The organism is Gorillibacterium sp. CAU 1737 (assembly GCF_039888655.1).
GTDB lineage: Bacteria > Bacillota > Bacilli > Paenibacillales > NBRC-103111 > Gorillibacterium.
This window is the reverse complement of the sequence record NZ_JBDQQO010000008.1, coordinates 115,343-173,013: the sequence shown is the minus strand read 5'-3', so window position 1 is coordinate 173,013 and position 57,671 is coordinate 115,343. Positions and strand designations below refer to the sequence as shown.

General features: G+C 56.5%; 55 protein-coding genes and 1 other annotated feature (2 of these 56 running past the window's edge). Of the genes, 48 read left to right on the top strand and 7 right to left on the bottom strand.

The window, feature by feature from the left end:
• Positions 1-481, bottom strand: partial view of a YitT family protein gene (locus AAFN83_RS17155; RefSeq protein ID WP_347771545.1) — the 5' portion only. 374 nt of this gene lie to the left of the window's left edge; the window shows 481 of its 855 coding nt (coding positions 1-481); its start codon is at positions 479-481; the stop codon falls past the left edge of the window.
• Between the two features lie 240 nt (positions 482-721).
• Here AAFN83_RS17155 and radC point away from each other — a divergent pair, with 240 nt between their 5' ends.
• From radC to AAFN83_RS17095, 12 genes are all read left to right on the top strand, one after another.
• Positions 722-1,423: a RadC family protein gene (radC, locus tag AAFN83_RS17150; protein WP_347771543.1), complete on the top strand. Its 702-nt coding sequence runs from the start codon at positions 722-724 to the stop codon at positions 1,421-1,423.
• A gap of 50 nt (positions 1,424-1,473) precedes the next feature.
• Entirely contained in the window at positions 1,474-2,502 is a 1,029-nt protein-coding gene (locus tag AAFN83_RS17145; protein ID WP_347771541.1) for a rod shape-determining protein, read from the top strand.
• A 43-nt stretch (positions 2,503-2,545) separates the two neighbouring features.
• Positions 2,546-3,448: a rod shape-determining protein MreC gene (mreC, locus tag AAFN83_RS17140; RefSeq protein ID WP_347771539.1), complete on the top strand. Its 903-nt coding sequence runs from the start codon at positions 2,546-2,548 to the stop codon at positions 3,446-3,448.
• 9 nt (positions 3,449-3,457) lie between these two features.
• A complete protein-coding gene (gene mreD, locus AAFN83_RS17135; protein WP_347771537.1) occupies positions 3,458-3,988 on the top strand; it encodes a rod shape-determining protein MreD in 531 nt (176 codons plus the stop codon).
• A complete protein-coding gene (gene minC, locus AAFN83_RS17130; RefSeq protein ID WP_347771535.1) occupies positions 3,985-4,710 on the top strand; it encodes a septum site-determining protein MinC in 726 nt (241 codons plus the stop codon). The genes mreD and minC overlap by 4 nt, the downstream gene beginning before the upstream one ends.
• A 4-nt stretch (positions 4,711-4,714) precedes the next feature.
• Complete coding sequence (gene minD, locus AAFN83_RS17125) at positions 4,715-5,512, top strand: septum site-determining protein MinD (protein ID WP_347771533.1); 798 nt, start codon at positions 4,715-4,717, stop codon at positions 5,510-5,512.
• A gap of 5 nt (positions 5,513-5,517) precedes the next feature.
• Positions 5,518-6,696: an FtsW/RodA/SpoVE family cell cycle protein gene (locus AAFN83_RS17120; protein WP_347771531.1), complete on the top strand. Its 1,179-nt coding sequence runs from the start codon at positions 5,518-5,520 to the stop codon at positions 6,694-6,696.
• Between the two features lie 59 nt (positions 6,697-6,755).
• On the top strand, positions 6,756-7,304 hold the full coding sequence (locus AAFN83_RS17115) for a hypothetical protein (RefSeq protein ID WP_347771529.1): 549 nt from the start codon (positions 6,756-6,758) through the stop codon (positions 7,302-7,304).
• A 97-nt stretch (positions 7,305-7,401) separates the two neighbouring features.
• Positions 7,402-8,571 carry an RCC1 domain-containing protein gene (locus AAFN83_RS17110; protein WP_347771527.1) on the top strand — a complete coding sequence of 390 codons (1,170 nt, stop codon included), beginning with the start codon at positions 7,402-7,404 and terminating at the stop codon, positions 8,569-8,571.
• Between the two features lie 131 nt (positions 8,572-8,702).
• Positions 8,703-9,677 (top strand): peptidoglycan DD-metalloendopeptidase family protein, encoded by a 975-nt coding sequence (locus AAFN83_RS17105; protein ID WP_347771525.1) that lies wholly within the window; start codon positions 8,703-8,705, stop codon positions 9,675-9,677.
• Positions 9,670-10,548: a M50 family metallopeptidase gene (locus AAFN83_RS17100; RefSeq protein WP_347771523.1), complete on the top strand. Its 879-nt coding sequence runs from the start codon at positions 9,670-9,672 to the stop codon at positions 10,546-10,548. The genes AAFN83_RS17105 and AAFN83_RS17100 overlap by 8 nt, the downstream gene beginning before the upstream one ends.
• 31 nt (positions 10,549-10,579) lie before the next feature.
• Entirely contained in the window at positions 10,580-11,821 is a 1,242-nt protein-coding gene (locus AAFN83_RS17095) for an Rne/Rng family ribonuclease (RefSeq protein ID WP_347771521.1), read from the top strand.
• A 91-nt stretch (positions 11,822-11,912) separates the two neighbouring features.
• Here the strand turns inward: AAFN83_RS17095 and AAFN83_RS17090 are convergent, their stop codons facing one another.
• Entirely contained in the window at positions 11,913-12,344 is a 432-nt protein-coding gene (locus tag AAFN83_RS17090; protein WP_347771519.1) for an NINE protein, read from the bottom strand.
• 2 nt (positions 12,345-12,346) lie between these two features.
• The gene (locus AAFN83_RS17085; RefSeq protein WP_347771611.1) at positions 12,347-12,589 is read right to left on the bottom strand and encodes an NINE protein; all 243 of its coding nucleotides are present in this window, start codon (positions 12,587-12,589) and stop codon (positions 12,347-12,349) included.
• A 40-nt stretch (positions 12,590-12,629) separates the two neighbouring features.
• Positions 12,630-12,723, top strand: a sequence feature (ribosomal protein L21 leader region).
• Positions 12,724-12,736: 13 nt separating this feature from the next.
• Between AAFN83_RS17085 and rplU the strand changes: the two genes are divergently transcribed.
• The 5 genes from rplU (at position 12,737) to obgE (ending at position 15,909) form a co-directional block, all read left to right on the top strand.
• Entirely contained in the window at positions 12,737-13,048 is a 312-nt protein-coding gene (gene rplU / locus AAFN83_RS17080) for a 50S ribosomal protein L21 (protein WP_347771517.1), read from the top strand.
• Positions 13,049-13,061: 13 nt separating this feature from the next.
• A complete protein-coding gene (locus tag AAFN83_RS17075) occupies positions 13,062-13,403 on the top strand; it encodes a ribosomal-processing cysteine protease Prp (RefSeq protein WP_347771515.1) in 342 nt (113 codons plus the stop codon).
• 17 nt (positions 13,404-13,420) lie between these two features.
• Positions 13,421-13,732 carry a 50S ribosomal protein L27 gene (gene rpmA / locus AAFN83_RS17070; RefSeq protein WP_347771513.1) on the top strand — a complete coding sequence of 104 codons (312 nt, stop codon included), beginning with the start codon at positions 13,421-13,423 and terminating at the stop codon, positions 13,730-13,732.
• Positions 13,733-13,880: 148 nt separating this feature from the next.
• Entirely contained in the window at positions 13,881-14,600 is a 720-nt protein-coding gene (locus tag AAFN83_RS17065) for a Spo0B domain-containing protein (RefSeq protein ID WP_347771511.1), read from the top strand.
• A gap of 1 nt (position 14,601) precedes the next feature.
• The gene (obgE, locus tag AAFN83_RS17060; RefSeq protein WP_347771509.1) at positions 14,602-15,909 is read left to right on the top strand and encodes a GTPase ObgE; all 1,308 of its coding nucleotides are present in this window, start codon (positions 14,602-14,604) and stop codon (positions 15,907-15,909) included.
• A gap of 74 nt (positions 15,910-15,983) precedes the next feature.
• Here obgE and AAFN83_RS17055 read toward each other — a convergent pair whose 3' ends face one another.
• On the bottom strand, positions 15,984-16,505 hold the full coding sequence (locus AAFN83_RS17055; protein ID WP_347771507.1) for an NUDIX domain-containing protein: 522 nt from the start codon (positions 16,503-16,505) through the stop codon (positions 15,984-15,986).
• Between the two features lie 192 nt (positions 16,506-16,697).
• On the opposite strand from AAFN83_RS17055, the gene AAFN83_RS17050 reads away from it, so the two are divergent.
• The 14 genes from AAFN83_RS17050 to yajC all read left to right on the top strand — a co-directional run bounded on the left by AAFN83_RS17050 (position 16,698) and on the right by yajC (position 31,704).
• Positions 16,698-17,153, top strand: a complete 456-nt coding sequence (locus tag AAFN83_RS17050) for an ACT domain-containing protein (protein WP_347771505.1) — start codon at positions 16,698-16,700, stop codon at positions 17,151-17,153.
• A 63-nt stretch (positions 17,154-17,216) separates the two neighbouring features.
• A complete protein-coding gene (locus AAFN83_RS17045) occupies positions 17,217-18,503 on the top strand; it encodes a homoserine dehydrogenase (RefSeq protein WP_347771503.1) in 1,287 nt (428 codons plus the stop codon).
• Positions 18,504-18,514: 11 nt separating this feature from the next.
• On the top strand, positions 18,515-19,522 hold the full coding sequence (gene thrB / locus AAFN83_RS17040; RefSeq protein WP_347771609.1) for a homoserine kinase: 1,008 nt from the start codon (positions 18,515-18,517) through the stop codon (positions 19,520-19,522).
• Entirely contained in the window at positions 19,519-20,457 is a 939-nt protein-coding gene (gene pheA / locus AAFN83_RS17035) for a prephenate dehydratase (protein ID WP_347771501.1), read from the top strand. The genes thrB and pheA overlap by 4 nt, the downstream gene beginning before the upstream one ends.
• Before the next feature lie 383 nt (positions 20,458-20,840).
• Positions 20,841-23,168: a LysM peptidoglycan-binding domain-containing protein gene (locus tag AAFN83_RS17030; protein ID WP_347771499.1), complete on the top strand. Its 2,328-nt coding sequence runs from the start codon at positions 20,841-20,843 to the stop codon at positions 23,166-23,168.
• A 100-nt stretch (positions 23,169-23,268) separates the two neighbouring features.
• The gene (locus AAFN83_RS17025) at positions 23,269-24,006 is read left to right on the top strand and encodes a BofC C-terminal domain-containing protein (RefSeq protein WP_347771497.1); all 738 of its coding nucleotides are present in this window, start codon (positions 23,269-23,271) and stop codon (positions 24,004-24,006) included.
• A 171-nt stretch (positions 24,007-24,177) separates the two neighbouring features.
• On the top strand, positions 24,178-24,681 hold the full coding sequence (gene ruvC / locus AAFN83_RS17020) for a crossover junction endodeoxyribonuclease RuvC (protein WP_347771495.1): 504 nt from the start codon (positions 24,178-24,180) through the stop codon (positions 24,679-24,681).
• On the top strand, positions 24,678-25,295 hold the full coding sequence (gene ruvA / locus AAFN83_RS17015; protein WP_347771493.1) for a Holliday junction branch migration protein RuvA: 618 nt from the start codon (positions 24,678-24,680) through the stop codon (positions 25,293-25,295). Before ruvC ends, ruvA begins: the two co-directional genes overlap by 4 nt.
• 30 nt (positions 25,296-25,325) lie before the next feature.
• Positions 25,326-26,354 (top strand): Holliday junction branch migration DNA helicase RuvB, encoded by a 1,029-nt coding sequence (gene ruvB, locus AAFN83_RS17010; RefSeq protein WP_347771607.1) that lies wholly within the window; start codon positions 25,326-25,328, stop codon positions 26,352-26,354.
• Positions 26,342-26,770, top strand: coding sequence for a thiol-disulfide oxidoreductase DCC family protein (locus tag AAFN83_RS17005; RefSeq protein WP_347771491.1), 429 nt, complete (start codon positions 26,342-26,344; stop codon positions 26,768-26,770). Before ruvB ends, AAFN83_RS17005 begins: the two co-directional genes overlap by 13 nt.
• A 183-nt stretch (positions 26,771-26,953) precedes the next feature.
• Positions 26,954-29,071 carry a SpoIID/LytB domain-containing protein gene (locus tag AAFN83_RS17000; RefSeq protein WP_347771489.1) on the top strand — a complete coding sequence of 706 codons (2,118 nt, stop codon included), beginning with the start codon at positions 26,954-26,956 and terminating at the stop codon, positions 29,069-29,071.
• A gap of 12 nt (positions 29,072-29,083) precedes the next feature.
• Positions 29,084-30,211, top strand: a complete 1,128-nt coding sequence (gene queA / locus AAFN83_RS16995) for a tRNA preQ1(34) S-adenosylmethionine ribosyltransferase-isomerase QueA (protein WP_347771487.1) — start codon at positions 29,084-29,086, stop codon at positions 30,209-30,211.
• Between the two features lie 24 nt (positions 30,212-30,235).
• Positions 30,236-31,372: a tRNA guanosine(34) transglycosylase Tgt gene (gene tgt, locus AAFN83_RS16990; protein ID WP_347771485.1), complete on the top strand. Its 1,137-nt coding sequence runs from the start codon at positions 30,236-30,238 to the stop codon at positions 31,370-31,372.
• A gap of 29 nt (positions 31,373-31,401) precedes the next feature.
• The gene (yajC, locus tag AAFN83_RS16985) at positions 31,402-31,704 is read left to right on the top strand and encodes a preprotein translocase subunit YajC (RefSeq protein ID WP_347771483.1); all 303 of its coding nucleotides are present in this window, start codon (positions 31,402-31,404) and stop codon (positions 31,702-31,704) included.
• Between the two features lie 82 nt (positions 31,705-31,786).
• On the opposite strand, the gene AAFN83_RS16980 is transcribed toward yajC, so the two are convergent.
• Both AAFN83_RS16980 and spoVB read right to left on the bottom strand, forming a co-directional pair.
• Positions 31,787-32,173 (bottom strand): TIGR04086 family membrane protein, encoded by a 387-nt coding sequence (locus tag AAFN83_RS16980; protein WP_347771481.1) that lies wholly within the window; start codon positions 32,171-32,173, stop codon positions 31,787-31,789.
• Positions 32,174-32,283: 110 nt separating this feature from the next.
• Positions 32,284-33,876, bottom strand: coding sequence for a stage V sporulation protein B (gene spoVB, locus AAFN83_RS16975; protein ID WP_347771479.1), 1,593 nt, complete (start codon positions 33,874-33,876; stop codon positions 32,284-32,286).
• Between the two features lie 265 nt (positions 33,877-34,141).
• On the opposite strand from spoVB, the gene AAFN83_RS16970 reads away from it, so the two are divergent.
• From AAFN83_RS16970 to AAFN83_RS16945, 6 genes are all read left to right on the top strand, one after another.
• Positions 34,142-34,402 carry a post-transcriptional regulator gene (locus AAFN83_RS16970; protein ID WP_481810519.1) on the top strand — a complete coding sequence of 87 codons (261 nt, stop codon included), beginning with the start codon at positions 34,142-34,144 and terminating at the stop codon, positions 34,400-34,402.
• 216 nt (positions 34,403-34,618) lie between these two features.
• Positions 34,619-35,848: a protein translocase subunit SecD gene (gene secD, locus AAFN83_RS16965; protein ID WP_347771477.1), complete on the top strand. Its 1,230-nt coding sequence runs from the start codon at positions 34,619-34,621 to the stop codon at positions 35,846-35,848.
• The gene (gene secF, locus AAFN83_RS16960) at positions 35,838-36,749 is read left to right on the top strand and encodes a protein translocase subunit SecF (RefSeq protein WP_347771475.1); all 912 of its coding nucleotides are present in this window, start codon (positions 35,838-35,840) and stop codon (positions 36,747-36,749) included. Before secD ends, secF begins: the two co-directional genes overlap by 11 nt.
• Positions 36,750-36,871: 122 nt before the next feature.
• A complete protein-coding gene (locus AAFN83_RS16955; RefSeq protein WP_347771473.1) occupies positions 36,872-37,807 on the top strand; it encodes a cation transporter dimerization domain-containing protein in 936 nt (311 codons plus the stop codon).
• Positions 37,808-37,825: 18 nt separating this feature from the next.
• Positions 37,826-40,234, top strand: a complete 2,409-nt coding sequence (recJ, locus tag AAFN83_RS16950; protein ID WP_347771471.1) for a single-stranded-DNA-specific exonuclease RecJ — start codon at positions 37,826-37,828, stop codon at positions 40,232-40,234.
• Positions 40,235-40,481: 247 nt separating this feature from the next.
• Positions 40,482-40,994 (top strand): adenine phosphoribosyltransferase, encoded by a 513-nt coding sequence (locus tag AAFN83_RS16945; protein ID WP_347771469.1) that lies wholly within the window; start codon positions 40,482-40,484, stop codon positions 40,992-40,994.
• Between the two features lie 785 nt (positions 40,995-41,779).
• Here AAFN83_RS16945 and uraA read toward each other — a convergent pair.
• Positions 41,780-43,066, bottom strand: a complete 1,287-nt coding sequence (gene uraA, locus AAFN83_RS16940) for a uracil permease (protein WP_347771467.1) — start codon at positions 43,064-43,066, stop codon at positions 41,780-41,782.
• A 242-nt stretch (positions 43,067-43,308) separates the two neighbouring features.
• Between uraA and AAFN83_RS16935 the strand changes: the two genes are divergently transcribed.
• From AAFN83_RS16935 to AAFN83_RS16885, 11 genes are all read left to right on the top strand, one after another.
• Entirely contained in the window at positions 43,309-45,492 is a 2,184-nt protein-coding gene (locus AAFN83_RS16935) for a RelA/SpoT family protein (RefSeq protein WP_347771465.1), read from the top strand.
• A gap of 63 nt (positions 45,493-45,555) precedes the next feature.
• On the top strand, positions 45,556-45,999 hold the full coding sequence (gene dtd, locus AAFN83_RS16930; protein ID WP_347771463.1) for a D-aminoacyl-tRNA deacylase: 444 nt from the start codon (positions 45,556-45,558) through the stop codon (positions 45,997-45,999).
• A 276-nt stretch (positions 46,000-46,275) separates the two neighbouring features.
• Positions 46,276-46,827, top strand: coding sequence for an RNA polymerase sigma factor (locus tag AAFN83_RS16925; protein ID WP_347771461.1), 552 nt, complete (start codon positions 46,276-46,278; stop codon positions 46,825-46,827).
• The gene (locus tag AAFN83_RS16920) at positions 46,824-48,584 is read left to right on the top strand and encodes a WD40/YVTN/BNR-like repeat-containing protein (protein WP_347771459.1); all 1,761 of its coding nucleotides are present in this window, start codon (positions 46,824-46,826) and stop codon (positions 48,582-48,584) included. The genes AAFN83_RS16925 and AAFN83_RS16920 overlap by 4 nt, the downstream gene beginning before the upstream one ends.
• 151 nt (positions 48,585-48,735) lie before the next feature.
• Positions 48,736-48,912: a hypothetical protein gene (locus AAFN83_RS16915; protein ID WP_347771457.1), complete on the top strand. Its 177-nt coding sequence runs from the start codon at positions 48,736-48,738 to the stop codon at positions 48,910-48,912.
• A 184-nt stretch (positions 48,913-49,096) separates the two neighbouring features.
• Entirely contained in the window at positions 49,097-50,806 is a 1,710-nt protein-coding gene (locus tag AAFN83_RS16910; protein WP_347771455.1) for a coproporphyrinogen III oxidase, read from the top strand.
• 662 nt (positions 50,807-51,468) lie between these two features.
• Complete coding sequence (gene hisS, locus AAFN83_RS16905; RefSeq protein ID WP_347771453.1) at positions 51,469-52,776, top strand: histidine--tRNA ligase; 1,308 nt, start codon at positions 51,469-51,471, stop codon at positions 52,774-52,776.
• Positions 52,773-54,563 carry an aspartate--tRNA ligase gene (gene aspS, locus AAFN83_RS16900; protein ID WP_347771451.1) on the top strand — a complete coding sequence of 597 codons (1,791 nt, stop codon included), beginning with the start codon at positions 52,773-52,775 and terminating at the stop codon, positions 54,561-54,563. Before hisS ends, aspS begins: the two co-directional genes overlap by 4 nt.
• A gap of 45 nt (positions 54,564-54,608) precedes the next feature.
• Entirely contained in the window at positions 54,609-55,394 is a 786-nt protein-coding gene (locus AAFN83_RS16895) for a tRNA threonylcarbamoyladenosine dehydratase (RefSeq protein WP_347771449.1), read from the top strand.
• 210 nt (positions 55,395-55,604) lie between these two features.
• On the top strand, positions 55,605-56,912 hold the full coding sequence (locus AAFN83_RS16890; protein WP_347771447.1) for a replication-associated recombination protein A: 1,308 nt from the start codon (positions 55,605-55,607) through the stop codon (positions 56,910-56,912).
• Between the two features lie 87 nt (positions 56,913-56,999).
• Positions 57,000-57,671 carry the 5' portion of an aminoglycoside 6-adenylyltransferase gene (locus AAFN83_RS16885; protein WP_347771445.1) on the top strand. It continues 150 nt past the right edge of the window, so 672 of the gene's 822 nt are visible here — the first part of the coding sequence; its start codon is at positions 57,000-57,002; its stop codon lies off the right edge, out of view.

Below are 57,671 nucleotides of genomic sequence, written 5' to 3'. Positions count from 1 at the left end.
CCGCTCCGTTCAGCAGGAGAAGGAGGGTGCCCATCGGCACGTCCTTGCGCCGGGTGATGACCGAGCCGATAATATCGAAGCCTCCGGTAGAGCCGCCCGCACGCAGGGAAAATCCGATGCCGGCCGCCGTGATGATTCCGCCGAAAACGGCGCCAAGCAGAGGATCTCGCGTCAGCGGGTAGGTAGGCAGGAGCTCCATGAACCAGGCGGTGGACACCACCGAGATCAGGCTGAGCACGATGTACCGACGGCCGACGGCTCTCCAGCCCCAGATCACGAGGGGAAGGTTAAGGATAAAGTACAAGCCGGATATCTTCCAGCCGGTCAGGTAACCGACGATGGAAGCGACACCGGCCACTCCCCCTGACAGGAGCTGGTGGGGGATGAGAAACAGCTCCAGCCCGGCCGCCAGAATAAGGGCTGACAGCAGAACGATGAGGACTTCCCGGATGAAGACCACGCGGTCCTGCCTTTCGGTCATGGGCAACGCTTCCTTTTTCTGTTTCGGGTAGGTCGAGAGAAGGGGGCCTCCTGTCCCTCGAACTTCCAATTTAGTCTTCACGACAAAAGCCGCTTGTATCCCCTCTGCGCACGGTTTCTCGGTCTTCCGTCCCTCTCTTTCCCGTGGTCAATTTTGGGATTTGTAACCTTCCCATATCATGCTATAATAAGTAGATGTTTTCACGTTCGCTTCTTCCACTTTACGGGAATGAGGGGTAACATGGACAACCGTTCTGCCTCTGCGCACGTTACGCTGCGCGAAGCTTCGCCTGATGAACAACCGCGTGAGAAGCTGATGGATCGGGGACCCGATTCCCTCAGCAATGCGGAGCTGCTGGCTATCCTGCTTCGAACGGGGACAACCCGGGAGACCGCAGTAGCGCTTGCCAGCCGCATTCTGCGTGAAGCCGGTTCCTTGCGCCGTCTCGTGGACATGAGCGTGGAGCAGCTGACGCAGATCAAGGGGATCGGCCCGGTCAAGGCCGTTCAGATCAAGGCGAGCATTGAGCTCGGCAAGCGCTTGTCCCGCTCCTCCATCCGCGACGAGGTTGTCATTCGCTCGCCGAAGGATGTGGCGGACTTCCTCATGGAGGACATGAGGTATTTGCAGAAGGAGCATTTCGTCTGTCTGTTTCTCAACACCAAAAACCGCGTGATTGCACAGGAAACGCTCTCCATGGGCAGCCTGAACGCCTCGATCGTGCACCCACGAGAGGTCTTTCTCGCTGCGATCAAACGAAGCAGCGCCTCCCTGATTTGTGTCCATAACCATCCAAGCGGCGATCCGACGCCGAGCCCGGAAGACATCGAGCTTACCGCCAGGCTGAAGGAAGCGGGAGAGATCATCGGCATCGATGTTCTCGACCACATCGTCCTTGGAGACCACCGCTATGTCAGTTTGAAGGAAAAAGGGTACATGTAATATAATGAGATCAGCATTCGCCTGAAGAGGCGCGAAGGGAGCTTACTGTAATGTTTTCTACGAAAGACCTCGGAATCGATCTGGGTACAGCCAATACCCTTGTATATGCAAAAGGAAAAGGAATTGTCGTGAGGGAGCCCTCGGTTGTCGCCCTCCGTACGGATACGAAAACCATTGAAGCCGTTGGGGAAGCCGCCAAGAAGATGATCGGACGGACCCCGGGCAACATTCGCGCCGTCCGCCCCATGAAGGACGGCGTGATTGCCGATTTTGAGACCACGGCGATCATGATCAAGTACTTTATCCGCCAAGCGCAAAAGCAGCGCGGCTTGTTCAGCCGTCTGCCGCATGTCATGGTCTGCGTTCCTTCTGGCATCACGGCGGTCGAGAAGCGCGCGGTGGAAGATGCCACCAAGCAAGCAGGCGCTCGCGAAGCCTTCACCATCGAAGAGCCGTTTGCTGCGGCCATCGGAGCGGACCTGCCGGTCTGGGAGCCGACGGGAAGCATGGTTGTCGACATCGGCGGCGGTACGACGGAAGTAGCGGTCATCTCCCTGGGCGGAATCGTAACCTGCAAGTCGATCCGCATCGCGGGCGATGAAATGGATGAAGCGATCACGCAGTACATCAAGCGGATGTACAACCTCATGATCGGGGAGCGCACGGCGGAACAGATGAAGATCGAGGTCGGCTCCGCCCTCCCGATGGAGAAGAGCGAAACCATCGAAATTCGCGGCCGCGACCTCGTGACCGGCCTTCCGAAGACGATGACCATCACCTCGGATGAAGTCACCGAGGCATTGTCCGATACGGTCAACTCCATCGTGGACGCGGTTAAGGTAACGCTGGAGAAGTGCCCGCCGGAGCTTGCGGCCGATATCATGGACCGCGGCATCGTGCTCACGGGCGGCGGGGGCTTGCTGCGCAACCTGGATAAGCTTCTGTCTCGCGAAACCGGAATGCCTGTCATGGTAGCCGACAATCCGCTTGACTGTGTTGCAATCGGGACGGGCCGCGCACTCGACAACATCCACCTGTTCAAGGGCAAAGGCAGCAACTCCACAAAATCCAGACTCTAAGGGTGAACCGCAGGCAGCCGCAGCAGCGGAATTTCAATAGAGGGTGACCGTTTTGTACAAGCTTATGGGGAACAAGAAGCTGCTCGTGCTCATGGTCTCCCTGATCATCTTCATCGCCCTGTTCGGGATGACCCTGTCGGGGTCCAGGGAGAACGCCACCCCTCCAGAGCGGTTTGTTCGGGATAATGTGGCATGGGCACAGACGCTCTTTAACCGTCCGGCACGATTTATGGCGGACTTGGTTCAAGATATTCGTGATATCCGCACCATGTATGCGGAGAATAAAGCCCTTCGGCTCACCTTGACTCAGTATTCGCGGGATACCATGAAGCTGAATGAGCTGGAGGCGCAAAACCTGCGCCTCAAGGATCTTCTCGGCTTTACAGAGAAGCAGAAGGCGGCTAACAATTACCGGTATCACCCCGCCGAAGTCATCGCCTACAGCTCCGATCCGTACAGCAAGGTCATTACCGTGAATGTAGGCGCTCGCGATGGCGTGAAGAAGGACATGGCGGTTATTTCCATCGACGGGCTTGTCGGCCGCGTCATCGATGCCTCCGACTTTACCTCGAATGTTCAGCTGCTTACGGCTATCGATTCCGTAAGCGCTACGAACAGCGAATCCGATAAAGAGTCAGCCTCGACTCCAACGAAGGGAATTTCCGCGACGGTAAAGGGCAAGGAATCGGATTCCTTTGGCGTTGTCTCCTACGACCCGGAGACGGGGATGCTGATCATGTCCAAGATCAGCCCGAGCGATCCGATTGCAGAGGGCGACACCATCATTACCTCCGGGATCGGAGGAGTCTTTCCTAAGGGCATCGTGATCGGGACGGTCAAGTCCAAGGAAGTGGACAAGCTCGGTCTGAACTATATCGCTTATGTGCAACCGGCTGCGGATTTCATCCATCTCCGGGAAGTCCTCATTGTTGAGAAGCCGGAGTAAGGAGGTACCATGCGGCGAAGTTTGCTCGTCAGCATCATGATGCTGATCTTCTTGATCGAGGGGACGTGGATGAATTGGCTCATCCCCGTCGATTGGCAATCTCGTATTCTCGTTTCCCCTCATCTTGTCCTGATCGTGATCCTATTTATAGGGATTTACTGGAATCGGCATTACGGCCTTTTCTTCGGACTTGGATTCGGCCTTCTGCACGATGTTGTGTTTTATGGGCCAATGATCGGAACTTTCTGTCTGGGCTATGGACTCGTCGGATATATGGCGGGTCTGATGCCTTTTCGCAACGAGAGAAACATCCTGACGACTCTCTTTATTGTCGCAGCAGGTATCTTTGGATTTGAATGGCTGATCTACGGGATTTATCGCCTCATGAATGTCATTCATACCCCGCCTGACTGGTCGTTTCTCCGTCACATTTTTCCCAGTATTGTAACCAATCTGCTGTTGGCGCTCGTCTTCTACATTCCACTGCGCAAGCTGATGGAACGGGTACGGGCACCCCAGCGGGTGAAGGAGCAGGAATGAACAAGCCAACGAAAGGCAAACCGCCGAAGGATACGCCTCCCACCGGGAATGGTGCTGCGCGCCATCATGTGACGATCAAGGGCGTGAAGGATGGGCTGATCTTTCAGTTGGACGATGCATGCCGCTATACGGAACTGATTGAGGAGCTTCGCCACAAGCTGAGCAAAACCCATGATCAGATCCTAAGCGGCCCGCCCATCCACATTCAGGTTCGACTAGGAACCCGCCGGATCAACGAAGCGGAGAAAACCGAAATTCTTGAGATCATCGGGAGTCGGCAAAACCTGCTCGTCCAATCCATGGAGACGGACCCCGAGGTTCCAAAGCCGACGGACCCGATGAGCGAGCTTCAGGTTATTCACGGAGTGGTGCGCTCCGGTCAGACGATCGAGCATGACGGCAATCTCATGCTCCTGGGTGATGTGAACCCCGGCGGCACCATTCTCGCAGCAGGCGACATTTACGTGCTCGGCTCCCTGCGCGGGATGGCGCATGCCGGCCACCTTGGGAAGGCATCCGCTATCGTGGCCGCGTCTCATATGCGGCCTACTCAGCTTCGAATCGCCGGGATCATCAGCCGTCCTCCTGATGAGTGGGGAGTCGACAAAGATGCTTATATGGAATTCGCGTACATTCGAGATGACGCGATGGTCATTGATAAAATCAACCAGCTGCATCGGCTGAGGCCGGATGCGAAGTATATGCTGTTGAAGGGGGAGTGAGCCTGTGGGAGAGGCGATCGTGGTCACTTCGGGCAAAGGCGGCGTCGGCAAGACGACGACTTCTGCCAACGTTGGTACGGCACTTGCCCTCATGGGCAAAAAGGTCTGCATGGTCGATACGGATATCGGCCTGCGAAACCTCGATGTCGTCATGGGATTGGAAAACCGAATCATTTACGACCTTGTCGATGTGGTGGAGGGCCGCTGCCGTCTGCAGCAGGCTCTGATCAAGGACAAGCGCTTCGACGAGCTCTATCTGTTGCCTGCGGCACAAACCAAGGACAAGAACGCCGTATCTCCGGAGAGTGTCCGCACCATCGTCCTGGAGTTGAAGCAGGAATTTGATTATGTGGTGATCGATTGCCCGGCGGGCATCGAGCAGGGCTTCCGAAATGCGGTAGCAGGCGCAGACAAGGCGATCGTTGTGACGACGCCTGAGAACGCAGCGGTGCGGGATGCCGACCGCATCATCGGCTTATTGGAAAAGGAGAAGCAAATCGAATCTCCCAAGCTGATCATCAACCGCATACGGCCGAACATGGTCAAGAACGGGGATATGCTCGGCATTGACGACATCTGCCAGGTGCTGGCTATCGACTTGCTCGGCATCGTGCCGGATGATGAGTATGTGATCAAAGCGGCGAATTCCGGCGAACCGACGGTCATGAATCCGGGCTCGCGCGCTGCGATTGCCTATCGGAACGTGGCTCGTCGCATTCTGGGAGATACGGTGCCCCTCATCTCCTTGAACGAGAAGCCGGGCGTCATGACCAAAGTGAAGAAATTCTTCGGGATCGGGTAACGGCTATGACGTTGCTTAACAAGCTGAAGCGGCTTGACTGGACGATCCTGTTTATCCTTCTCCTGTTCATGATTGCCGGGACACTCATCATCCATAGTGCGACCGTGGATAGTCCGCTGCTTCAAAACAAGAAGCTTCCCGAGAAAAATGTCATGTTCTTTGGATTGGGCTTCATCATGATGATCGGCGCTTCGCTCATCAACTATCGATACTTGATGAAATATTCGTGGCTCCTATACGGCTTTACCATCCTTCTGCTTATCGGCATATACCCCTTCGGCACTCCGCTGAACAACGCTTTGGGCTGGTATGATCTCAAGGTAGCTACGTTCCAACCGGCTGAGCTGGCAAAGGTGGTCGTGATCGTCACCATTGCAGCCTTTCTCGTGAAGCGGCAAGGAGCCTCGTTGACCTTTCTCCGGGATGTTGTGCCCATGGCTTTGATCGGAGGCATTCCCTTCGCCATCATCATGTCTTACCCGGACCTGGGCAATGCGGTCATCCTTCTCGTCGTCATGCTAGGCTTGTATTGGGTAGGGAACATCAAGCTCAAACATGTGCTGATCGGCGTCACGTCCATTGCGCTTGTGGTTGGCGGGTTCTTCTACCTGTTCAAGAATTATCACGAGCCGGTGGCAAAGGTCATGACCAGCATGAACGGCGGTCACTGGGTGAAGCGGATCGACACCTTCCTGAATCCGGATGATCAAGACAAGTCGCAGGGACAGAATTATCAATTCCTGAATTCCAAGCGAGCCATCGGTTCCGGCGGATTGACGGGTGACGGCTACCTCAAAGGAAAAATGGTGCACGGGAACAGCATTCCCTATGCCTATACCGACACCGTCTTCGCTGTGGTTGCCGAGGAATTCGGCTTCCTGGGCTCCGCTGTCCTGCTCATGTCATACTTCGTCTTGTTATACCGAATGATCATGATCGCCTTGGAGACCCGAGAGCTTGGCGGCAAGTACTTGATCATCGGCATTGTCTCCTTCTTCGTCTTCCAGATCTTCCAGCATGTTGGCATGTTGATGGGGCTGATGCCGCTCACGGGGATCACTCTGCCCTTCATCAGCTATGGCGGAACATCGCTGCTGATCTACCTCATCTCCGTCGGACTGGTCCTAAACGTTCGCATTCACCAGGATGTGACGTTGGACGAGGAAGATCCGATGGCTTCGTAACTACGATAGGAATGCCGCACCGGTAATCGGTGCGGCTTTTTTAGAAGGGAGATCCGATTATGAACGAACTTTCCATTGTTCATTATTGCCATCCGAATTGTTCCCCTCTGAACAGCATCACAAGAATGTCTAAATCAGACGCTTTTGCTAAGGCAAAAGAATTATCGGATTCACACAGCGGAACGGCATTTGGTCGATTTGCGGATTTTGACCATTACTATCCGAAACGAATTGAAACGGAAGAATGGCTCTATCACGGGTTCCTGAAGCTGGGAGGGCAACCGGAAACGAAGCATCCGTTGTATTTTGTTTTGCAGGGTAACGATTTCTTATTCCATTGGTTTGATAAAGGAGAAATCGTCACCATACCGCTCCATCGCATAAGCCCTGCGCACATTAGCTTTACGTTTGGCGACAGTATGGCAAAGTTCGATACAAGGGAGAGAAGAGACCCCTTTGGAAAAGAACAGCTCATGGAGCTCCTTCATGATTTTCATGGAGATGTCGATTTGTTTCTAGGCAGTGTGAAAGAACAGTACAACTACATAGAAGTACAGCTTTGGAGCGATGTATACGTAGAAGAATGGTTGGGCCGCATGGCAGAGTGACTTCCTGATTTCAATAATATTTACAGAATGTCCCTCTTGGTTTATTCTTTCCTAGAGACATTGGAAGAGTACATACAAGAAACGGGGCGTATTAAAGTTGAAATGGGCAAAGTTCAGCAAGAAGGCTTCGCTATTTTTCCTCTCTATCGCATTGGCAGCATCTATTCCGCTCGAGTCGGTAATCGCAGCCGGGTCCAAACCCCTTTACAGCCAGGTCGAAACGGGAGCGTATGCTACAGCCGTCCTCAAGACCGACGGGACGCTCGCCATGTGGGGATCCGGTTTTGACGGCGGGTTAGGCAATGGCGTAGAGGGCAACGGGTACAATGCCAAAGTGGGCAACACCAATCAGTGGAAGCAAGTTAGCGTTGGGGAAAGCCATGTCATTGCCATTAAGAAAGATGGGACGATGTGGGGTTGGGGCTTTAACGATGTGAATCAATTGGGGCTCACCGGGAAAACCATTCGAAAGCCGACCCAGATTGGAAAAAGCCGCAAATGGAAAAGCGTTTCGACCCGATATGGCCATTCCGCTGCCATTGCAGAGGACGGTACGCTGTGGGCATGGGGAGCCAATTGGAACGGGCAGCTCGGCATCGGCTCCAAAGGTAATCAAAAAGCACCGGTTCAAGTGGGCCGGGATAAGGACTGGGCTCAGGTTTATACAGCCTCGTTTCATACGACGGCGATCAAAAAAGACGGGACGATGTACGCCTGGGGAACCGGCTCAGCCGGCCGCCTGGGAACGGGGAATGAAAAGGATCAATGGAAGCCGGTCAAGATCGGTGCTTTTAAATGGAAGTCGATCTCGGTCGGAAGCCTGCATACGCTTGCCATCAAGGAGGACGGCAGCCTGTGGGGCTGGGGCTATAATGGGTATAGGCAGATGGGCAATGGCAACAACAAGGATCTTTTGAAGCCCGTGCAGATCGGCAAGACGAAGGATTGGGTATCGGTTATGGCATTCGGCTTCAAGAGCTACGGCGTTAAAAAAGACGGCTCGCTCTGGGTATGGGGCGACGTCATGCCCGAAGTCTACAAGTCGATCGATCAGGCGTATCCGAAGCGCGTTGGCACCGGCAATGATTGGGCATCTATAGCCAGAAGCTCCACCGACGAAAAAGGGCATGTGATGGTCCTAAAGAAGGACGGAACCCTATGGGGCATGGGATACAATTACAATGGGCAGATCAAGCTCGGTAAACCGGACGATGAGCCTGCTTTGGAGCCGATCGCCATCTTTCCGACCGAATCAACCAAGAAATAAGAGTCAGGTATCCATGATCATAGGAATAGGAACAGCAGGCGGTCCATCGGACCGTCTGTTCTTTTGTTCATGGAAGGGGGACGGGCTTCATAGGATATACAAACTAGCCTGTACACGGGGAGGGAGAGGCCGTGAGGAGATCAAGCAGCCCGGATCGGTCTGGCGAAGGACGGAATGTGCGGTCCTATGGAAAGCGGAAGGAGAACGAAGGTCACGAGGAGAGAAGCCTCCGAGAGCAATGGGATGGCTGGGGGGGCATTTGGGAAGACAAAGCGGCACGCGAACGCTCGTCGTGGACGGACGATGATGATCGGAGGGCTGTCCCCATTCAGGAGCGCCTTCGAACGAACCTTTTGCAAGAGGAAGGGTATCCGGACATGGAGGAGCGAGTGGAACTAGACCCGGAACAGCTCTGGAGGGAAAAGGAGAAGAGTCTGTTTCGTCCCGGAGCGGGCAGTCTTTGGCATGACGATGGCAGAGGACCAGACCGGGAAAAGGGAGGGGTGCTTCGCACCCTGCGGCTCCAGCTTGCTGCAAGCTTGTTATTGTTCGGGGGAATTTGGGCGGTCTTTCATACGCCAGCTTCTCAGGCGGAACCAGCGCGGCATTGGGTAAGGCAGGTAATGACCTCGGAATGGAACTTTACAGCGGTATCCGACTGGTATGTTCGTCAATTTGGAACGCTGCCCTCGTTTCTCCCTGCTTTCCACGAGGAGCAAAAGGCCACAGAAGCAGCCACTAACCGTACGGAGCCGCTTGTGTTGCCGGTTCAAGGGGCTTTGACGAATGAGTTTAGCAGCTCTTCTCCTTGGGTGGAGCTGACAGCTCCGGTTGGAGCAGGCGTCTCCGCGATCGATGCGGGCCTCGTGATCTATACAGGGAATGAGGGAGAGCAGGGGACGATTACTCTGCAGCATACCGGTGGATTGGAATCGACCTATATAGGGCTGGAAGGCGTTCCACTCAAGAAGGGAGATTGGGTAAAGCGCGGGGAGGTCATCGGCCGAATGGAGCGCGATCCGTCCACGGGACAAGGCCTCCTTCGGTTTTCCATTCGGAAGGACAGCCAGTATGTGGATCCTGTGGAGTGGGTTCCTTTTGATTAAATGGGGAGGGACCGTCTACCGACTTCATCCGCTGTTCGTTCTGATGATGCTCTTGTCCGCCTTGACCGGCTACTTCCTGGAACTGCTCACCTTGTTTGGCGTGGTGCTCATTCATGAGCTTGGGCATGTGGCTGCGGCGCGCTCCTTTGGCTGGAGGATTCGGGAGGTCCGGCTGCTGCCCTTCGGAGGCGTAGCCATTACCGATGAAGGGGGGAACGTTCCCTCCCGTGAGGAACTGATCGTCGCCTTGTGCGGCCCCCTGCAGAACGCGCTCCTGATGGGATTCGCTCTCGCCATGCAGGGGATGGGCTTGGGCGATGGGAACTGGTGGGATTATTTCTTTCGAGCAAACCTGGTGATTGCCTTATTCAACCTGCTTCCGATCTACCCCCTTGATGGAGGAAAGGTGCTGTTTGTCCTCCTGGGTCAGTTTGTTCCGTATCATCGGGTCTTGGTCCTTGGAACGCGTCTCAGTCTAGGCTTGAGTGCGCTTCTTACGATAGGAGCGGCCGTTCCCGGTATGACGGGCGGGCTTAATCTTAATATGCTTGCGGTAGGACTCTTTCTTTTGGTGACGAATTGGGTCGGGTCCCGTCAGATTCTTTTTCATTTCTATCGATACCTGATGGGGAAACAAGCCTCAATGCAGAGGGAGGGAGCCGGCCGTTATCGGCCGATTCGACGGCTCGATGTCGGCCATAAAAGCACGCTGCTCGAAACCTCCAAGCTGTTCATGCGGGATTATCACCACCTCATCTGCATCCGCGGCTCCCAAGGAGGGCTTGAACGGGTGGTGCCGGAGCAAGCGCTGCTCCAGGTGTTCTTTGACGGCCAGAAAACCGACCGTGCGGTTTCCGAGGTGTTCCTGTAGAATAAGGAGAGTTCAGCATGGAGGCGAAGCCATGAAAAAGCTAGTCGTACAATGGGAGCGGGGAGTCAGTCGGGTTGCTCTCGTCGAGGACGGCAGGCTCTCGGAATTCTACCTGGAGGGGCCGGAGGAGAAGGATCGCGCAGGAAATGTATTCAAGGGGCGGGTCGTCAACGTGCTGCCTGGAATGGACGCGGCTTTCGTGGATATCGGGCAAGGCCGCAACGCTTTTCTCTACCGCGATGATCTTCTGCCCGCTCATTACGAGGGGGAAGAAGGGCGGAAGCCTCCAATCGATCAATTGGTCCAGACGGGACAAGAGCTCCTCGTCCAAATCAAGAAGGAAGCCCAGGAGGGCAAGGGGGCCCGGGTGACCACGCGGTTTACCATACCGGGGCGAGCACTCGTGCTGATGCCGGGGGCGAGCTATACGGCGGTATCGCGGCGCATCGAAGGCTCAGAGGAGAAGCATAGGCTGAAGGCCGTCGGGGATCGCTTGCGGCAGGGAACGGATGGCATTATCCTGCGCACGGCAGCCGATGGGGTGAGCGAGGAGCAGCTTGGGCGGGAATGGGCGCTGCTGCTAAACCTGTGGCATACCGCACTTGAAAAAGCGGCTCCCCACGCGGCCCCCTGCCTCGTCTATCGAGATCTCGATTTGATACCACGACTCGTGCGGGATCTGTTTACAGATCGAGTCGATGAGCTGGTTCTGGATGATGCGGAGCTCGCGCAGCACCTTCTTGCGCTTCTGGACAGCATGTCCCCCGAGCTGACCAAGAAAATCGTGATTCACCGGGAGAAGCGTCCGCTGTTCGAGGCCTATTCGATCGAGCGGGAGCTGGAGCGCTCCCTTCGCCGGAAAATCCCGCTTGCGAGCGGAGGATACCTGATCCTGGACAAAACGGAAGCGATGACCGTTATCGATGTCAACACCGGCGGATATACGGGAACGGCTGATCTGGAGGAGACGGTTTATCGGACGAACCTGGAGGCTGCAGAAGAGATTCCCCGTCTCCTGCGCCTTCGCGACAGCGGGGGTATGATCCTGGTCGATTTCATCGACATGAGGCTGGAGGAACATCGGCAGGTGGTGAAGGATAAGCTGGAGGAAGCGTCTCATCGGGACCGAGGGAAGCTGCAGCTTCTCGGTTGGACTCGGCTTGGTCTCTTCGAAATGACACGGCGCAAGCGTCGCCAAGGCTTGGATTCCCTGTTTTTCCAGACGTGTGCGACCTGCGAAGGAACCGGGCGGATCTATCGAGGATTCCCTTGACCTCTTCAAATAGCAAAGCCGCCCTTGACCACGAGGGCGGCTTTGCTTACGTTACACGGTGACTTTTCGTTCCTTGAGAAATGCGGAGGGGCTAAGACGGGAATGGACGGGAAACTCGTTGTTCCTCGGCCTTCTGATGACGGAGCTGCCAGATTTCTTGCAGCAGTCGGGTTTCTTCCTGCTGGTTCCATTCTCGAACCATACCTGAGACAAGGAAGATGTCCACGATCATCCACACCGTGACGGTTAGTGCGCAACCGGCCATGCCGATAATCGACAGGATCAGCATGCCCTCCAGCTCAAGCCCGGCTGCCACCGCCAAGAGGATATAAAAGAAGACAACGCCAATGAACAACGTGAGCTGAGCGGCGGCCGTTCCGTACCTCTTCAGGTAGAAGCGATGAAACCCCAAATGGCCGCCAAGCAGCATCACAAAGCAGAGAGACAGCGACTTTTGCCGGGACCGCATCTCCGAATTGAAGAGCATCAATTCTTGCAGGTCGAGTTCTTCTTTTCTCAGCATGCTTAGAAGCCTGCCTGTGGAGCGCGCTGCGTGCCGAGGATTTGATTCAACAGGTGGAGCTCAAGGTTGCGGTTCTTGTCCTTCACCCAGGTGTGCACGAGGAAGGCGTCGACTATCCACCAGACGAAGGTAATGGCCAGACCGAACAGGGTGAGGGAGAGAATGAGCTGAGCAATGGCCGTCCCGGTTTTGCCCATGTAGAAGCGATGCCCTCCAAAAAGTCGATTCGTAGAAAGTCGTTGCATCGATTTAGTCATTGTGCTATCATAGGTCAGTGTGCTGCAAAACATGCCACAACCGCACGAAACAGGTTTTTGTTAAGAACGGCTTGCGGGCAACCGCTCCGTCACCTGTCCATTAGGCGAGTCTTAGACATGAGGAGGTGCAACCCAATGTACGCAATTATTGAAACCGGCGGCAAGCAATACAAGGTCCAAGAAGGCGATGTGCTCTTCGTGGAAAAGCTGACGGCAGGCGAAGGCGAAGCCGTTACCTTTGATCGCGTTCTGGCCGTTTCCGGCGAAGCAGGACTGACGATCGGCGCTCCGCTCGTATCCGGTGCCAGCGTCTCTGCGAAAGTAGAGAAGCACGGCAAAGGCAAGAAGATCGTTGTATTCAAGTACAAAGCGAAGAAGAACTATCGTCGCAAGCAAGGTCATCGTCAACCGTACACCAAAGTTGTGATCGAAAAGATCCAAGCGTAAGGTCGGGCTGACCATGATTCAGATACGAATTGAACGCAAGCCGGCTACCGGCGCCATCCTCTCTTTTCGGAGCAAGGGACATGCCTCGTATGCAGACCACGGCAGCGATATCGTCTGCTCGGCAGTATCTGCCATTACGGTAGGAACAGTCAACGCAATCGAGAAGCTGACGGGAACGGTCGCAGACGCCCGAATGAAAGATGGCTTTCTGTCCGCCCGCTATTCGCCCGAGCTCTTCGAGCCGGGGAATGTGAAGGGGGAACAGGTCCAGCTATTGCTGGAATCGATGGTGGTCATGTTGAAGGGGATTGAAGAATCCTACGGCAAGTATGTCACCATCAAACAATCCTCGTAAGAAGGAGGTAGACCCAAATGTTGAAACTTGATCTTCAGTTGTTCGCATCCAAAAAAGGGGTAGGTTCCACGAAGAACGGCCGCGACAGCATCGCGAAGCGCCTTGGCGCAAAGCGTGCTGACGGTCAAACGGTAACCGCCGGAAGCATCCTGGTGCGTCAACGCGGAACGAAGATTCACCCGGGTAACAACGTAGGAATCGGTTCCGATGACACCCTGTTCGCTAAGGTGGAAGGCGTTGTGAAATTCGAACGCTGGGGCCGCGATCGCAAAAAAGTGAGCGTCTACCCGGCAGCAGCAGCTCCGGTTGCCGCTTCCGTAGAGCGTTAAGAAACCCATAAACGCCTCGGCTGAAGAGCCGAGGCGTTTTTTGTACCGATGAGCGGCTGCAGCATGAGAGTTGCCTCTTGTTCCCCTTCCGCGCTATGGTATACTTTGGTAAGTGATTGAACGATCTTTACCTATCGGGAGCGTATTTATGAACAAAGGGAAGATGCTGACAGCGGTTCTGGTTGGAGGAATGGCGCTTGCGGTTGGCTTGCCGACTCTCGCGGCCCGGCTTGCGGCTGGCTTTGCGACGGTTATTGCCGTCGGGTGGCTGGCATTCTTCGAAGGCAAGTCGGAACAAAAGAGGCAGGACGAGCGCTTGCTTCGGGTACTCTCCATTTATCGGCATGATTGGATGAATCATATCCAGGTGCTCATGGGGTACATTCGTCTTGGGAAATATGAACGATTAGCCGACTATGTGGGTAAAATAAACGGACAGGTCTACCAAGAGAGCTACCTGGCCAAAATGGGCGTTCCCGAGCTGGCCGTCTACTACTATGAGTTTCGATCGGACAGGCACTCCCTTGAGCTGGAGTTTGAACTCGATCAGGAAATTGCCTTGAATCGGCTGCCCGACCGGGGAACGCGCGCCGCTCGTCTCATTCGAGAAGCGGTGGAGCTCTTCGCTCGGCAAAACCCGGAAGCAAGCGGAGAAACCGGCTCGCTCAGCCTGGCGTTCGACAGCGAGGAAGCCGGTCTCTTGCTGGATTTTGTCTATCGCGGTACCCTTCGGACCGATGCCCATGAGCAGATGGACGCCATTCTAAAAGCCTATCAGCGAGATGGACTTCAAGCCGAGCAGGAATGGAGCGAGGAGGGGGCGACGATCGCCATCCGGCTCCCCTTTTCGGGAGAAATGAGGAGATAACATGTTTGTCGATAAAGCGAAAATCTACGTAAAAGGCGGCGACGGCGGCGACGGCGTTGTGGCGTTCCGCCGGGAAAAGTATGTTCCCGAGGGCGGTCCGGCCGGCGGTGACGGAGGTCGAGGCGGGGATGTAGTCTTTGTCGTCGACGAAGGGCTCCGCACGCTGATGGATTTCCGCTATCAGCGCCACTTTAAGGCGGACCGAGGCATCAAGGGACGCAACAAGAGCATGCACGGTGCGAACGCCGAGCACATGCTCGTCCGGGTTCCGCCGGGAACGCTCATCTACGATGAGGATTCCGGTGAGCTCGTCGCCGACTTGACGCGCCAAGGGCAGCAGGTGGTGGTTGCGAAGGGAGGCCGCGGCGGTCGCGGCAACACTCGCTTCGTCACCACAGCGAATACCGCCCCGGAGATCGCGGAGCGCGGCGAGGAAGGCGAAGAGCGCAACATCATCCTGGAGCTGAAGGTGATGGCAGACGTCGGCCTTGTCGGCTTTCCCAGCGTAGGCAAGTCGACCCTCCTGTCCGTCGTATCCGCCGCTCAGCCCAAGATTGGCGCGTACCACTTCACCACCATTACGCCGAACCTGGGCGTCGTTGACGTAGGGGACGGCCGAAGCTTCGTGATGGCGGACTTGCCCGGCTTGATCGAAGGCGCCCACTCCGGCGTAGGCCTCGGCCATGAGTTCCTCCGGCATGTGGAGCGTACGCGCGTGATCATTCACGTCGTGGACATGTCCGGCTCCGAAGGTCGCGATCCTTACGAGGATTGGGTGAAGATCAACGAAGAGCTCGTTCTCTACAACGAGAAGCTGGCGGAACGCCCGCAGATCGTGGCAGCGAACAAGATGGACATTCCAGAGTCGGAAGAAAACCTGGCTCGATTCCGCGAACAGCTTGAGGAAGCCGGGCGAGGAGACTTGATTGTTCTTCCGATCTCTTCCGCTTCGCGCCAAGGCATTCAGGAGCTCTTGTACAAGGCGGCCGACCAGCTTGATGCCATTCCGGCCGAACCGGTCCTGGAGCCGACGGAGGATGTCGAGGAACGCAAGGTCTACCGGTACAAGCGCAAGGAAGAAGAGGACGACATCGTCATCCGCCGCGAGAACGATGTGTTCATCGTGGAGAGCCCGAGCTTGGAGAGAGTCCTGCGGCGTATGCAGCTGAGTACGCAGGATGCGCTCTATCGCTTCGACCGCATTCTGCGGAACCGCGGGGTAAACGAAGCCCTTCGCAAGAAGGGGGCCCAAGACGGCCACGTCGTACGGATTGGAAACTTCGAGTTCGAGTTTGTGGATCACGAATAAACAAAATAGACCCGGGAAAAGCCGACCAGCGGCTTCTTCTTTGGGTCTTTTTTTGTATCCGAGGACGCTGAACGCTAGATTCGCGCAGGGTCGAGAAGCGGTATCCAATGAACCTCCGGCGGCAGGGCTTCTGTGTGATCGGCGTCCGTCCAGCCGGCGGTTCCTACCCAGGGATAGGGAGAAGGCCCCACACGGAAGTAATGCTCGAGAAGAGAGCGAAAGACGAATGCCATCTCCCGATCCTCCCGGAGGACGTCCTGCTTCGGAATCCAGTGAAGGGTACCTTCCCGCGTATCGGTGAAATCCCTTCTCTCGGTGCGGGAGACATAGAAGAATTGCTGGCGCAGCTCATCGTCTTTTCGACGGAGAAGGATGTATTGGAGATGAATGTCCTGCAGATCTCTCGGGGGAAAGCCAGTCTCCTCCTCCGTTTCCCGAAGACAGGCGGCTTGCGGGTCCTTAAGCTCATTCGGGTCGAGATGTCCGCCTACCGCCGCCCACATGCCGGGAAGGAACTCGCGCTCCGCCGCCCTTTTCATAAGAAGGAGATCATCTCCGTGAAAAATTAGGTTTACCGCCATCAGGCGAAGCTTCATGCGCCTTGCCTCCTTGTCAATGTCGACACCATCTATGGTTCCAACGTTCAAATCTTTCTGTAGCATAATGGGTTTTTGCCTGTTGCCGCAAGCCCGTTGTCACCCTGCCAAGAAAAAGAGATTGCACCTCACGGGTGCCTTCCGCTATAATGTCCACTAAACATAAACAAGAGTCTCTTCGAGGAGGACGCCATGCCGGTGGAATCACAAGGAAAAGAAAGGTACTACTTGGTGAAGGAAGAGATTTTGCCCGAGGCGCTTTTGAAGACCATCCAGGCGAAGGAGCTTCTGGTCCGTGGGAAAGTCAAGACGGTCGGGGAAGCGGTTGACCAAGTGTCCCTCAGCCGCAGCGCCTTTTACAAGTATAAGGACGGCATTCATTCGCTCAGCCAACTGGAACGGGAAAACCTCGTTACCCTGTCGCTTCTTCTGGAGCATCGCTCGGGAATCCTGTCTCGGGTTCTCAGCATGATCGCGGGCCGCGAGGCCAATGTCCTCACTATTCACCAATCCATTCCCTTGCAGGGGATGGCCAATGCGGTTTTGACCGCAGATATTTCGTATATGAAGGGCGAGCTGGATGACCTGCTGGCTGCCGTTCGGGAGATTGATGGAGTGAAGGGAACCGCCGTGATCGGAAGAGGGTAAGGCGAGTCTCTGCGAAATAGCTGCTTGAATGCTGGATACGACCAAAGGGGGAGGAAGCGCTTCATGAAACCGATAAAAGTAGGGATGCTCGGACTGGGAACGGTGGGAACGGGTGTGGTGCGCATCGTGGAGGGCCACCAGGAAGACCTGGTGAGGCAAATTGGGACAGCCGTGGAGATCAGCCGCATTCTTGTGAATGATGTCACGAAGAATCGGTCGATCTCCATTCCTCAGGAGCGGTTGACGGAGAAGGTCGAAGACATTTTGCACGACCCGGATATTGATGTAATCGTGGAGGTCATGGGCGGACTGGAGCCGACGAAGGGGTATGTCATGGAGGCGCTTGCCCAAGGCAAGCACATTGTCACGGCGAACAAGGACCTGCTTGCGCTCTACGGGACCGAGATCATGGCTCAGGCGCATGAGTACAAAAGAGATGTCATGTACGAGGCGAGCGTGGCAGGAGGCATCCCGATTATCCGTACGCTGACGGAGGGCTTCTCGTCGGATCGGATCCTGAAGATTATGGGGATCGTCAACGGGACGACCAACTACATCCTGAGTGCGATGAGCCGAGAAGGCGCCGCATACGCCGACGTGCTCAAAGAGGCTCAGGGGTTGGGCTATGCCGAAGCGGATCCGACCTCGGATGTGGAAGGACTGGACGCCGCTCGGAAAATGACCATTCTGTCGCGCTTGGGCTTCCATGTCAACGTGGAGCTCAGTGACGTGTCGGTGAAGGGAATCAGCAGTGTAACCCGGGAAGACATCGCTTACGGCAAGACGCTTGGCTACGAGGTGAAGCTGCTCGGCATTGCGGAACGAACCGGCGACGGCGTCAGCGTCAGCGTCGAGCCGACGATGGTGAGGTTGAATCATCCTCTCGCCAGCGTCAGCGGCGTGTTTAACGCGGTGTACGTCTTCGGGGAATCGGTGGGGGAGACCATGTTCTACGGCCCGGGAGCCGGCGAGCTGCCGACCGCGACTTCCATCGTAGCGGATCTTGTCACCGTCGCCAAAAACCTGCGTCTCGACGTGAATGGGAGCCAGCTCCCGCTCCGCTATCAGGAGAAAAAGCTTCGGTCGCCGGAGCAGATCGTCTCGAAATACTTCCTGCTCCTCCGGGTGGCCGACCGAGCCGGGGTTTTGGCGAGAATCACCCAGATCTTCGCCGACTACAAGGTCAGCCTGGAATCGGTCTTTCAGCATCCCAATGCCTCGACCTCCCATGCCGAGATTATTGTCATCACCCACAACGCAACCAAGGCGGGCATGCAGCAGGTGCTGGAGGAATTCGGCAAGCTCGATGTGGTTCATGAAATCCGCAGCGTCTACCGGGTGGAAGGGTGATGAAATTCAGCATGAGAAAAGCAGAAGTAGAACCTACCCCGAACGGAATTCGAACCGATGTTACCGCAGTCGTTCAAGTTCCAGCCAGCACCGCTAACCTCGGACCGGGGTTCGATTCGCTCGGCATGGCACTCGATCTCTATGCATGGGTCGCGATGAGCACTGCGGAGGAGACACAGGTCCATTTGCATGGGCAAGAGACGCAGGGACTTCCCAAGGGAGCCGATAATCTCTTGGTCCAGGTGGCACGGAAGGTATTTGAGCGAGCTGGACTACAGGCCCCTGAGCTGGAGGTATCGGTATACAGCGAAATTCCACTCACCAGGGGACTAGGCAGCAGCGCCTCGGCGATCATCGGGGCGTTAGTCGCAGCGAACGAGCTGCTGCTCGATCCCCTTCCTCGTGAAGTGCTGTTCCAGATGGCCTGTGCGATGGAACGCCACCCGGACAACGTGGGGGCATCGCTCTACGGCGGGATTGTCATTGCGTATTGGGACGGGAAGGAGGCACAGCACCTAAAGGTGGTTCCAGAGAGCCATCTGGAGGCGGTTGTCGCCATCCCCGAATTCGAGCTGTCCACCAAGAAGGCGCGAGGTGTGCTTCCAGAAGCTCTGCCCATGCGGGATGCCGTCTTCAACATCGGCCATTCCAACGTTCTGGTGGCGGCTCTCTGCCAAGGGCGGTATGACCTCATTCGCAGCGCCATGAAGGACAAGCTTCATCAGCCGTACCGGGCTCCTCTTATTCCTGGAATGGAGGAGGTTCTGGCCGGAGCGGCCGATCACGGTGCGCTCGGAGCGGCTTTGTCTGGAGCCGGTCCCACGCTGATCGCCCTTGTCGATACTCGTGAGAACCGAATGGATGAGCTCTCCGCCTTTCTATCCGAAACGATGGGGAAGCACGGTATTCGCGTGACGATTCGGCGGCTCGCGCCCAGCGCGGAGGGCGTTCGCTTGTTGACTCTTCAAGGGGATCATCGTACATTTAGAGAAATCGTTCGGAAGGAGCAAGTGCAGTGAAGAGAATTGCCGTTTTGGGACCGCCGGGCACGGTGACCGACGAGTCGGCCCGTCATTTTTTCCGGGAGCGGGAAGAAGACTTTGAGTTCGTCCCCTACAAACAAATCGCAGACGTCTTCCGGGCTACCCATAACGGTGAAACGGATTGGAGCGTCGTTCCGATCGAAAATGCGATCGACGGCTCGGTCAGCCTTCATATGGATTACCTCATTCATGAAAATCAGCTGCCCATTCAGGCGGAATGGATCTACCCGTCCGTCCAGAATTTGATCGGTCGGCGACCGGCTCGTGAAGCGAAGAATGAACCGGTCGGTGAACTTGCGAAAGGGGAAACCGGAGCGGACAACGCTCCCTATGCGGAAGTGACGAAGGTCATTTCCATTCCCGTCGCAATCGCCCAATGCCGCAAGTTCTTGAATGCGGAGCTTCCCCACGTAGAGATGGAGCATGTGACCAGTACGGCGGAAGGGGTTCGTTTGGTCAGCATAAGCGAGGACCCGACCGTTGCTGCCATCGGCACGCGGCTTGCAGCCAAGCGATACGGACTGGATATTCTTGCATCGAACATCACGGATCATCAGAACAATTTTACGCGCTTTGTCCTGATCGGCGAGGAGCACCCTTCCTGGCTGATCCGTGACCAGCAAAAGACGACGCTGATCGTGACGCTGCCCGAAGACTTCCCCGGCGCGCTTCATCAGGTACTAGCTACCTTCGCTTGGCGGAGGATCAACTTAAGCAAGATTGAATCCCGTCCGACCAAGCTGAAGCTGGGCAACTATTACTTCTACATCGACGTGGAGGCATCGCTCGATTCCGTGCTGCTGCAAGCAGCGCTCTCGGAGATCGAGGCCCTTCGCTGTCAGGTGCGTGTGATGGGTTCTTACCCTACCTTTGCCTATGAACCGGAAGAGGGGATCGCTGCTCGGTCATGATGGGTTTAGGCTTCTGAAGAACGGATGGTTGTTTTCGTCCGCTTTGCGGTGTGCCGTGTTCTCTCGCGAAATTGGCGGGGGGACACGGCTTTTTTCGTTCGGCAAGCCGCTTGGGTCAAGCCGAAGCCGCCTGATCTTTCATCCACAGCCTATTTTCGGAGAACGGGCAACGCATTTCCCAAATCAGGGTTGTCCTCCCTTGCTTGTAGACGGGCTTTAGGCAAAGACCTATGGATTTTTTTACACGCAGGATGTCAAATGCCCAGTTCCCCGCATAGACTGTAATGAAAATCTGGGCAGGAACCCGTAAGCACGCTGGACCGAACGCGCCGGCCTCCGCCTGCAAGCTGACCTTTCGTCCATAACCGAAGGAGGGAACTGTATTGAAAATCCATGTGGTGAAAGCCGGGGATACGCTGTTTGAGCTGGCCAAAAAATACAACGTGAACCTCGACAAGCTCATCGCTGCGAATCCAGGGCTGGCCGATCCCGGTAAACTCGAGATCGGCATGAAGATCAAAATTCCGTCGGGGTCTGTCCCGATCACGCCGGAAGGGATGTACGCTCACACGGTGAAACAGGGAGATACGATGTGGAAGCTGTCGAAGGCAACGGGAGTTCCTTTGAAGACGCTGATCGACGCGAACCCACATATCACCAATCCCAACATTCTGATGACCAATCAGATCGTCCATATTCCGAAGCATAGCGGGGCGAACGGAACGGTGGCTGCGACGGCAACGGGCACAAACCCGAAGGCGAACACCGCGCCGATCGCAGGCGTTACGCCGAAGGCAAACACGGCCCCGGTGGCGGAGACGCCGAAGGCAAACACGGCCCCGGTGGCAGAGACGCCGAAGGCAAACACAGCACCGGTGGCAGAGACGCCGAAGGCAAACACGGCCCCGGTGGTGGAGACGCCGAAGGCAAACACGGCCCCGGTGGCAGAGACGCCGAAGGCGAAGCCCGCTCCGGTGGTTGAGACGCCGAAGGCGAAGCCCGCTCCGGTGGCGGAAGCGCCGAAGGCGAATGTAGCCCCGGTGGTAGAGGCGCCGAAGGCGAATGTGGCCCCGGTGCTGGAAGCGCCGAAGGCGAACGTGGCGCCCGCCGTCCAAAAACCGGCCTCCAGCAAACCCGTATCCAGCCCGGCGGCGACTTCAACGAAGCCAACCTCAGCCCTTAAACCGTCGCAGCAAACATTCCCCGGCAAGGAAACCATGGGCATCTATCATTCCGAGCAGCTCTTCATGCAGATGCAGATTCCAGCCGTAGAGGCGTTCACGGACGCCAACTCGGCACCTGCGGTTGCAGGCTCCTCCTATAAGCAAGGAAACAGCTCCTTCTCCCCATACAGTTCCCCCTCCCCGATCTCCTACTCGGCAGACCAGACTCCGGACCCAAGCTTGTTTGCCGCCTCCCAGCCGACTGCTCCTTATACCGCTTCAGGCGGCTGCGGCTGCCAGCCGAACACGCCGCTTGCCCCGTATGGGTATTTCCAAGGGGATGGAGGATCACCTCAAGGCTTCTACCCTTGGCTGCAAGAGAACAGCGTAATGCCTCAAGCTAACACGATGCTCTCGCCGTATGCGACGGGCGGCACGGAGAATGCGATGTTCTCGCCGTATGCCACAGGTGGCACGGAGAATGCGATGTTCTCGCCGTATGCCACAGGCGGCACGGAGAACGCGATGCTCTCGCCGTATGCCACAGGCGGCACGGAGAACGCGATGCTCTCGCCGTATGCCACAGGCGGCACGGAGAACGCGATGTTCTCGCCGTATGCCACAGGCGGCACGGAGAACGCAATGCTCTCCCCGTATGCCATGGGCGGCACGGAGAACGCGATGCTCTCGCCGTATGCCACAGGCGGCACGGAAAATGCGATGTTCTCGCCGTATGCCACGGGCGGCACGGAGAACGCGATGCTCTCCCCGTATGCCACAGGTGGCACGGAGAACGCGATGCTCTCCCCGTATGCCACAGGTGGCACGGAGAACGCGATGCTCTCGCCGTATGCCACAGGCGGCACGGAGAACGCGATGCTCTCTCCGTATGCCACAGGTGGCACAGAGAACGCGATGTTCTCCCCGTATGCCACGGGCGGCAAGGAAAACTCCGCGTTCTCGCCCTATTCCGCCGGCATGGGGAACTCCCCTTTGTCCATGAGTTATCCGCAATATGTGGCACAAAGCTTGCAGCTGCAGGCTAACAACGCTTATCCAGGCTACTCACCCTTGCAGGCTGGTGTTGAGAATGCAGCCTTCCAACCCTATGCTGCTGACCACAGCAAGCCGGAGCTGGCGCAACAGGCCGAGGCTAAGCCGGGATTTGGGGCATCGTATGGCCCCCGCTATCCGCAAGCAGGATGGGGAGGCACGTCTGCATGGCCGCTTCCAGGTTACCCGGCTGGCGGAGGTTTGTTCCCGTCAGGAGTTCCAGGCGTTTATAACCCGGCAGCTGGTCCGATTCCCTATCCCTCCGGAATGTATGGAAGCGTAGGGGCGGCTCAACCGTATCGTAATGAGGAGGAAACCGGATCCTCCCCTTCGTTGAGCGAGGAAGGCGGCGAAAGCAAATCCGTTCGATCCAAGGGAAGCAGCAAGAAGAGCCGCTCCTCCAAAGTAACGCTCCATTCCCTGCCTCGCAAAAACAGTAAGAAGATCGTAAAGCCCGTTCAACGAAACAATCCGTGGATTAACGATTACGTGTAACGGCTTCCGGCCGACTGTGTGAATCCCAACGCATCGATTCGCATACGATCCCCTTCTTCCGGGAAAAGCTAAAGAAAACACCGGAAGAAGGGGATTTGCCATGCGGTTGTCCAGCTGGATGAAAAAACTGAAAAAACAGCTCCGGTCCCGCAAGCGTCGCATTTCGCTGGCTGCGATCATCCTCCTCAGCCTGTCCGTCGCAGGTCAAGCTGTTGATGTGCAGGCCCAAGCAAAGGATCGAACGGCTAACCAAAGTCAGGCAGGGGGAGCATCATTTCCGTTATGCACGGGAGGACTATGCCCCATTTTGACCAAGACTGTGCTTCCTTCTCTGAACCCCATGAAGGGGAAGCACGAGGAGGGGGCCCTGCAAGCCATTGAGACGATGGTGCAAGGCGTTGAAGCCCGGCAATCTTTTCACAGACGGGTTTATGTATGCGGAGAGGAATTGCAGGCGCTCGGTCCCATGACCAAACGGGACCTGATGCTCTACGCGACCCGGTTCCCGCAAGCTTCTGCTTCCTTGACGGCAGACGGGCAAGTGATGTTCACGGAGGAGATCGAGGATCTGTCACCCGGCTGCAAGGAGAATGCTTTTTTTGGCATGGACGCGGGCGGCAACCTTACCTTGTATGACGGGGTTCCGGAGGATCAGAAGGTGATTCGCACCTTTTTTCAATTAAATGTGGAGGACCTGAGGAGCAGTCTGCCGGCTGATGCGTGGGACGAGCTCCATACGGGGATTCGCGTCCGGGATCTAGAGGAGTTTCAGAGCGTGCTCTCGACGTTCAGCGATTACATGGCTGTGAGCGTGCCGGCGGTGTCAACAAAACCTTAATCAGCTTTAATGCATGTAGGACCTCAAGCTCCATTTCGCGATGGAGCTTTTTTTGCGTTCCTGGACGCCTGACAAACACTTCCGCACGAAGGGATTGGGATGTCCATCAAGGGGTGAATCTGTTATAATGAGGGATACATATGTTCGCTTTACGGATGGGAGAGAAGGGCTTTGCGTATATTGGGGATCGACCCGGGCATCGCGATTGTCGGATTCGGGTTCATTGATAAGCAAGGAAGTCGGCTCACACCGGTGCAATATGGAAGCATCCAGACCAAGGCTCACACCGATCCGGGCGAGCGGCTGAAGGATGTCTACGAATCCGTGGTCCATCTGATTGACAAATACCAGCCGGAAGCGCTCGCTATTGAAAAGCTATTCTTCAATCGCAACGTCACGACGGCATTTACGGTGGCGGAATCGCGGGGAGTGACCATTCTCGCTGCGGTGCAAAAGGGGCTTACCGTCGCAGAGTATACCCCGATGCAGGTGAAACAGGCGATCGTGGGATACGGCAAGGCGGAGAAAAAGCAGGTGCAGGAGATGACCCGGATGTTCCTGAATCTCGCTCAGGTGCCGAAGCCGGACGATGTGGCTGACGCGCTGGCGATTGCCATCTGCCATGCCCATTCCTCGGTGCTGACCGAAAAAATAAACGGGGTGCTCAAACGATGATTGACTATCTAAAGGGAACGCTGGCTCACCGCGAATCGGATTACGTCGTGGTCGATGTGAACGGCGTCGGCTACCGAGTGTTTTGTGCCAATCCTTACGGCATTGAACCGGGCGATGATTCACGAGTAACGCTGTTCATTCATTATCATGTCCGCGAGGATGCTGTACTGCTCTTTGGCTTCTCCAGCCGCGAGGAGCAAGCGCTGTTCCGCAAGCTGCTCGACGTAAGCGGCGTGGGCCCGCGGGTAGCCCTCGGCATCTTGTCCGCTGGACAACCGTCCGCGATCATTGCTGCGATCTATCAGGAAGACCTGACGTTCCTTACCCGTTTGCCCGGCATCGGCAAAAAAACCGCACAGCGGATCGTGCTTGATCTGAAGGACAAACTGGCCGACCTATCTCCAGGCGGGTTGGAGACGCTTGCCGTCTCCGCGGTTCCGCAAGGTAAATCGACCGCTGGACCTTGGGGCGAGGCGAAGCAGGCGCTGATGGCGCTCGGGTATACCGAAGCCGAAGTGGACCGGATTCGTCCGGTCGTTCAGCAGTCCGTAACAGGCAGCGAGACGGTGGATGCCCTGATCAAGCTTGCGCTCACGGCGCTGTTCAAGGGCTAATCCCCGAAGGAAGGAGGCAGATTCAAGATGATGGAAGACCGGATCATTTCCGCCAACCTGATGATGGAAGATCAGGGGATGGAGCTGAGCCTTCGACCGCGTTACCTGGGAGAGTATATCGGCCAGCAGCAGGCGAAGGATAACTTAAAAATCTACATCGAAGCCGCTAAGCAGCGGAAGGAAGCGCTCGACCACGTGCTCTTGTACGGGCCTCCCGGACTTGGCAAAACCACGCTGTCCAACATTATCGCCAACGAGCTCGGCGTAAACGTTCGGACAACCTCCGGTCCGGCGATCGAACGCCCTGGCGATCTCGCTGCGATTCTCACGAACCTGCAGAGCGGGGACGTGCTGTTTATTGACGAAGTCCACCGCCTTCACCGTACGGTGGAGGAGGTTTTATACCCGGCGATGGAGGACTTTGCCCTCGACATCATCATTGGCAAAGGGCCTAGCGCCCGTTCCGTTCGGCTCGATCTCCCGCCCTTTACGCTCATCGGAGCGACAACCCGGGCGGGACTGCTCTCGGCACCGTTACGCGATCGCTTCGGTGTCGTCTGCCGCCTCGAATACTACACGAACGATGAACTGGAGTTCATCGTCAGCCGATCAGCGGATATCCTGCAGGTAGAGATTGTGGGCGAAGCGGCCCGCGAGATCGGCATGCGTTCGCGGGGAACGCCCCGGATCGCCAACCGTCTGCTCAAGCGGGTTCGCGACTTTGCTCAAGTCGTGGGAGACGGCATCATCACCCTCGATATCGCGCAGAGCGCCCTCAAGCAGATGCAGGTGGACCAGTTGGGCCTCGACCAGATCGACCACAAGATGCTGCGCTCGATTATCCTCAACTTTAAGGGCGGCCCGGTCGGCCTTGATACCATCGCCGCCACCATCGGCGAGGAGAGCCAAACGATCGAGGACGTCTACGAGCCGTACTTGCTCCAGATCGGCTTCCTGCAGCGCACGCCGCGGGGCCGGACGGTTACCCCGCTTGCTTACCAGCACCTTGGCCTGAAACCGCCGGCTCCTCCGGGAAGCCAAGCGACATGGGAACTCTGACGCTGTTGTATGACGGTCGCTGCCGGCTCTGCCTCACGACGGTCGATGCGTTGTCGAAGCTCCGCCTGAAGGCAGAGCTGCGGATGATTCCGCTGCAGCAGGCAACGGATGAGGAGCTGCCCGCAGGAATCCGCCGCGAAGAGCTCCTCACCGAGCTGCACGTGGTGGATGGGTCCGGCCAGCTTTACCGCGGAGCGGATGCCATCGCCCGTATCCTGCGGGAAGCGCGAGGCCTCGGCTGGCTGGCCGGGCTCAGCCGCTTGCCGCTTCTGCGGCCGCTCGTCCGTGCGAGCTACCGCTACATCGCGAAGCACCGCTACCGCCTGTTCGGGACGGTTGACGATTGCGAGGACGGCTCCTGCCGGATCCATGCTGCTCCTGACTCGAAGAACGTGAAGCGCCGCAAGCAGCGCTAAAGTGGAATGGCCCGAGATCGCCCAACCCGAAGAGAGCTTTTCCGGGTTGGGCGTTTCCTTTTCACGGGTTCGCCAGCATTCGCCAGCTAAATTCTGCAACTTTTGCGGTCCGTCAGAGTCTAATGATGGGGGGCGCTGGATAAGGCTCCCTCTTGACTCTTTTCCACAGGAGGAATGCAAACCATGACGGACTCACGCAAAGGAACAGCTCGGGCGCGCAACCCCCGCCGTACCTGGCTCATGGCCGGTGTGCTCACCGCCAGCTTGATCGGCTCTTCACTCGGAGTCGGGCCGCTCGCTCCCACGGCTGCCATCGCTGCCGATAACGACCTGTTCCGTGTTGCTCTCTATATCAGCTCGGGTAAATTCAACACAACCGTCCCTACGGCCGGCTTTTCAGCTGACAAGGGTCTTTCCATTGAAATCCCGGCAGGCGCTGCTGCCGGCAAAGCCTTCACGATTGCAGGGGGATCGATCTATCGCGGCGGACTGGATCAATTCCGCGTCTCGGTTCTGATCACACCGGATTTCACCAAGGCGAAGGCGATGCAATCTGCCCTTGCCAGCAAATATGCCCCTTCCATCTACCGAAACGGTACGGCAGCGGCTCCTCTTTATCAAGTGGTAACAAGCGGCTACCCCACGGCAGCAGCAGCCCAAGCGGCTTCGGCTGAAATTGCCAAGCTTCCGGCTGCAAGCTCGACAGCCGCCGATATGTCCGTAACCGGCCCTTTTAAACTGAGCGCGGGCACCTACGCAACGGAAGCACAAGCCCGCACCCAGGCGTCAACGCTTCGCGGCAGCGGCTTGCCGACGGATGTGGTGGCTGTGGTGGACGGTGCAGGCAAGGTTTCCTATCAGGTATGGGCTTCTCACGCAGCTGCCTCGACGGCAGCGGGTTCGACTGCTTTCAAGAGTGCATTAGAAGCTTCCATCCCGGGGGTGAAGCTAACCGCAGTGGATGCCACGAAGCTGCTCTATCTGGCCGAGAAAGAAGATGCGAGCGCCACCGCTGCCGGAACCGGCGGGTCGAATGTCCACCTCTTCAACCCGAACGGCCAGAAGGTTGTCATTCGCTCCCTCGGCGGGAAAATTACCGTCAAAGAGAAGAATCTCGCCTACAACGGAACGTTTGAGCTCTCTCAGCTGAATGGCAAAATGGCGGTCGTCAACGAGCTTCCCTTCGGCCAGTATTTGAATTCCGTCGTCCATGCCGAGCTTGGACCCGGGTTCCCGGCTGAGGCCCTCAAAGCACAGGCTGTTGCGGCTCGCACTTACTCGGTGAAAGCCGGGGTCCGGTATGAGATTGCTAACCTGACCGACACGACGCTGGATCAAGCCTATTACGGCAGAGAGGCTGACGAAGTCTCCAAAGCCGTTAAAGCCACGGAGGGAGAAGTCCTCACGAGCGGCGGCAAGCTGATCGATGCGCTCTTCTCCTCCAACGCAGGCGGACAGACTGCGGATGGAAGCGAGGTATGGGGGAACCAGGTCAGCTACCTGCAAAGCGTAGCCAGCCCGGACACCTACCCGACGAGAGGGAAGCTTCCCTGGTACCGGATCGTAACGTCCAGCGGCAAAACAGGGTACGTTCGCTCTGACCTTCTTCAAGCGACCGGAACGAAGTCAGCAGCGGGAATTCCGCTCTTCACCGCGACCGATGCCGCTAACATTCGGACGATCCCCGTCGCGACGGATTCCATCAGTCCGGTGACGGGGCAGCTCACCATCGGGGAGCAGGTAGCCGTCATCGAACAGACGGTGGAATCGACCGCTTATTCCTGGACCCGGCTCATGACGGCGGCTCAGCTTGCGCCGAAAATCAATGTGTACTCGCCGCTCACCACCTTGACGACGCTGCAGGTCAGCGGCCGAGGACCCTCCAGCCGGGTTACGGCCGTTCAGGTCAACGGAACCGAAGTGGCGCTGAAATCGCCGGACAGCTACCGGTCGATGATGGGGGGACTTCCTTCGACCCTGTTTGAAATTGAGGAGACGGGACGCTATACTGTAATAGGCGCTAACGGGGCAAAGACCGAGTATGCCGGAAACGGTTCAAGCCTCACGGCAATGAACGGACAAGGCACCCGGACGTCAGCGGGTACGAGCTTCCTCGTCATGAATGGACAAGGAAAAGCACGGCTTGCGACGAGCGATGCCCAGTTCCTGTTCACAGGCAAAGGCTATGGACATGGACTTGGCATGTCGCAGTTCGGGGCAGTCGGATTGGCCCTCGAAGGAAAATCCTATCAGGAGATCCTCGCCTACTACTACAATGGCGCCACCATCGTTAAGCAGTAAGGAAGGACATCTATGAACGTTGACCTCTTTGATTACGAGCTGCCCGAGGAGCTCATCGCACAGACTCCGCTCGCCAACCGAACGGAATCTCGTCTGATGACACTGAACCGGAATACCGGAGAGATCGGGCATCATCGTTTCCATGAACTGGATCAATTTTTGAAAGCCGGGGATTTGCTCGTGTTGAACGACACACGGGTGATTCCAGCCCGGCTTTTTGGTTTGAAAGCCGATACCGGCGCCAAGGCAGAAGTATTGCTTCTCCGCGAGTTGGGGAGCCACCGCTGGGAGGCACTGGTACGACCAGGCAAAAAGTTGAAGAACGGCACGCGCATCTACTTTGGATTGGATCTGCACGAATTGGGGCTCGATGTGCATCCGGCAGCTGCAAACGCGCGGCCCAATCCAACCCGAAAGCCTCCTCTGACCGCGATTATTGAAGAAGAGGGGGAAATGGGCGGACGCATCATTCGCTTCGAGTTTGAGGGGATTTTCCCCGAAATTTTGGATGCGCTTGGCCAGATGCCGCTCCCCCCTTATATCAAGGAGCGTCTTGAGGACAAGGAGCGCTACCAGACGGTGTATGCCCGGCACGAAGGATCAGCCGCGGCTCCGACCGCCGGGCTGCATTTTACCACGGAGTATCTGGATCACCTGCGTTCCAAAGGTGTGAACATCGCGTTCCTGACGCTGCATGTCGGCCTCGGCACGTTCCGTCCGGTTTCGGTGGATACGATCGAGGAGCATGATATGCATGCGGAATATTACATTCTCCCGCAGGAGACGGCCGACGCCTTCAACCGAACCAAGGAAGCGGGAGGGCGTGTCGTGGCGGTGGGTACGACATCCGCACGGACGCTGGAGACGGCAGCACGCGAGGCAGCAGGGCCGGATGGCACACGCGAGGTTCGCCTAACGGCTTGCTCGGGATGGACGAGTATTTTCCTCTATCCCGGCGTTCCCGTTCGGGCCGTGGACGCGCTTATCACGAACTTCCACCTGCCGAAATCCACGCTCATCATGCTGATCAGCGCGCTGGCCGGACGGGAGCAGGTGCTGAACGCCTATGAGGAGGCGGTTCGGGAGCGGTATCGGTTCTTCAGCTTCGGAGACGCCATGCTGATTTACGAACCGAAATGAAAATTTGACTAGATGAGGGATTCCATGGCAGCTGTAACCTATGAATTGATCAAAACCTGCAAACAGACCGGAGCTCGGCTTGGCCGTGTCCACACGCCGCACGGCGTCATCGAAACCCCTTGCTTCATGCCGGTAGGCACCCAGGCAACGGTGAAAACGATGAGCCCGGAAGAGCTGAAGGAGATGGGAGCCGGCATTATCCTCAGCAACACGTACCACCTTTTCCTTCGTCCGGGGCATGAACTGGTCCGCGAAGCAGGCGGCCTTCACAAGTTCATGAACTGGGATCGTGCCATCCTGACCGACAGCGGCGGCTTCCAGGTGTTCAGCTTGAGCGAAAACCGTAAGATTACGGAAGAAGGCGTGCATTTCCGCTCCCATCTGAATGGAGACAAGCTATTCATCTCCCCGGAGGTGGCGATGGAGATTCAGAACGCGCTCGGTTCGGATATCATGATGGCGTTTGACGAATGCGCTCCGTACCCGGCTGAGTATGAGTACGTCAAGCCCTCGATGGAGCGGACGACCCGTTGGGCGGAGCGGTGCCTGAAGAGCCACACCCGGCCTCATGACCAGGCGCTGTTTGGGATCGTCCAGGGCGGAATGTTCGAAGACCTGCGCAAGCAGAGCGCAAGGGATTTGACTTCCCTGGATTTTCCGGGGTATGCTATTGGTGGTCTGAGCGTGGGCGAGCCCAAGCATCTCATGTATGAAGTTCTGGAATCCACCGTTCCGCTCTTGCCTTCGGACAAGCCGCGCTATCTGATGGGAGTTGGTTCACCCGATGCCTTGATTGAAGGCGCGATGCGAGGAGTCGACATGTTCGACTGCGTGCTTCCGACTCGGATTGCACGCAACGGCACCTGTATGACGAGCCAGGGGCGGTTGGTTGTGAAGAACGCCAAGTATGCGAATGACTTTGGCCCGCTTGATCCGGATTGCGATTGCTACACGTGCCGTAACTATTCCCGCGCGTACATTCGCCACCTGATCAAAGCGGACGAGACCTTCGGTATTCGCCTGACTACCTACCACAACCTGCATTTCCTGTTGAACCTGATGCAAAAGGTTCGCCAGGCGATCATGGAGGATCGGCTGCGGGATTTCCGGGATGAGTTCTTTGACCAATACGGAATGAAAGAGAACGACAAAGGGTTCTAACCACATCAATGAATGGGGAGGGATATAGCATGGTTTTGGCAGCAGATTCTGGCGGTGTAGCTGGCTACTGGTCCATCGTGTACATTGTGATCATGTTTGCAGTCTTGTACTTTCTCATGATCCGCCCGCAGCAAAAGAGGCAGAAGAAAACGGCTTCTATGCTGAGCAGCGTGAAAAAGGGAGACAAGGTCGTGACCATCGGAGGACTTCATGGCACGGTATTGGAAATGACGGACGATACGGTTGTCATTCGGGTGAACGAAGCGACGAAAATGACCTTCGATCGCTCGGCGATCCGTACGATCGCGTCTTCCACGGCAGAAGGCAAGTAAAGCCTTCTCTTCTACCAAAACAAGGGCTGCGCGTATCCGCGCAGCCCTTGTTTTGGTATTTGCTCGTCTGTTTGTCCGCGAGCTACTTCTTCATGTTCACGCCGATGATTCCTCCCAATGCGGCAACGGCGAAGGCGATCACGATCGCGAGCAGGGAGGAGAGGTGGAACGAGCGGTCAAAGCTGAGGAAGCCGATCACATACAGCAGCACCGCATACAGAAGGCCGGTAATGCCGCCGATGGACCAGCCTTTCATGCCGGAGCGCCTTCCGGCAGCAGCTCCGCCGATGAAGGAAGCGAGCAGATGAACGATGATGGCGGAGGAAGGAAGCGAGCTTTCCTTCTGCCCCGTGAAGGCGAGAAGGAGCGACAGAACGAGCGCTCCGGCGGCCATCAAGCCGAATGCCCAGATGAGCCCGTTTACAACAGGAAATCCGATCCGTATTTTTTCGCCGGGGGATTTGATCATGGCTATTCCCTCCTTGAATACCGCTGCTTGCGGCGGCCTGCATTCCATTGATACATCCTATGGCCAAGCCCTCTTCTTTATGACAGCTAGGCCAAGGAAGATAGACTCGATTAGCGGGGAGTGCGCCGATGAAAGGCAAACCGCTTCAGGCTGCCGCGCTTGACCAGTCCTAGCAGAGGCAGGCAGGCGAGGTACACGAAGCTTCCCACAGCTAAAGCAAGGAAAAAGCGTAGAAGGGTATCATCCAGCGGTGCGTGGTTCATGCACCAGTCGGTAAGGTAGGCCATCAGCGGGAGAATCAGGCTCATGCGCAAAAAGTCACCCGTGGGCATGGAGAAGCGAAGAAGCTTGGTCACGCTCATCCCGTGGAGCACGGTGACGAGCATCATGTTGATGCTGATGGCAAGCACGGCGCCCAGTATGCCGAATTGAGGCTTGGAGGCGAGGAGGAAGATGAGCCCAAGCTTGACGGATGCGCCTGCGAGCGTATTGATCAATGCCTTGCCCGGTTGATTGAGAGCCTGAAGTGTCGCTTGAAGAGGCCCCTGGCAGTAATAAAAAAGAGCAGCCGGTGCGAGCATCCGAAGCATGACCCCGACTTCACTGTCCCGGTAGAGGTAATAGCAGATGGGCTCTGCCAGCACATAGAGGAAGACGGCAAAGGGAGCACCGCTCACGAGAGCCAGCTTGAGGGATTGATGCAGCCGGGAATGGATGGTTTTTAAATCTCCCTTGGCGTTCGCCTCGGATAAGGAGGGAACCAGGGAGACAGCCAGGCTGTAGGTCAATACCCCGGGCAGCAGGAGAATCGGCATGACCATTCCTTGCAAGGCCCCGTACTGCATGGTGGCCACGGCTGTTGCCACCCCGGCGAGTGCCAAGCTCTGCACCGTCAGCACGGATTCAAAAAAGTAAGAAAAGGAACCCACTAAGCGGCTCGCCGTCACCGGTATGGTAATAGAGAGGAGGCTCTTCAAAATGCGGGGTTGTCGGCGACGAGATGAACCTCCCGGGGCAGGCTGAGGAGGAGGGGCTGGCATAGGATTAGGTTTGGGTTCAGCTTGTTTTTTGTAGTGCCTATATTGAAGTACAATAACCGCAAGTCCTGTGATCTCACCCGCGAGCGTCCCCGCCATAGCTCCGGCAGCGGCATATTCGATTCCATAGGGGAGGAAAGCCATCGCAAACACGAGCATGCCGAGAATTCTCGTAATCGTCTCAACCAGCTGAGAGACGGCCGTCGGGATCATGTTTTGCCTACCCTGGAAGTATCCCCGGAATACCGACGACAGGGCTGCAAGCGGAATGACCGGGCACATCCAGAGAAGCGGAGTGGCCACTCGCGGATCGGTAAAAAGGACCTTGGCGAGGATTGGAATAAAGGCATAGCTGCCCGCCGCGAGCAGGAGGCCGAGCGCCAGGGTGAAGGAGAGGGAAAGCCGCAAGATGCTTGCAATGCGCTTGGAATCCTGTCGTGAATCGGCTTCCGCGACCAGCTTCGCCACAGCCAGCGGGATGCCTCCCGTGATCAGGGTGAGTACGAGCAGCAGGAACGGAAAGCTCATTTGAAAGAGGCCGACGCCCTCTGCTCCGATTACCCGAGGCAGGATAATGCGGGGGATAAACCCGAGCAGCCGGTTGATGATGCCCGCCGCGAGCAGGATGATCGTGCCTTGAATGAAGGATTGTTTATATTTTTCCACGTGATTTCTCTTCCTCCCGCCCGCATTTTGGAGTATAGTGGGATGGTGCCTGGACACACGCCCCTAAGCTTATCCCATACGGATAGTAAAGCGTATGCCGGACCTGTCCTTCCTCATGCCCGAATCTTGTGGACAGGAAGGAATCTGCAGGCGCTCTGTCGAAGAAGACACAGGGAAACAAGAGCCGATCTGTTGGCTGATTCTCGTTGTTTGCGTCGAGCGGCCGTCCGAATCTTGATGGAAATGGGGGGATACTCGCTTGGAAGTGGATGAGCGGGAGCAAGAGTTCGGAGTAGAGGATTTATTGACCGTTGCGAGAAAGCTGTGCACCATGAAAGCTTCGGAATTCGCCATGCTCGGCTATGATCAAGTAACCGCTGATGATATTTGGAGCTGCATCAGCACTCGATATCAGAAGACCGGATTTCCCATGCTTCATCGGCTAACCAACGACATTTTGTCGCTCAAAGCAACCGAATTTATGAATTGGATGACCATGCAAGCGTACAAAGGAGCTATTTTCTAAAGGGTGTGCTTGTACACGTAGGGTCGGCTTTCAGCAGACCATAGCGGGGAATAGCGTCTGACACCGACAGGAGTTGGAGCCGGAAAAACCGGCTGATCGCCCCCGCCGAGGGGTCTTTTTTTTGGCTGGAGAACGCTTTCATGAGAAATTGACGGGGTTTTCACGGCTTAGTATAATAGGAATATTGGATATCGAAGGGAGACCGGATCGTCGAACATGGATAAGAAAAAGTACGTCTCATTCCTCGCGCTCATTGTGCTCATTTTGGCAATCGTAGGCGCCTCTACTCCGTTTATTGTCAAGGAAGTTCGGCTCGGCCTTGACCTTAAGGGCGGATTTGAGATTTTGTATCAAGCCACGCCGCTTGAGGCCGGAATGAAAGTCACCCCGGAAAGCTTGAAAGAGACCGCGCACAGCCTGGAAGATCGGGTAAACGCAGCAGGCGTTGCCGAGCCCGAGATCACGACGGAAGGCTCGGACCGCATTCGCGTCCGGATCGCCGGCGTCGTGGACCAAGGGGAAGTTCGCAAGACGCTAAAAGAGCCGGCACGCCTCACGTTCCGCAATCCGGCGGGCGACATCGTGATGGACGGCAGCGACTTCGTGCCCAATGCGGCAAAAGTGGTCTTTGACGAATACAACCAACCGATCATCACCATTGAAGTGAAGGACAAAGCCAAATTTGCCAAGGTTACCAAGGACCTGACAAACCAGAAGATGTCTATTAACCTGGACGAGAAGCAGCTTGGTGCTCCGGTCGTTCAAGGTGAAATGACGGAAGGCAAGGCTTCCATTACCGGTTATGGGCTGGATGAAGCGAAGAACATTCGCGATACGATCAACCTCGGTGCTCTTCCCTTGCAGCTGACGGAGAAGTACACCAATGCCGTGGATGCTACCCTGGGCCAAAAGTCCATGAACACCACGCTACTTGCGGGCGGCATCGCGTTCGTCCTCATCCTGTTGTTCATGGCCTTCTACTACCGGGTACCGGGTCTCATCGCCTGCGTAACCTTGATCGTCTTTACTTGGCTGCTGCTGATCATCTATGTTCTCCTGAATGCCACCCTGACGCTTCCGGGCATCGCGGCCTTCATTCTCGGAATCGGGATGGCGGTTGACGCCAACATCATCACAGCGGAGCGGATCAAGGAAGAGATTCGAACCGGCAAAACGATCATGTCCGGCTTCCGTGCAGGAAGCAAGAACTCGTTCCGCACGGTTATGGATGCCCAACTGACCACCATCGTTGCCGCTGGCGTGCTCTTCACCCTCGGAGTCGGTACGGTTAAGGGCTTCGCGCTGACGCTGATCTTCAGTATCGTGGTGAGCTTGTTCACGAACATGTTCCTCTCGCGCGTTCTTCTTCAAATGCTGCTCAAGAGCGGTGCCGTCAAAAAACCGTCTTATTTCGGCGTTAAGGAGGACGAGATCCATGCACTTTAAGTACAACTTCCACTTTAACTTCATGAAGCACAGCAAGAAATTCATGCTGTTCTCCATTATCGTCACCTTGCTCGGCGTCGTCTTCCTGTTCACGGAAGGCTTGAATCGCGGAGTTGACTTTAAAGCAGGAACCACACTGGACATCAACGTGGGAGCCAGCGTGGACAAGGCTAAGGCCGAAGAGCTGATCACGGCGGCGGGCTTGTCTCACGGCGTCATTACGCCGGGCGGCGAACGGGTGTCGATCCGTTTTGATAAGGTGCTGTCGGAAGCCGAAGTTGCTAAGGTCAAAGACGGCTTCATCGCAGCTTATGGCAAGGACGTAAGCCTTGAGGAAAACACAGTCGACACTTCGCTTGCTCAAGAGCTGGCTCGCAAAGCGATCTATGCGGTATTGATCGCGAGCGTATTCATCAGCGTGTATGTCTGGATTCGTTTTGAGTGGCGCTTTGCGGTGTCCTCCATCGTCTCGCTGCTGCACGATGCCTTCTTCACGATCAGTATCTTCTCGATCTTCCACCTCGAAGTGAACCTTACCTTCGTTGCGGCGATCCTGACCATCGTCGGTTACTCGATCAACGACACGATCGTTATCTTCGACCGTATCCGCGAAAACATGAGATTCGCCAAGGTGAAGAACTATGACGATCTGTCGCATCTGGTCGATGCCAGCGTTTCGCAGACGCTCACGCGTTCCATCAACACCGTGTTGACGGTCTTTGTCGGAGCTTTGCTGCTCTTCATCCTGGGCGGAGAGTCGATTCGCAACTTCTCCCTCGCCATGATGATCGGCCTCCTGTGCGGTGCGTACTCGTCGATCTTCATCGCCAGCCCTCTCTGGGCTTTGATGAAGAAGGGCTCACTCAACAAACCTGGCAAAGCCGCAGTAGCCAAGCCTTAAGGATTAACCATTGGGGGCGCAGGGAGGAGATTCCTGTCTGCGCCCTTTCCTGTTCTTAGAACTGCGATGAAATAGTACCGCTCACTTCCTCGCAGTTCCTTATCGAAATGAAGGGGTGCAGAATGGCGTTCTTACGTAATCGACATCCGCAAGTTGCGGCTCGGTCAGCCGCATTCGGGTTGACGGCTTTGGCCTTAGGCAAGGCAGCGGCCGGAGCAGCAGCGGGAAGCACGGCCCTCCTCGTGGACGGGATCACCACCTTGGCGAGCAGCATCGGACCTTCCAGCCGCTGGGTGCTTGCAAGAAGAGCATCGGCACGCGCCGAGGGAACCACACCGGCAAAAACCCACGCCTTGTCCCAAAGGCTGGCTGCCTCGTTGACTCTCTTTCTGGGATTGGAAGGTGCGGTGCTTTCGTTCCGCGGGTTATTGGCCCAGGAGGCGGCGAATACTTCGTTTGCTCTTCGATTTACGGGCTTCGCGGCGGCTCTTCTCTTCCTGCTGGTGCATTTTGCAGCCCGGCTGAGAAACGGCCATACCTCGGAGGAATTGCGGCGTCTGCTTCGCCAGGGGATCGCGCCGGCCGTTCTCGCGCTCCTTGGAAGTGCGTCCATCCTGTTCGCAGATCCAATCGGTGCCGGATTGGCGGGGCGATTGGATGCTGCGGCAGGCGTTGGGATGAGCGCCCTGCTCTTCCGGAATGGCAGGCGGCTTGTTGTCGGGCAGGCGGGAGCCTCCGATACCCCGGAGCAAAGCCGTCGCGACGTGGAAGAGCTAATAAAGGCAGCCCAGGAAGTAAGAGGCGTCATCATGGTCGATGAGCTGGTGGCCACGGAACAGGGACATTACGTAACGGTAACGGCCACAGTTAGCGTGAACCCACGGATTACGGTCATGGAAGGGCAGGAGATTGCAAGAGCACTCTCCAGTCACCTGCTTCATGAATTTCACCACCTGTCGGACGTGTTGGTTATCGTTCATCCGTATGACAGAGGGTATCCTTACAACAACAGCAGCATGGGATCGGAGCACCCGGTGTTTCCCCCGATGCTTCATTAAGAGAGGGTTGGGACTCGTTTGATACCGTCAAAAGCAAGATGGAAGATGGGGCAGGCGGAGGAAGAGACGGCTCGCGAATTAGCCAATCGTCTCGGTGTAGACCTTATCGTCGGCCGTCTGCTTGCTTCCCGCGGAATCATCGATCCGGAGGAAGCGAGCCGTTTTCTCGACGCGGACATTCAGCATTTTCACGACCCTTACCTGCTCAGCGGAATGAAGGAAGCCGTCGGCCGAATTCAACGAGCAATTGAGCAGGGAGAGAGGATTCGGATCTACGGTGACTATGACGCCGATGGAGTCAGCAGCACCGCTCTGCTTACCCGCTTGTTCCGAGTCCTGGGAGCCAAGTTCGACAGCTACATCCCTCATCGTGTCCATGAGGGGTATGGGCTGAATCGGCAAGCGATGGAACGGGCAATGGAAGCGGGGATCAACCTGATCGTAACCGTGGACACCGGCATCAGCGCCAAGGAGGAAATCGCCTATGCAGCGGAGCTTGGGCTTGATGTGGTGGTCACCGATCACCATGAGCCCCCTGCGGAACTCCCTGATGCGATAGCGGTGGTGAATCCCAAAAAGCCGGGATGCCCTTATCCCGAAAAGCAACTCGCCGGTGCCGGGGTTGCCTTCAAGCTGGCCCATGCGCTGCTGCAGCGAGTTCCGGTCGAGCTGATGGACATTGCGGCGATTGGAACCGTAGGGGACCTGATGCCGCTGACGGGCGAGAATCGAATCATCGTCAAGCATGGGCTGGATCGAATTCGGCGTGAAACGTACGCCGGCATTAAAGCCTTGTTTGAAGTGGCGGATGTGGATCGAAAATCTGCGAACGCAGGCCATATTGGCTTTACACTCGCGCCGCGAATCAATGCGAGCGGGCGATTGGATGCGGCCGATCCAGCTCTGAGGCTCTTGACTACGGATGATGCGAAGGAAGCGGCCGACATTGCCCTTCAGCTTGATTTGTTGAACCGCGAACGGCAGCGAATCGTGGATGAGATGACAGAGGAGGCGCTTCAACTGGCGGAGCAGCAGCCGGCTTCTCCCCGCCGCGTCCTCGTCGTAGCGAAGGAGGGCTGGAATGTCGGCGTGATCGGCATCGTCGCCTCGAAGCTGCTCGAACGTTTCTATTGCCCGACGGTTGTCTTGGGGATTGACGCGGAGACGGGGCTGGCAAAAGGCTCGGCGCGTTCCATAGCCGGATATGATCTCTATGAAGCGCTCACGGGCTGTGCCGATCTAATGGAACATTACGGCGGTCACCAAGCGGCAGCCGGGATGACGCTGCATGCCTCCCACCTCGACGAATTGAGGGACAGGTTGGATCAGTTCGCCGCGAAGACGCTGACGGAGGAAGATTATCAGCCGATTCTGATGGCCGACCTCGAATGTGAGCTGGACCGCTCTCCGCTTCCGTGGATCCGGGAACTGGAGAAACTCGGTCCGTTCGGCGCCGGGAACCCTGCGCCTCGCTTTGTTTTTCGAGATCTTCGTGTTCTCGACAAGAAAGCGATGGGCAAGGAAAGCCGTCATCTGAAGCTGCAGGTCGCTCCTGGGAACGGGGAGAGCAAGCAGACCAGCTTGGATGCTGTCGGTTTCGGGAAGGGCTCGCTGCTCGACTCCATTTCAACCACAGACCGGATTGACCTCTTTGGCGAGTTAACGATCAACGAATGGAACGGCTCGGTCAAGCCTCAGGTGATGATCCAGGACCTTCGGGTTCCTGGCCTGCAGGTGTTTGATTTTCGTGGAGCGGGAAAGAAGGATGCCCGCTGGAAAACAGTGAAGGGAACGCCTTATGATCTCGGCGTTGTGCTGTTTTCTCGAGAAGATGCGGAGCTTATCCCGGACGGCTTGAAGGAGTCCGCTTCGCTTTGGCTATGCCGAAAGGATCACGAAATGGAACGGTTGTCGCGGGAGGATGGAGCTGCAGGGACGGGGGCCTCTCCGACCTATGCAGAGCTCAAGACGCTTGTCCTTCCCGGGCTGCCACCGTCTCTTCCGGTTCTTGCCCAAGCGATACAGGCGGCACGATCAGCGGAGCGTCTCTATCCCGTGTTTCAAACACCAGCAGATGCCGCACTAATGCCTTCCCGGGATATGTTCATCCAGATCTACTCCACCCTACGCAAGGAGGGAGCAGGCGGAATGAACAACCGGGACACGGTCCAATACCTGAGCCGAAGGGCAGGCATGTCGGCCCCGCTCGTTCGCTTCATTCTCGAAGTATTCGAGGAGTTGGAGCTGGTGGAGCAGGCGAGCGGAGACTACCGCTGTACCTCTACGCCCGCCAAGCGGGACTTGGCCGAATCCGTCCGCTTCCAGGAACGGCAGAGCTATCGGCAGGTCGAAGAGGAGCTCTTGTACCGCTCTTCCCAGGACTTAACCCAGTATCTGAAAGAACTTCAGGACAATCCAACCTCGTAACCTGAATAAACTATATAAGTTGAACGAAATGAACGACAGAAAAGCATGAAGAGAAAGGTTGAAACTGGAGGAGAGATAACGTTCGCCTTTGTTTTTCAATTTCAACCCTACTGAGAAAAATGCAATCGAGAAATTGAAAAACAACAGCGACCGGAAGTTAACCTCTTCTCGTAATGCGCTCTCTGAGAATTTTTCTAGTTCAACTTATATAAACAGAACCATACCCAACCGACGGAGGAATCCCCCTATGGAGCTTAAAGAGTACATTCGCAACATCCCCGACTTTCCCCAGCCGGGCATCCAATTCAAGGACATCACCACCCTACTGAAGGACGGCGCTGCTTATCGCCACGCCATCGATCAGTTCCGCGATGTCTACCAGGGCAAGGGCATCGAGCTGGTAGCCGGCCCGGAAGCACGCGGCTTCGTCGTCGGCGCTCCTCTGGCTTATGCCTTGGAAGCGGGCTTCATTCCGATCCGCAAGAGCGGCAAGCTGCCTTATGAGTGCGTCGAAGCGGAATACTCGCTCGAATACGGCAAAGATAAGCTGGCCATGCACATCGATGCCATCCAACCGGGGCAGAAGGTTCTGATCGCAGACGATCTGCTCGCAACCGGTGGCACGATTGCCACCACCATCGAGCTCATTCGTCGTCTGGGCGGAGAGATCGTCGGTGCCGCGTTCCTGATCGAGCTGGAGCATCTGAACGGCCGGGATAAGCTGGACGGGATCGAAGTGTTCTCGCTGATGAAGTTTTAACCCATTCGAACTCACAACAGGCTACCTCACCAGTAGAGAGGTAGCCTGTTTTTGATTTTGGTGGAGCAGGAGGCGTCGTTGTTGTAGGGGCCGCTTGGATTGGAGGATACAGTCTTAATTTTACGCAAATGCGAGACATTCGCATGGGGAATAGATACCTTAGATGCAAACACTAGTGCTGGCTATCATCTGGGTGACGGCCGATAGCCAAACATGAAGTCTTGAAACCGCGCGAAACGGGAGATGGTGGCGCAAGTATACGGCAAATCCTTATTTCTGCCGACAGCGGCGCCCGGATCGAAATAAGGATTTGGGATACCCTTATTGTCTTGAAACCGCGTGAAACGGGGGTTGACGGCGTGAGTAAGGGTACGGCAAATCCTTATTTCTGCTGACAGCAGCGCGCAGATCGAAATAAGGATATGGGATATTGCTATTCTTGTGAGTTGCACATTAATTCCCAGTTGTGAGGCGGGGGCTCATTAAGTTTTTTTAAGGAGGTTCGGACATTCATAAGGAATGAATTGATTCAGGCGAAGATGCAGGGGAAAGAAGAGCTTGATCTCGTCTCAGGAGACATCCACAGAGCGATGAAATCGACAAATCGCATGCCTACCGTTTGTCGAGCGCTAATAAGTATGGAGGGATACGCTTTTGAGGTCATTCATGTAACACCCAGCGGACAAAGCTCTACTAACAAGATCCGCTTCACTTTGTGACGGGATTCAATAAAAACAGGCCGTCCCAGTCGATGCCGGGAGCGGCCTGTTTTTTCGAAAAATCGTTTACCGCGCTTCGTTGTCGAGCTTCAAAACTTCAAACAGCTTGAACAGCAAGCTTAGGATGATGGCGACGATGGTTGCGAGGGCCATGCCCTTCAGCTCGAAGTGGCCCCAGGTGAACTTGGTGCCGCTGATCCCGATGACGAGGACAACTGCTGTCAGGATCATGTTTTTCGGACTGTTGTAATCGACCTTCGCTTCGACCAGCATACGGATACCGGAAACGGCGATGATGCCGAAGAGCAGAATCGATACGCCGCCCATTACGGCTCCCGGAATCGCCATGATGAGTGCCGACAGCTTGCCGCAGAAGGCGAGGACGATGGAGAAGACGGCTGCGCCTCCGATGACCCAGGTCGAGTAAACCTTCGTCATGGCAAGAACACCGATGTTTTCCCCGTAGGTCGTATTCGGTGTCGAACCGAACAAGCTGGAGAGAACCGTGGACACGCCGTTCCCGAGAAGCGAGCGATGCAGCCCCGGGTCCTTGTTCAAATCTTTGCCGACAATGTTGCTGGTGACGACCAAATGACCAATGTGCTCAGCGATAACGACGAGAGCAGCGGGAAGGATGATCAGGAAGCTGGAGAGGTCGAACTGTGGGGTGTAGCGAGTAGGAATGTCGAACCAATGAGCAGCGCGTACATCTGCCATGTCAACCAGATTAAACAACTTCGGAGCAGAGATGGAGTAGCCGACGATAATGGCGATGAGGATCGGGATGATCTTCATGAAGCCGCGGAAGAGAATATTTCCGAAGATGATGATGGCCATCGTGATGACCGCCACGATAACAGTATTAGGGTCGGGATGGAAGGTAGAGGGATCAACGCCCTCTTCCGGGATAAAACCGGCCAGGCGGGCGGCAACGGGGACGAGCTCCAGGCCGATAACGGCGACAATGGCGCCCATAGCAGCTGGCGGGAACACTACGTCGATCCAGCGAATGCCGACTTTTCCAACGAGAAGTGCGACGATGATGAAGATGACCCCAACGCCCAAGAAACCGAAGAGGGCTTGTTCATAGGAACCACCGGTTGTCTTTAGAATGACGAACACAGGAGAGAGGAAAGCGAAGCTGGAGCCGAGGTAAGCGGGGATTTTCCCCTTACAAATGAAGAGGTATAACAGGGTGCCAATACCGTTCATCAGCAGGATCGTGGCGGGGTTGACGCCAAACAGGTTTGGAACGAGGACGTTCGATGCAAACATGGCGAACAAATGCTGCAGGCTGAGCGGAATGCTCTCCACGAGCGGCGGCCTTTCATTCACTTGGATAACGCGCGACAAAATAGTTCCCCCTCAATTGTGATTATTGGTAAACGGTGCCGAAAATATGCCCCGACTATCGTAGCAGAAAACCAACCTTGTGCCTAGTAGCACATCCAGGGTTATTTTTGATTTCAAGAGTAATGAGCTCCCCGTGTCAAAATGTTGCCCGATTTTCGGCGGAAACCGCCTGCTTTTCTTGACGAAGCGTCGCGGCAAGGGCATAATTGTAGTCAAACCAGTTACCGGGAAAGGGTCTCACCATGGGCATTGAGCAACTGATACAGAAGGCATCTGCATACATGAAGGAAACCGATCTCGTCCGCATTCGGGAGGCCTACGAATTTGCCGATCAGGCGCATCAGGGCCAACTCCGGAAGTCGGGCGAGCCTTATATTCTGCACCCCCTTGCGGTCGCGGATATTCTCGTCAACATGCAGATGGACGGGATTTCCATCGTGGCCGCTCTTCTTCATGACGTGGTGGAAGATACGACCGTTTCCCTCGACAAGGTTCGTCAGCAGTTCGGGCCGACGTGCGCTTCGATCGTCGACGGCTTGACGAAGCTGGAGAAGATCAAGTTCAAGTCCAAGGAAGAGCACCAGAACGAAAATTACCGCAAAATGTTCGTGGCCATGGCCCAGGACATTCGCGTGATCCTGATCAAGCTCGCCGACCGGCTGCACAACATGCGAACGCTGAAGTACCAGTCGGAGGAAAGCCAGCGGCGGATCGCGGAAGAGACGCTGGAGATCTTTTGTCCCATTGCCCATCGGCTGGGGATCTCGGCGATCAAGTGGGAGATGGAGGACATTGCCCTCCGCTACCTGAATCCGCAGCAATATTACCGGATCGCGAACCTGATGCAGAAGAAACGCACCGAGCGGGAGCAATACATCGCGAGCGTCATCGGCATGATTCGCGATAAAGTTGGAGAGATGGGCATCGAGAGCGACATCTCCGGCCGACCGAAGCACCTCTACAGCATCTATAAGAAGATGTCCGAGAAGGGCAAGCAGTTTAATGAGATCTACGACTTGCTCGCGATTCGCGTGATCGTCGATAACATCAAGGACTGTTATGCCACCCTGGGCATTATCCATACCCTTTGGAAGCCGATGCCTGGGCGGTTCAAGGATTATATCGCCATGCCCAAAGCGAACATGTACCAGTCCCTGCATACAACCGTGATCGGGCTGAACGGGGAGCCGCTGGAGGTTCAGATCCGCACCTGGGAGATGCACCGGACGGCAGAGTACGGGATTGCCGCGCACTGGGCTTATAAAGAAGGAACGGTGGTTCCAGACGGTACATTTGAAGACAAGATGAATTGGGTCCGGGAAATTCTCGAGCTTCAGAGCGAGGCGAAGGACGCTTCGGAATTCATGGAGTCTCTGAAAATGGACTTTTTCTCGGACCTTGTTTTTGTTTTTACGCCAAAAGGAGAGGTCATCGAGCTCCCGGCCGGCTCCGTCCCGCTTGATTTTGCGTACCGGATTCATACAGAGGTCGGCAATCGGACCATTGGGGCGAAGGTTAACGGGCGCATTGTTCCGCTCGACTACAAGCTCCGGAATGGCGATATCGTTGAAATTCTCACCTCGAAGCATTCCTATGGACCAAGCCAGGACTGGATCAAGCTGGCCGGGTCCTCCCATACGCGCAGCAAAATCAAACAGTTCTTCAAGAAGGAAAGGCGCGAGGAGAACGTCGAGAAGGGCCGGGATGCGATCGAGCGCGAGCTGAAGCGCCTGGGCCTGGAGCCTTCCAGCCTCATGAGTGACGAGAAGCTGATGGAGGCGGCAGCCAAATTCAGCTTCAACGACATCGACGATATGCTTTCTGCCGTTGGCTTCGGCGGGATCACCGCCGCTCAAATCACGACGCGCCTCACGGAGAAGCTGCGCAAGGAGACGGAATTCGACAACCTCCTTCAGCTCACGCAAGACATGAAGGAGGTCAAATCCGCCCCCGAGAAGGAAAAGAAGAGCCGCCCGATGCACGGCGTTCGGGTTAAGGGCGTCGACAACCTGCTCGTGCGGTTTGCCCGTTGCTGCAACCCGGTGCCGGGGGACGAGATCGTAGGCTACATCACCCGCGGTCGCGGCGTGTCCGTTCACCGCGCAGACTGTACCAACCTGCCTTCCACCACGGATGACGAAAACCGTCTCATCGAGGTGGAATGGGCAGAGGATGCGGAAGCCAACTATACCGTTGAGATTGAGATCACCGGCCATGATCGCCGTGATCTGCTGCGTGAGGTCCTGCAGGCGGTGTCCGAAACGAAGACGACGATCTCCGCCGTCTCCGGCCGTTCGGACAAAAACAAGCTGGCGCTTATTCACATGACCATCCTGATTCACAACATCGACCATCTGGAATCGGTTGTGGACAAAATCAAGCGGATCCGCGATGTCTATTCCGTTCAGCGGATCATGCAGACGTGACGGTTGCCATCCAACCCGGAGCATCTGTCATATCCGAACCCGTTATCGGAGGCTTACCATACCATGAAGATCGTGATTCAACGTTGTTCTCGTGCCAGCGTAACCGTAGAAGGGCAAGTAACCGGTGAGATTGGCACCGGCCTGATGGTACTCGTCGGCGTAACCCAGGAAGATACGGAGAAAGACGCAAAGTTTCTTGCGGACAAAGTCGCCGGGCTTCGCATCTTCGAGGACGAGGATGGCAAGATGAATCGCTCGGTCCTAGAGATCGGCGGCAAGGTTCTGTCCATCTCTCAATTCACCCTTTATGGAGATGCCCGCAAGGGGCGCCGTCCCAGCTTTATTGCAGCAGCACGACCCGAGCAAGCCATTGGCTTGTACGAAGCCTTCAATGAAGCGGTGAAGGCGCACGGACTCGAAGTCCAGACCGGTGTCTTTGGGGCGGATATGCAGGTGGAGCTGGTCAATTCCGGCCCCGTTACCATTCTGCTCGACAGCCGGGAGTAACGGCTGCGGCGGAACGGAAGCTGCCCGGCTACCCTCGGCCAACAGACGATCTGATCATTCGCCTGCTTAAGATTCAATGGATAACAACCCGTATTCAACAATAAGTGGTGCACTCATAAGAACGAATCAAGCAGATGAACTACACCGCTTGATTCGTTCTTTTTTGTATGGGGAGGGCAAACGTCTCCTCGCTTTCATTTGTTTCTTTCGGAATGTTCATGAATTCGGGAACTTCTAGCACCTCTGTCTTGTCTAGTAGAGCAGGAGGGAAAACCTTTGGACGACTACCTACATTTGCTTCACGCGCAGGAGATGGACTCCGTCACCTTCGATCGCTTGATGAAGGAGTACGGTCAAGAAGTATGGAACTATGCCTACTTCATGACGAGGGACTATCATGCAGCCGACGACATCTCACAGGAAGTGTTTCTCCGTGTCTATCGAAACTTTTCGGGCTTTCGCGGGGAGAGCTCGGTGCGGACTTGGCTGCTCCGCATCACTCGCAACATGAGCTTGAATTACCGGAAGACCGCTTTTGTTCGCCGGGTATTCCTGAGAAGCGATATGAGCACGGATAAGCGAAATCGGTCAGCGGAAGAGGATGTTTTGGACCAGGATGTGTGCAATGAGATTTGGAAGATCATCCTGGGGCTCCCCGCTCCTTTTCGAGAAGTGCTGCTGCTTGAGATTCAGTTTCATTATTCGACGAAGGAAACGGCGGACCTCATCGGGGTTTCGGAGGGGACCGTCAAATCGAGGTTGTCTCGGGCTCGGCAAAAAGTAACGGCAGCGCTGAAAAAAGCGCAGGAAAAGGAGGGTCTGCAATGAGGGAAGAAAAACCCGATTGGTATACAAGCGTGTCGCCAGAGCCGTTCTCTCGCCCCATGTTTACGGAACAGCTGTCGCGTCAAATTAAGGAGAGAATCGCCACGCCTCGTCGAACTTTCCGCCAAAAGGCATTCCTTCCGCTTCTTTTTACTGCTGCAATGGGGTTTGTCGTTCTCTTCGCCTGGCTAGGCCCTTCTCTTTTCGATTCGGATCGGGCGGAGCTCGCCGATACCGAATTTACCGGAACGGTGGAAAGTTTGACAGGGCAGGCTGCACTGGTCCATGTGCGTTCTGCGTTAGCGGGAGGGATCTCGGACCTGGAGCAGGTGAGGCACCTGATGGGGGAGAACTATCTGGTCGTGACCCAACTGGTGTTCACGGATAAGAATGACCAAGGCTATGGGACCTCCTATATTCCGGCATTGGACGGAACCTATCGGTATGATTTTGGGATTGTGAAGTCCTATTCCCCGGAAAAGCCAACCTCTTCCCAGTGGTATGACCGTGAGGGACTCCTGTCGGGGAAGATGAGCGGTTCTCTTCTCGTGACCGTACAGGCGGGAGAGCTTGCCTCCATCCGTCTGGCTTATGCGGGCCCTGCTGTTGCAGGGGTGCGATTCGAGGACTACCCAGTTCCATCCATCGTTCTGAATGACACAACGGATGTGCCTTCGGGGGAAATCGAGACGGACCCCCTGTTGGACGCGGTGTTCTCGATCGAGCCTGGGAAAAAGGTGGATGCCGCTCACTTTCCCGATTCTCTTCGGCAGATCCACATGATCGACGAGAAACGAGGGTGGGCCGCTGGCATTGGCCTTTGGACGACGGAGGATGGCGGGGAATCATGGACCAAGCGTCTTCCGAACCAAAAGCAGCTGATGGTTACCATTTTGACGGAGAAGTCGATCGTTTTCTTTGATGCGGATCGGGCTCTGTATGTGGATCGAAATCCAGGGTACGAATCGAGAATGCCCACCCTAATGGTCTATCGAACAGAAGATCGTGGAGTGAACTGGATGAAGGAAGACCTTCCGATTGATGAGGATTGGGAGCGTACGGCAGAGGCCCAGTTAACCTTTCTGAATGAACAACAAGGATGGATCTTGCTTTCGGGTAAAGGGGAAGAGATCGGAAAGCGGCAGCTATACCTTACCAGGGATGGAGGAGTAAGCTGGAAGCGGCTCGATCATACGGGTAAGAAAGAGGGAACTCTGCAGGGCATAGAAGGAACGGCAACCGGGTTGGTCTTTCGAACGGAGCAGGAGGGGTACGTCACGTTTTCGGGTAGTACGGATGCCCCGATGCTCTATCGCACTGAAGATGGCGGAAAGACCTGGTCTCGGTATTCTGGGTTAGCGGGAACAGAGGAGACCGGAACCTATCTGCCTCCGCAATTTTTCGGGGAAGATCGAATGCGAGGGGTGCTTGCGCTCAGTCAGGCGGATGGAACACGATGGCTCCATACGGAGGACGGCGGGAAGACTTGGATAGGAGACTTTTCCTCAATCCTTCTTGACCCTTCGCAACCGAAGTGGGTTCAATTTGTAGATACCCAGGCTGGGTTCGCTCTTGATCGTCAGCACCAGCTCCAGCGTACGGATGACGGAGGGAAGACGTGGATGCCGCTTGGTATAACCTTGGTTGGAGAGTCCATGTCGCTGCATTTTATTTCCCCGGAAATGGGCTGGATTTCTGCAGATAACAAGTTGTCTAGTACAAAGCACGGCGGGTACGCATGGACACCGTTTTCCCGCTAAGAGGGGGAGTCCTCGAACTCGTTGGTTAAGAATGATCCGTGTTCATCCAGCGACATTTCCGCTACACATCTTAACGGCCTCCTAGGGTTGCAGACTGCGTCCTTCGGACATACTGATGACGAACCGACCTGAATCGGAGGAGGAACCGTTCGTGCATCAAGCGTCCAAGGAACGCAGTCTGCTTGAGGCGGCAAAGCAATCACCCGGCATTACACGGGAGGAAGCCCTGCTGGCCGAAGCGGCGAATGAGCTTGGCAGCCTGGCCTTGAGCGAGCCGGGCAAGCGAAACCGAAAGGCGAAGGGTGACGGCCCCCTTCCCTGGCATTGATCTAATCCCGTTGGCTCGCATGCACAGAGCCTGCTTTCCGGACTTGCAGTCGTGTGCGACACGACGCGCACAGGAGGAAGCAGGCTTTTTTCTTGCGGTTTTTTTGACCGGGAGAGCGCGTGTCCGCTACAATGGATAACGACTAGCGATAGAGATGCAGGAATGCGGATTGGGAGGCCTCATCATGAAGATCAACGTATACCGGACCGGCTTTGCCGATCATCATATGGAGTTGTTTCACCTCGTTAAGCAATTTTTTGAAGAAGCGGAGCTCGTCTATGATCCATCAGTGGACCGATCGGCAGACGTTACGACAGAGGTAGCGACAGATCCATTGGATTCTGCATCGGAAGAAGAATCATCGGCAGAGGAGCCGGAAGCGGCTCTTGAGCTGCGGTTTCACGTTCATCAAACAGACGGGCTCGTTCATGTACAGGCCGGTTTGACCGCCTTGACGGATGAGGCCGGGATCACGAACCCAGTAGAGGCCTTCGCTCCATCGGTAGAGGAAGGCTCTGCCGTCCTGGGTGCCTTTACTACGGAGCATACACGCCCCCTGCTCGGCACCTCGGAGGAGGACATTCGCCGCTCCTTCAAGCGTGCGGTCGGCTTTGCCGCAGCGAAGCTGCTTCAGGATGCAACGGGCATCCGGCTGCCGTGGGGAACGCTCACCGGGGTTCGCCCGACCAAGCTGCTGCACAACCTGCTCCGGCAGCACGACCGAGAGGAATGCATTCGCATTCTGCGCGAAGACTACCTGGTGACGGAGGAGAAGGCGAACTTGGTGACGGAGATCGCAGAGCGGCAGCTCGACGTCATCCCGGACTTGTTCCATTTGGATAACGAAGTGAGCGTCTACATCGGCATTCCTTTCTGCCCGACCAAATGCGCGTATTGTACCTTCCCGGCCTACGACATCCGCGGGAATAACGGGTCGGTAGAAGGCTTTCTACAAGGCCTGCATCATGAAATTCGCGAAACCGGGGAATGGCTGAAGCGCCGAGGTTTGGTCATCACCACCCTCTATTTTGGCGGGGGAACGCCGACCAGCATCGAAGCGGACCAGATGGATGCCCTCTTTGAGGAGCTGCATCATTCGTTCCCGGGCATGGATCGCATCCGCGAGCTGACGGTGGAGGCGGGACGACCGGATACGATTACCGCCGAGAAGCTGGCGGTGCTGAACAAGTGGGGAGTCGACCGCATCAGCATCAACCCGCAGAGCTTCACCCAAGCAACGCTCGATACGATCGGGCGGCATCATACGGTGAAGGAAACGGTGGAGAAGTTCGAGCTCGCTCGTAACCTCGGGGTTTCGAACATCAACATGGACCTGATCATCGGCTTGCCGAACGAGACCATGAAGGAATACCGGCACTCGCTGGATCGTACCGAAGAGCTGATGCCGGAATCGCTTACCGTCCACACGCTTTCCTTCAAGCGGGCATCGCGCATGACCCAAAACAAGGATGACTACAGCGTGGCTTCCCGCGACGAAGTGCAGGCGATGATGGACCTCACCACTTCGTGGACTGCCGATCACGGGTACGTCCCGTATTACCTCTACCGGCAGAAGAACATTTTGGGCAGCATGGAAAATGTGGGGTACTCCTTCCCTGGCATGGAGAGCCTGTACAACATTCTGATGATGGAGGATCGCCAGACGATCGTCGGGCTTGGCTGCGGTGCGGTAAGCAAGCTGCTGTACCCTGCAGCGGATGATGAGGAACGCGGTCATGAGAAGATCGAGCGGTTTCCGAATCCGAAGGAACCGAATGCGTACATCGAGCATTATCGCGAGTATTCCGCCAAAAAGCTAAAGAAGCTGGACGAGGTTTATGCCGCGGAGGAAGCAGTTTCGGAAGCGGAAAAGACGGCGAACCACCCATTGTAATGCAATTGTAATACGCGCTTCATGTTCCTTTAATATGGGCGGTCTATACTAGACCCATGACCCCCCTTTTGAATAGAACCTTGTGACGCCGATGACTCCATGTCATCGGCCCCTTTTTTTTCTTCGGGCTCCAATGGGGATGAACAAGCGGGCAGGGAACAAAAGGCTCCTTGACTTTTGCAGAAGCTTGCGTATACAATCGTATACAATAACCAAAAGCTCAAGATCAACCGATTCGATGATGGGACAAAGTACTCCGACCCGGCCTCTCCAGAGAGGAAGCCTAGGCTGCAAGCTTCCGTGGCGCGCTCGCGAAGAAAGACCTCCCGTAGAACCGACGGCGAACACCGGAGACATGAAATCTGCGCTTGTCAGCAGCAGAGCTTGCGTGTCTGGAGGAGAAGTAGCCGAACGGCGCCAACCGGGCGTTATCCGGAGAGGGATTTCCTGCTCAAGCAATAGAGGCGGGATTCCGAATGAAGGTGGTACCACGGGTGACGATACAGTCCTCGTCCTTGACAACGTGTCAGGGGCGGGGGCTTTTTTGCATCGACAACGACCCTTGGGGCAACCCGGAGATGCTGCTGAAGCTCATCGAATCGAGAAGCTGGGCGAAATGCCGAAGAAGGAACGAACGAAATGCTTATGTTGGAGGGAGTCTTATGAGTTTTCAAAAGCCAAAAGGGACCCAGGACCTGCTCCCGGGCACCGTAGAGAAATGGCAATACCTTGAGGAGACGGCTCGCAACCTCACGGCGCTGTACCGATACCAGGAAGTGCGCACGCCGATTTTTGAACACACCGAGCTGTTTGAGCGCGGAGTCGGAGAGACGACGGACGTCGTGGAAAAGGAAATGTACACCTTCGAGGACAAAGGGAAGCGGAGTGTGACCCTTCGGCCGGAAGGGACGGCGGGAACGGTTCGGGCGTATACCGAAAACAAGCTGTATGCCGATCCCGATGTGAACAAGTTGTATTACATCGGGCCGATGTTCCGCTACGAGCGGCCGCAAGCGGGCCGGATGCGGCAGTTCCACCAATTTGGCATTGAGGCGATCGGCTCCACCTCGCCTGCGCTCGATGCGGAGGTCATCACCTTCGGGTATGAGTATTGCCGCAAGCTCGGGTTGACCGGGGTTCGCGTCGACGTGAACTCGGTCGGCACGCCGGAGATTCGCGCCAGCTTCCGGGAGAAGCTGCTCGCGTTCCTAACGCCGATGAGGCACGAGCTGTGCAACGACTGCCAAAGCCGAATGGATCGCAATCCGCTTCGCGTGCTCGACTGCAAGGTGGACCAGCATCGCTTTGCGGATGCTCCCTCGCTGTTGGACGAGCTGGATGAGGAGTGCCGAACGCACTTTGAACAGGTGCTCGCCTACCTGGACGCCATGGGCGTACCTTACGAGGTGAACCCGAAGCTGGTGCGCGGGCTGGACTATTACACGCACACCGCCTTTGAATACAAGGCAGCGGGCATTGGCGCCATCGACACCATCGGCGGCGGCGGACGCTACAACGGACTCGTTGGCCAGATCGGCGGAGCGGAATATGACCGCCCCGGTGTCGGCCTTGGCCTCGGCCTGGAGCGCATTCTCCTCGTGCTGGAAGCGCAAGGGGTTGCGACTCCAGAGTACCCGCCGCTCGATCTGTACCTGATCGGGCTCGGCGAGCGTGCCGAAGCCGAGACGGTGCGTCTCGTGCACGAAGCGCGTTCCGCCGGACTTACGGCGGACAAGGATTACCAAGGGCGCAAGATGAAGCCCGCGATGAAATCCGCGGACCGACTCGCCGCGCGGGAAGTCGCCATCCTCGGGGATGATGAGCTCGACGCCGGCGAGATCACGATCAAGACGATGGCGACGGGCGAGCAGCGGAAGCTTCCGCTCGGGGAGTTCATTCGGGTTCTGGCTGAGGCGAAAGCAAAGGCTGCGAATAGAGAGCAAACAGAAGAAGGGGGACAAGTGCAATGACACTGGCTAGAACGCATCAATGCGGCAAGCTTGGCAAAGAGCATATTGGGCAGGAGGTTACGCTGAACGGATGGGTGCAGCGCCGTCGCGACTTAGGAGGCGTCCTGTTCATCGATCTGCGCGACCGCAGCGGGATCGTGCAAATCGTGTTCAACCCGGACTATTCGGGAGATGCCCTGAAGGTTGCAGACCGTGCTCGTTCCGAGTACGTGCTGGCGGTGAAGGGGAAGGTCGTCGAGCGCAGCGCCGACACGATCAACCCGAACCTGCCGACCGGCGAGCTCGAAGTGCGGATTACGGAGATTGACGTCCTGAATGCCGCCAAGACGCCTCCCTTCTTCATTGAGGATGGGATCGAAATCGACGAATCCCTACGGCTGAAGTACCGCTACCTGGACATCCGTCGTCCGGAAATGACCAAAACCTTGTACCTCCGCTCCAAGGCAGCCAAAGTATTCCGTGACTTCCTCGACGAGAACGGCTTCCTTGAAGTCGAAACGCCAATTCTCACGAAGAGCTCGCCGGAAGGCGCACGGGACTACCTCGTACCGAGCCGGGTGCATGGCGGCGAATTCTACGCTCTGCCGCAATCTCCGCAGCTGTTCAAACAGCTTCTCATGGTAGGCGGCATCGAGCGCTACTATCAGATGGCCCGCTGCTTCCGCGACGAGGACCTGCGTGCGGACCGTCAGCCGGAGTTTACGCAGATCGACATTGAGACATCCTTTATGAGTGACCGAGACATTCAGGACCTGATGGAAGACCTGATGGTTCGCCTGTTCCAGGAAACGAAGGGGGTCGACATTCCCCGTCCGTTCCAGCGCTTGACCTGGGCGGAAGCGATGGGCAAATACGGCTCCGACAAGCCGGATCTGCGCTTCGGGCTGGAGCTTGCCGATGTTTCGGACCTCGTGGCGAACAGCGGCGTGAAGGTATTCGCATCGGTCGTCGCCGGCGGCGGTATCGTCAAAGCCCTGAACGCCAAGGGCTGCGCATCCTGGAGCCGCAAGGAGCTGGATGATCTCGCTCCGTTTGCATCTCGCTACGGCGGCAAAGGCCTCGCGTGGGTGCAAGTGAAGGAAGGCGAGTGGAAGGGACCGATCGTGAAGTTCCTGACCCCGGACGAAATCGCTGCCTTGGGCGAGCGACTGGGAGCAGAAGAAGGAGACGTGCTTATCTTCTCCGCTGACAAGTTCAAGGTGGTCAACGATGTCCTCGGCAACCTGCGGCTGAAGATCGGCCGCGACCTCGGCCTGATCGACGAATCCGCCTACAAGTTCGCTTGGGTGGTGGACTTCCCGCTTCTCAGCTATGACGAGGATGCCGGCCGCTACGTGGCGGAGCATCACCCGTTCACCCAGCCGAAGGACGAAGACCTGGAGTTCTTCGACACGGACCCGCTCAAGATTCGCGCGAAAGCGTACGACATCGTGCTGAATGGCTATGAAGTCGGCGGCGGTTCCATGCGGATTTACCGCCGGGAAATCCAGGAGAAGATGTTTAGCGCCCTTGGGTTCTCTCAGGAAGAAGCCTACAAGAGCTTCGGCTATCTCATGGATGCCTTCGAGTACGGCACCCCGCCGCATGGCGGCATCGCCTTCGGCTTCGACCGGCTGATCATGCTGCTCGCCGGACGAAACAACCTGCGCGACACGATCGCATTCCCGAAGACGGCAAGCGCGACCTGCCTGCTCACGAACGCTCCCGGTGAAGTCGATGACAAGCAGCTGGAAGAGCTGTCCATCCGAGTAGCGCTGAAGCAGCCAGCCAAGCCTGCGGCTCAATAAGGCTCACGCTCATTGCCTATCGGCAACAAGGAGGAAGAACCATTCATGCTTCATCAATTTTCACGCAATGAATTGGCCATGGGTCCGGAAGGACTCGAAGTCCTGAAGAACGCGACCGTCGCCGTCCTCGGCATTGGGGGAGTGGGCTCGTTCTCGGTAGAAGCCTTGGCTCGCAGTGGCGTCGGGCGGATCATCATGATCGACAAGGACGTCGTGGACATCACGAACGTAAATCGTCAGCTTCACGCGCTCCTGTCCACCGTCGGCCAGCCTAAGGCGAAGCTGATGCAGGACCGCATCCGCGACATCAACCCGGAATGCGAAGCGATCGCTCTGCAAATGTTCTATACCGAAGAGACCTATGAACAGCTGTTCGAATACGAGCTGGATTATGTGGTGGACGCTTCCGATACGGTGGAATACAAAATCCACCTGATCAAGCAGTGCCTCGCCCGCAAAATCCCGGTCATCTCCAGCATGGGGGCGGCCAACAAGATGGACCCGACGCGCTTCCAGGTGGCGGATATCTCCAAGACGACGGTCGATCCGATTGCCCGCGTTATCCGGCAGCGCCTGCGTAAGGATGGCATCAAGAAGGGGGTGAAGGTCGTCTTCTCCACCGAGGAGCCGATCATTCCCCGCGAGGACATCACCCAGCAGATCGCTCCGGCCAACGCGAAGACCCGCAAGGCGAAAATGCCTCCGGCGAGCAATGCCTTCGTCCCTTCGACGGCCGGACTGATCATGGCAAGTGTCGTCGTGCGCGACCTGCTGGCGAAGGCAGGCGGCTCCTGGATGGCCGAGCGCAAGGGCATCGACCGCCGCGACTAAAGGAGGCCTACCCTCCTCGGAGGAAAGCCCTAGTGATTCGGTTTGGTTTTGGCCTGTCTCCTCAAACAGGACATGGTATAATAAGAGCATGCTGCGACGGATGGAAACGTCCGCAGGCATGCTCTTTTTTTGTTCCACTCGTCAAATTCGACCGAAAATCGGGTTTGCAAGTATGCTCTTGGAAGTAAGTTGGAAAGTAGGAGAGTAGAGATGGATTTGTTTAGCTACCAGGCCGACCGGGAGCCGGCAGGCAAGCTGCTTGCCGATCGGATGCGACCGGAGACGCTTGAAGAATATATCGGGCAAGAGCACATCGTGGGCCAAGGCAAGTTGCTGCGCCGCATGATCGAAGCAGATCGAATCTCTTCGATTCTGCTGTACGGGCCGCCGGGCACGGGCAAGACCACGCTCGCCCACATCATCTCGAAGCGGACCAACGGCGACTTCGTGAAGCTGAATGCGGTGGATGCGTCCGTCAAGGACGTGCGCGAGGTGATCGAGGCGGCCCATTCGAACAAAGCGATGTACGGGCGCAAGACGATCCTGTTCCTCGACGAGGTGCACCGCTTCAACTCGGCGCGGCAGGATGCCCTGCTCCCGGCGGTGGAGCAGGGGACGATCATCTTCATCGGCGCGACGACAGAGAACCCGTTCCACCATGTGAACGGGGCGCTCCTGTCGCGGTCGACGCTGTTTCAGCTGCACGCGCTCACGCATGAGCACGCGTACATCGCTCTTACCCATGCGCTCGCGGATAAAGAGAAGGGCCTCGGCTCCTTACCGCTGGAAGCGGACGAGGAGGCCCTTCAGCACATCGCGCGCATGGCTAATGGAGACATCCGGCGCGCTTTGAACGCGCTGGAGATTGCGGCACTCACGACCCCGCCTGAAGGGGACGGGGTCGTACGCATTACCCTCGCTGCGGCGGAGGAATCCGTCCGCCGGCCGACCGTGAAGGCGGACCCGTCCACGCAGTACGACGTGCTGTCCGCCTTCCACAAGAGCGTCCGCGGCTCAAGCGACGCCGCGCTGTTCTGGTTCCTCTATGCCGTCGAGAAGCTTGGCATGGACCCGATGACCTTCCTTCGGCGGCTGATCGTCGCCTGCAGCGAAGACATCGGCCTTGCGAACCCGCAGGCGATGGTGCAGGCGGTGACGGCGATGGATGCCTATCACAAGATCGGCTGGCCCGAGGCGAAGTACAACATCGCACAGGCGATCCTGTTCGCCGTCGAAAGCCCGAAGTCCAACAGCGTTGCCGTTACCCTGGGCAAGATTTCAGGCGCCTTCGAGCATGTCGGTACAGCCGAGGTGCCGCTGCACCTGAGGGATGCTCACTACCGCGGAGCGGAGAAGCTGGGCCATACCGGGTACAAGTACCCGCACGATTATCCCGGCCATTTCGTGGAACAGCAGTACTTGCCGGAGCCGCTGAAGAACGCGGTGTTCTTCGAGGCCTCTACTCAAGGGACGGAAGAGAAGATGAAGCAGAATCAGGAGCGTCGCCGCCGTCTCTGAGGCGATGATAACGAGAGCCGAGGAACGGCTTGGTGCTCGAACCTGTAAGTCCACTCACCATGAACAGAAATGGGGAACGGAACAGTCATGTACACCGAGGCAGACAGGCTCATTTTGCTAGGTAAAATCGAAGAGAAGGCGAAGGCATCAGAAGCTGTTCAAGGGCTCCTGCTCGTCGGCTCTGGAGCCTATGGGTTTCGAGACGCTTACTCAGACCTGGATGTGGTTCTCGTGGTAGAAGATAGCGAGAAGGTACCGCCCGTTCATGACGAATGGGTTCATTTTGTGAAAGAGCGCTGCTCGGTACTGAGGCACAAGGAATATCGGCATGAGGAGGACATTTACGTCTCTTGTTTTCTGTTCGCCGATGGGATGGAACTAGACTTGGGAATCTGGTCGTTCGCAAAGCTGAGGGCAACGAAGAGACATTGGAAGGTGCTAGTCGACCGGAATGTTCCTCAAATCCAAGAGCGGTTAGAGCTGACTTTGCCCATCTATCACAGGGACGCTACAGCGGTTGCAAACGAATCGTTGTCCTCCCTTTGGCAGTTCGTGCGGGAGGCGGCGGTTGCGATCGCACGGGGGCACGCCCTTCGGGCTGTTCAAGAAATAGAAGTCATTCGCAGCAAAGCCGTTGAGCTGATTGCCATTCGCGAGGGCATTCCGGCTGATTTCCATAAAGAAATCGGCAATTATCGTTCCTCGCCTCGTGTCGTGAAGCTTGTGGAGACTTACGAGGGCAGCATGGATCGGTCCGGA

Bases quoted from the DNA above. Each gene is read 5' to 3' on its own strand.
- radC (WP_347771543.1), top strand. From the start codon at position 722: ATGGACAACCGTTCTGCCTCTGCGCACGTTACGCTGCGCGAAGCTTCG.
- AAFN83_RS17145 (WP_347771541.1), top strand. From the start codon at position 1,474: ATGTTTTCTACGAAAGACCTCGGAATCGATCTGGGTACAGCCAATACC.
- mreD (WP_347771537.1), top strand. From the start codon at position 3,458: ATGCGGCGAAGTTTGCTCGTCAGCATCATGATGCTGATCTTCTTGATC.
- minC (WP_347771535.1), top strand. From the start codon at position 3,985: ATGAACAAGCCAACGAAAGGCAAACCGCCGAAGGATACGCCTCCCACC.
- AAFN83_RS17120 (WP_347771531.1), top strand. From the start codon at position 5,518: ATGACGTTGCTTAACAAGCTGAAGCGGCTTGACTGGACGATCCTGTTT.
- AAFN83_RS17115 (WP_347771529.1), top strand. From the start codon at position 6,756: ATGAACGAACTTTCCATTGTTCATTATTGCCATCCGAATTGTTCCCCT.
- AAFN83_RS17095 (WP_347771521.1), top strand. From the start codon at position 10,580: ATGAAAAAGCTAGTCGTACAATGGGAGCGGGGAGTCAGTCGGGTTGCT.
- AAFN83_RS17090 (WP_347771519.1), bottom strand. From the start codon at position 12,344: ATGCTGAGAAAAGAAGAACTCGACCTGCAAGAATTGATGCTCTTCAAT.
- AAFN83_RS17085 (WP_347771611.1), bottom strand. From the start codon at position 12,589: ATGCAACGACTTTCTACGAATCGACTTTTTGGAGGGCATCGCTTCTAC.
- rplU (WP_347771517.1), top strand. From the start codon at position 12,737: ATGTACGCAATTATTGAAACCGGCGGCAAGCAATACAAGGTCCAAGAA.
- AAFN83_RS17075 (WP_347771515.1), top strand. From the start codon at position 13,062: ATGATTCAGATACGAATTGAACGCAAGCCGGCTACCGGCGCCATCCTC.
- rpmA (WP_347771513.1), top strand. From the start codon at position 13,421: ATGTTGAAACTTGATCTTCAGTTGTTCGCATCCAAAAAAGGGGTAGGT.
- AAFN83_RS17065 (WP_347771511.1), top strand. From the start codon at position 13,881: ATGAACAAAGGGAAGATGCTGACAGCGGTTCTGGTTGGAGGAATGGCG.
- obgE (WP_347771509.1), top strand. From the start codon at position 14,602: ATGTTTGTCGATAAAGCGAAAATCTACGTAAAAGGCGGCGACGGCGGC.
- AAFN83_RS17055 (WP_347771507.1), bottom strand. From the start codon at position 16,505: ATGAAGCTTCGCCTGATGGCGGTAAACCTAATTTTTCACGGAGATGAT.
- AAFN83_RS17050 (WP_347771505.1), top strand. From the start codon at position 16,698: ATGCCGGTGGAATCACAAGGAAAAGAAAGGTACTACTTGGTGAAGGAA.
- AAFN83_RS17045 (WP_347771503.1), top strand. From the start codon at position 17,217: ATGAAACCGATAAAAGTAGGGATGCTCGGACTGGGAACGGTGGGAACG.
- thrB (WP_347771609.1), top strand. From the start codon at position 18,515: ATGAGAAAAGCAGAAGTAGAACCTACCCCGAACGGAATTCGAACCGAT.
- AAFN83_RS17025 (WP_347771497.1), top strand. From the start codon at position 23,269: ATGCGGTTGTCCAGCTGGATGAAAAAACTGAAAAAACAGCTCCGGTCC.
- ruvA (WP_347771493.1), top strand. From the start codon at position 24,678: ATGATTGACTATCTAAAGGGAACGCTGGCTCACCGCGAATCGGATTAC.
- ruvB (WP_347771607.1), top strand. From the start codon at position 25,326: ATGGAAGACCGGATCATTTCCGCCAACCTGATGATGGAAGATCAGGGG.
- AAFN83_RS17005 (WP_347771491.1), top strand. From the start codon at position 26,342: ATGGGAACTCTGACGCTGTTGTATGACGGTCGCTGCCGGCTCTGCCTC.
- AAFN83_RS17000 (WP_347771489.1), top strand. From the start codon at position 26,954: ATGACGGACTCACGCAAAGGAACAGCTCGGGCGCGCAACCCCCGCCGT.
- queA (WP_347771487.1), top strand. From the start codon at position 29,084: ATGAACGTTGACCTCTTTGATTACGAGCTGCCCGAGGAGCTCATCGCA.
- tgt (WP_347771485.1), top strand. From the start codon at position 30,236: ATGGCAGCTGTAACCTATGAATTGATCAAAACCTGCAAACAGACCGGA.
- yajC (WP_347771483.1), top strand. From the start codon at position 31,402: ATGGTTTTGGCAGCAGATTCTGGCGGTGTAGCTGGCTACTGGTCCATC.
- AAFN83_RS16980 (WP_347771481.1), bottom strand. From the start codon at position 32,173: ATGATCAAATCCCCCGGCGAAAAAATACGGATCGGATTTCCTGTTGTA.
- secD (WP_347771477.1), top strand. From the start codon at position 34,619: ATGGATAAGAAAAAGTACGTCTCATTCCTCGCGCTCATTGTGCTCATT.
- secF (WP_347771475.1), top strand. From the start codon at position 35,838: ATGCACTTTAAGTACAACTTCCACTTTAACTTCATGAAGCACAGCAAG.
- AAFN83_RS16955 (WP_347771473.1), top strand. From the start codon at position 36,872: ATGGCGTTCTTACGTAATCGACATCCGCAAGTTGCGGCTCGGTCAGCC.
- AAFN83_RS16945 (WP_347771469.1), top strand. From the start codon at position 40,482: ATGGAGCTTAAAGAGTACATTCGCAACATCCCCGACTTTCCCCAGCCG.
- AAFN83_RS16935 (WP_347771465.1), top strand. From the start codon at position 43,309: ATGGGCATTGAGCAACTGATACAGAAGGCATCTGCATACATGAAGGAA.
- dtd (WP_347771463.1), top strand. From the start codon at position 45,556: ATGAAGATCGTGATTCAACGTTGTTCTCGTGCCAGCGTAACCGTAGAA.
- AAFN83_RS16920 (WP_347771459.1), top strand. From the start codon at position 46,824: ATGAGGGAAGAAAAACCCGATTGGTATACAAGCGTGTCGCCAGAGCCG.
- AAFN83_RS16910 (WP_347771455.1), top strand. From the start codon at position 49,097: ATGAAGATCAACGTATACCGGACCGGCTTTGCCGATCATCATATGGAG.
- hisS (WP_347771453.1), top strand. From the start codon at position 51,469: ATGAGTTTTCAAAAGCCAAAAGGGACCCAGGACCTGCTCCCGGGCACC.
- aspS (WP_347771451.1), top strand. From the start codon at position 52,773: ATGACACTGGCTAGAACGCATCAATGCGGCAAGCTTGGCAAAGAGCAT.
- AAFN83_RS16895 (WP_347771449.1), top strand. From the start codon at position 54,609: ATGCTTCATCAATTTTCACGCAATGAATTGGCCATGGGTCCGGAAGGA.
- AAFN83_RS16890 (WP_347771447.1), top strand. From the start codon at position 55,605: ATGGATTTGTTTAGCTACCAGGCCGACCGGGAGCCGGCAGGCAAGCTG.